Origin of the sequence: Sphaerospermopsis sp. FACHB-1094, assembly GCF_014696195.1 — a bacterium.
Lineage (GTDB): Bacteria > Cyanobacteriota > Cyanobacteriia > Cyanobacteriales > Nostocaceae > Sphaerospermopsis > Sphaerospermopsis kisseleviana.
This window is the reverse complement of sequence record NZ_JACJPT010000024.1, coordinates 1-57671: the sequence shown is the minus strand read 5'-3', so window position 1 is coordinate 57671 and position 57671 is coordinate 1. Positions and strand designations below refer to the sequence as shown.

Annotated in this window: 57 protein-coding genes (1 of these 57 running past the window's edge); 25 read left to right on the top strand and 32 right to left on the bottom strand. The window is 37.6% G+C overall.

Features of this window, described 5'->3' with window-relative positions:
- The 5 genes from H6F47_RS10275 to H6F47_RS10255 form a co-directional block, all read right to left on the bottom strand.
- A protein-coding gene (locus H6F47_RS10275; RefSeq protein ID WP_137666073.1) for a ComEA family DNA-binding protein crosses the window boundary here: on the bottom strand, window positions 1-478 show its 5' portion. It extends 53 nt beyond the left edge of the window; 478 of the gene's 531 nt are visible here — the first part of the coding sequence; the start codon lies at window positions 476-478; its stop codon lies beyond the left edge, outside the window.
- A gap of 45 nt (window positions 479-523) precedes the next feature.
- Window positions 524-898, bottom strand: coding sequence for an NINE protein (locus H6F47_RS10270; protein ID WP_096572842.1), 375 nt, complete (start codon window positions 896-898; stop codon window positions 524-526).
- 224 nt (window positions 899-1122) lie between these two features.
- Window positions 1123-3603, bottom strand: coding sequence for a vWA domain-containing protein (locus tag H6F47_RS10265; protein ID WP_190649027.1), 2481 nt, complete (start codon window positions 3601-3603; stop codon window positions 1123-1125).
- Between the two features lie 286 nt (window positions 3604-3889).
- A complete protein-coding gene (locus tag H6F47_RS10260) occupies window positions 3890-4186 on the bottom strand; it encodes a type II toxin-antitoxin system RelE/ParE family toxin (RefSeq protein ID WP_137666075.1) in 297 nt (98 codons plus the stop codon).
- A 21-nt stretch (window positions 4187-4207) separates the two neighbouring features.
- Entirely contained in the window at window positions 4208-4480 is a 273-nt protein-coding gene (locus H6F47_RS10255; RefSeq protein ID WP_347237712.1) for an addiction module protein, read from the bottom strand.
- A gap of 262 nt (window positions 4481-4742) precedes the next feature.
- Here H6F47_RS10255 and H6F47_RS10250 point away from each other — a divergent pair, with 262 nt between their 5' ends.
- The 3 genes from H6F47_RS10250 to H6F47_RS10240 all read left to right on the top strand — a co-directional run bounded on the left by H6F47_RS10250 (window position 4743) and on the right by H6F47_RS10240 (window position 6805).
- Window positions 4743-4988 carry a type II toxin-antitoxin system HicB family antitoxin gene (locus H6F47_RS10250; RefSeq protein WP_137666076.1) on the top strand — a complete coding sequence of 82 codons (246 nt, stop codon included), beginning with the start codon at window positions 4743-4745 and terminating at the stop codon, window positions 4986-4988.
- The gene (locus H6F47_RS28850) at window positions 4886-5179 is read left to right on the top strand and encodes a type II toxin-antitoxin system HicA family toxin (RefSeq protein ID WP_322743424.1); all 294 of its coding nucleotides are present in this window, start codon (window positions 4886-4888) and stop codon (window positions 5177-5179) included. The genes H6F47_RS10250 and H6F47_RS28850 overlap by 103 nt, the downstream gene beginning before the upstream one ends.
- Before the next feature lie 117 nt (window positions 5180-5296).
- On the top strand, window positions 5297-6805 hold the full coding sequence (locus H6F47_RS10240; RefSeq protein ID WP_190649024.1) for a UbiD family decarboxylase: 1509 nt from the start codon (window positions 5297-5299) through the stop codon (window positions 6803-6805).
- A gap of 87 nt (window positions 6806-6892) precedes the next feature.
- On the opposite strand, the gene H6F47_RS10235 is transcribed toward H6F47_RS10240, so the two are convergent.
- From H6F47_RS10235 to H6F47_RS10210, 6 genes are all read right to left on the bottom strand, one after another.
- Window positions 6893-7885, bottom strand: coding sequence for a hypothetical protein (locus H6F47_RS10235; RefSeq protein WP_096571857.1), 993 nt, complete (start codon window positions 7883-7885; stop codon window positions 6893-6895).
- Window positions 7886-7895: 10 nt separating this feature from the next.
- Entirely contained in the window at window positions 7896-8141 is a 246-nt protein-coding gene (locus H6F47_RS10230) for a hypothetical protein (RefSeq protein ID WP_096571856.1), read from the bottom strand.
- 629 nt (window positions 8142-8770) lie between these two features.
- A complete protein-coding gene (gene dnaK / locus H6F47_RS10225) occupies window positions 8771-10672 on the bottom strand; it encodes a molecular chaperone DnaK (protein WP_137666079.1) in 1902 nt (633 codons plus the stop codon).
- 263 nt (window positions 10673-10935) lie between these two features.
- The gene (locus H6F47_RS10220; protein WP_137666080.1) at window positions 10936-11430 is read right to left on the bottom strand and encodes an Hsp20/alpha crystallin family protein; all 495 of its coding nucleotides are present in this window, start codon (window positions 11428-11430) and stop codon (window positions 10936-10938) included.
- Between the two features lie 522 nt (window positions 11431-11952).
- The gene (locus H6F47_RS10215) at window positions 11953-12681 is read right to left on the bottom strand and encodes a thioesterase (RefSeq protein WP_190649021.1); all 729 of its coding nucleotides are present in this window, start codon (window positions 12679-12681) and stop codon (window positions 11953-11955) included.
- A 157-nt stretch (window positions 12682-12838) separates the two neighbouring features.
- Window positions 12839-13975, bottom strand: coding sequence for a cob(I)yrinic acid a,c-diamide adenosyltransferase (locus H6F47_RS10210; RefSeq protein WP_137666083.1), 1137 nt, complete (start codon window positions 13973-13975; stop codon window positions 12839-12841).
- Window positions 13976-14343: 368 nt separating this feature from the next.
- On the opposite strand from H6F47_RS10210, the gene fraC reads away from it, so the two are divergent.
- The 3 genes from fraC to H6F47_RS10195 all read left to right on the top strand — a co-directional run bounded on the left by fraC (window position 14344) and on the right by H6F47_RS10195 (window position 16788).
- Window positions 14344-14892: a filament integrity protein FraC gene (gene fraC, locus H6F47_RS10205; RefSeq protein ID WP_096571851.1), complete on the top strand. Its 549-nt coding sequence runs from the start codon at window positions 14344-14346 to the stop codon at window positions 14890-14892.
- 66 nt (window positions 14893-14958) lie between these two features.
- Window positions 14959-15969, top strand: coding sequence for a septal junction protein FraD (gene fraD, locus H6F47_RS10200; protein ID WP_137666084.1), 1011 nt, complete (start codon window positions 14959-14961; stop codon window positions 15967-15969).
- Between the two features lie 39 nt (window positions 15970-16008).
- Window positions 16009-16788 carry an ABC transporter permease gene (locus H6F47_RS10195; protein WP_190346763.1) on the top strand — a complete coding sequence of 260 codons (780 nt, stop codon included), beginning with the start codon at window positions 16009-16011 and terminating at the stop codon, window positions 16786-16788.
- Here the strand turns inward: H6F47_RS10195 and H6F47_RS10190 are convergent.
- Together H6F47_RS10190 and H6F47_RS10185 are read right to left on the bottom strand one after the other, a co-directional pair.
- The gene (locus tag H6F47_RS10190; RefSeq protein WP_190649018.1) at window positions 16739-16900 is read right to left on the bottom strand and encodes a hypothetical protein; all 162 of its coding nucleotides are present in this window, start codon (window positions 16898-16900) and stop codon (window positions 16739-16741) included. The genes H6F47_RS10195 and H6F47_RS10190 overlap by 50 nt on opposite strands.
- A 48-nt stretch (window positions 16901-16948) precedes the next feature.
- Entirely contained in the window at window positions 16949-17836 is an 888-nt protein-coding gene (locus tag H6F47_RS10185) for a sugar ABC transporter permease (RefSeq protein ID WP_096571848.1), read from the bottom strand.
- 46 nt (window positions 17837-17882) lie between these two features.
- On the opposite strand from H6F47_RS10185, the gene purN reads away from it, so the two are divergent.
- From purN to rdgB, 3 genes are all read left to right on the top strand, one after another.
- Window positions 17883-18530 (top strand): phosphoribosylglycinamide formyltransferase, encoded by a 648-nt coding sequence (gene purN, locus H6F47_RS10180; RefSeq protein WP_137666086.1) that lies wholly within the window; start codon window positions 17883-17885, stop codon window positions 18528-18530.
- A 151-nt stretch (window positions 18531-18681) separates the two neighbouring features.
- The gene (locus H6F47_RS10175; protein ID WP_096571846.1) at window positions 18682-20133 is read left to right on the top strand and encodes a phosphoglucomutase/phosphomannomutase family protein; all 1452 of its coding nucleotides are present in this window, start codon (window positions 18682-18684) and stop codon (window positions 20131-20133) included.
- 108 nt (window positions 20134-20241) lie between these two features.
- Complete coding sequence (gene rdgB, locus H6F47_RS10170; protein ID WP_096571845.1) at window positions 20242-20820, top strand: RdgB/HAM1 family non-canonical purine NTP pyrophosphatase; 579 nt, start codon at window positions 20242-20244, stop codon at window positions 20818-20820.
- Between the two features lie 186 nt (window positions 20821-21006).
- On the opposite strand, the gene H6F47_RS10165 is transcribed toward rdgB, so the two are convergent.
- The 4 genes from H6F47_RS10165 to hetF form a co-directional block, all read right to left on the bottom strand.
- Window positions 21007-21318, bottom strand: a complete 312-nt coding sequence (locus tag H6F47_RS10165) for a HigA family addiction module antitoxin (RefSeq protein ID WP_096571844.1) — start codon at window positions 21316-21318, stop codon at window positions 21007-21009.
- An 11-nt stretch (window positions 21319-21329) separates the two neighbouring features.
- Window positions 21330-21629, bottom strand: coding sequence for a type II toxin-antitoxin system RelE/ParE family toxin (locus H6F47_RS10160; protein ID WP_096571843.1), 300 nt, complete (start codon window positions 21627-21629; stop codon window positions 21330-21332).
- Window positions 21630-21766: 137 nt separating this feature from the next.
- A complete protein-coding gene (locus tag H6F47_RS10155) occupies window positions 21767-22105 on the bottom strand; it encodes a P-II family nitrogen regulator (RefSeq protein WP_096571842.1) in 339 nt (112 codons plus the stop codon).
- Between the two features lie 128 nt (window positions 22106-22233).
- Window positions 22234-24726 (bottom strand): cell division protein HetF, encoded by a 2493-nt coding sequence (gene hetF, locus H6F47_RS10150; RefSeq protein WP_190346759.1) that lies wholly within the window; start codon window positions 24724-24726, stop codon window positions 22234-22236.
- A gap of 1586 nt (window positions 24727-26312) precedes the next feature.
- Here hetF and H6F47_RS10145 point away from each other — a divergent pair.
- Complete coding sequence (locus H6F47_RS10145; RefSeq protein ID WP_096571840.1) at window positions 26313-26636, top strand: thioredoxin family protein; 324 nt, start codon at window positions 26313-26315, stop codon at window positions 26634-26636.
- On the opposite strand, the gene H6F47_RS10140 is transcribed toward H6F47_RS10145, so the two are convergent.
- Together H6F47_RS10140 and H6F47_RS10135 are read right to left on the bottom strand one after the other, a co-directional pair.
- A complete protein-coding gene (locus H6F47_RS10140; protein ID WP_096571839.1) occupies window positions 26623-26853 on the bottom strand; it encodes a hypothetical protein in 231 nt (76 codons plus the stop codon). The genes H6F47_RS10145 and H6F47_RS10140 overlap by 14 nt on opposite strands.
- Window positions 26854-26990: 137 nt before the next feature.
- Window positions 26991-28841 (bottom strand): S8 family peptidase, encoded by a 1851-nt coding sequence (locus tag H6F47_RS10135; protein WP_190346757.1) that lies wholly within the window; start codon window positions 28839-28841, stop codon window positions 26991-26993.
- Window positions 28842-28964: 123 nt separating this feature from the next.
- Here H6F47_RS10135 and H6F47_RS10130 point away from each other — a divergent pair, with 123 nt between their 5' ends.
- The 3 genes from H6F47_RS10130 to H6F47_RS10120 all read left to right on the top strand — a co-directional run bounded on the left by H6F47_RS10130 (window position 28965) and on the right by H6F47_RS10120 (window position 31258).
- Window positions 28965-29396, top strand: a complete 432-nt coding sequence (locus H6F47_RS10130) for a hypothetical protein (protein ID WP_096571837.1) — start codon at window positions 28965-28967, stop codon at window positions 29394-29396.
- Between the two features lie 135 nt (window positions 29397-29531).
- Complete coding sequence (gene thiD / locus H6F47_RS10125; RefSeq protein ID WP_096571836.1) at window positions 29532-30365, top strand: bifunctional hydroxymethylpyrimidine kinase/phosphomethylpyrimidine kinase; 834 nt, start codon at window positions 29532-29534, stop codon at window positions 30363-30365.
- An 89-nt stretch (window positions 30366-30454) separates the two neighbouring features.
- On the top strand, window positions 30455-31258 hold the full coding sequence (locus H6F47_RS10120) for a hypothetical protein (RefSeq protein ID WP_190649016.1): 804 nt from the start codon (window positions 30455-30457) through the stop codon (window positions 31256-31258).
- Window positions 31259-31378: 120 nt separating this feature from the next.
- Here H6F47_RS10120 and H6F47_RS10115 read toward each other — a convergent pair whose 3' ends face one another.
- The 3 genes from H6F47_RS10115 to H6F47_RS10105 form a co-directional block, all read right to left on the bottom strand.
- Complete coding sequence (locus H6F47_RS10115) at window positions 31379-32182, bottom strand: type 1 glutamine amidotransferase (RefSeq protein ID WP_187040140.1); 804 nt, start codon at window positions 32180-32182, stop codon at window positions 31379-31381.
- A gap of 156 nt (window positions 32183-32338) precedes the next feature.
- Window positions 32339-32767 (bottom strand): putative toxin-antitoxin system toxin component, PIN family, encoded by a 429-nt coding sequence (locus H6F47_RS10110; protein WP_190649012.1) that lies wholly within the window; start codon window positions 32765-32767, stop codon window positions 32339-32341.
- Window positions 32764-33033 (bottom strand): hypothetical protein, encoded by a 270-nt coding sequence (locus H6F47_RS10105; RefSeq protein ID WP_190649009.1) that lies wholly within the window; start codon window positions 33031-33033, stop codon window positions 32764-32766. Before H6F47_RS10105 ends, H6F47_RS10110 begins: the two co-directional genes overlap by 4 nt.
- Window positions 33034-33436: 403 nt before the next feature.
- Between H6F47_RS10105 and H6F47_RS10100 the strand changes: the two genes are divergently transcribed.
- Window positions 33437-34216 carry a hypothetical protein gene (locus H6F47_RS10100; RefSeq protein ID WP_190649006.1) on the top strand — a complete coding sequence of 260 codons (780 nt, stop codon included), beginning with the start codon at window positions 33437-33439 and terminating at the stop codon, window positions 34214-34216.
- A gap of 90 nt (window positions 34217-34306) precedes the next feature.
- Here the strand turns inward: H6F47_RS10100 and H6F47_RS10095 are convergent, their stop codons facing one another.
- A complete protein-coding gene (locus H6F47_RS10095) occupies window positions 34307-35644 on the bottom strand; it encodes a MurT ligase domain-containing protein (protein WP_190649003.1) in 1338 nt (445 codons plus the stop codon).
- Window positions 35645-35950: 306 nt separating this feature from the next.
- Between H6F47_RS10095 and H6F47_RS10090 the strand changes: the two genes are divergently transcribed.
- On the top strand, window positions 35951-36541 hold the full coding sequence (locus H6F47_RS10090; RefSeq protein WP_190648999.1) for a thylakoid membrane photosystem I accumulation factor: 591 nt from the start codon (window positions 35951-35953) through the stop codon (window positions 36539-36541).
- A gap of 223 nt (window positions 36542-36764) precedes the next feature.
- Entirely contained in the window at window positions 36765-37373 is a 609-nt protein-coding gene (locus H6F47_RS10085) for a hypothetical protein (RefSeq protein ID WP_137666097.1), read from the top strand.
- 72 nt (window positions 37374-37445) lie between these two features.
- Here the strand turns inward: H6F47_RS10085 and H6F47_RS10080 are convergent, their stop codons facing one another.
- Both H6F47_RS10080 and H6F47_RS10075 read right to left on the bottom strand, forming a co-directional pair.
- The gene (locus H6F47_RS10080; protein ID WP_096571827.1) at window positions 37446-38288 is read right to left on the bottom strand and encodes a lysophospholipid acyltransferase family protein; all 843 of its coding nucleotides are present in this window, start codon (window positions 38286-38288) and stop codon (window positions 37446-37448) included.
- A gap of 91 nt (window positions 38289-38379) precedes the next feature.
- On the bottom strand, window positions 38380-39819 hold the full coding sequence (locus H6F47_RS10075; protein ID WP_190648996.1) for a carotenoid oxygenase family protein: 1440 nt from the start codon (window positions 39817-39819) through the stop codon (window positions 38380-38382).
- Between the two features lie 431 nt (window positions 39820-40250).
- On the opposite strand from H6F47_RS10075, the gene H6F47_RS10070 reads away from it, so the two are divergent.
- Window positions 40251-41591 (top strand): alkaline phosphatase, encoded by a 1341-nt coding sequence (locus H6F47_RS10070; protein WP_190648993.1) that lies wholly within the window; start codon window positions 40251-40253, stop codon window positions 41589-41591.
- A gap of 425 nt (window positions 41592-42016) precedes the next feature.
- Here H6F47_RS10070 and H6F47_RS10065 read toward each other — a convergent pair whose 3' ends face one another.
- Complete coding sequence (locus tag H6F47_RS10065; RefSeq protein WP_190648990.1) at window positions 42017-42259, bottom strand: hypothetical protein; 243 nt, start codon at window positions 42257-42259, stop codon at window positions 42017-42019.
- 843 nt (window positions 42260-43102) lie between these two features.
- Here H6F47_RS10065 and H6F47_RS10060 point away from each other — a divergent pair.
- The 4 genes from H6F47_RS10060 (at window position 43103) to H6F47_RS10045 (ending at window position 45220) form a co-directional block, all read left to right on the top strand.
- Window positions 43103-43702 (top strand): radical SAM protein, encoded by a 600-nt coding sequence (locus H6F47_RS10060; protein WP_190648987.1) that lies wholly within the window; start codon window positions 43103-43105, stop codon window positions 43700-43702.
- Between the two features lie 183 nt (window positions 43703-43885).
- Window positions 43886-44515: a 4Fe-4S single cluster domain-containing protein gene (locus H6F47_RS10055; RefSeq protein WP_137666103.1), complete on the top strand. Its 630-nt coding sequence runs from the start codon at window positions 43886-43888 to the stop codon at window positions 44513-44515.
- A gap of 259 nt (window positions 44516-44774) precedes the next feature.
- Complete coding sequence (locus tag H6F47_RS10050) at window positions 44775-45047, top strand: hypothetical protein (protein ID WP_190648984.1); 273 nt, start codon at window positions 44775-44777, stop codon at window positions 45045-45047.
- Window positions 45005-45220, top strand: a complete 216-nt coding sequence (locus H6F47_RS10045) for a Txe/YoeB family addiction module toxin (protein WP_190649028.1) — start codon at window positions 45005-45007, stop codon at window positions 45218-45220. The genes H6F47_RS10050 and H6F47_RS10045 overlap by 43 nt, the downstream gene beginning before the upstream one ends.
- Window positions 45221-45246: 26 nt before the next feature.
- Here H6F47_RS10045 and H6F47_RS10040 read toward each other — a convergent pair whose 3' ends face one another.
- From H6F47_RS10040 to H6F47_RS10030, 3 genes are all read right to left on the bottom strand, one after another.
- Window positions 45247-46503: a dihydroorotase gene (locus H6F47_RS10040; RefSeq protein ID WP_190346745.1), complete on the bottom strand. Its 1257-nt coding sequence runs from the start codon at window positions 46501-46503 to the stop codon at window positions 45247-45249.
- A gap of 108 nt (window positions 46504-46611) precedes the next feature.
- Window positions 46612-47955, bottom strand: coding sequence for a histidine phosphatase family protein (locus H6F47_RS10035; RefSeq protein ID WP_190346744.1), 1344 nt, complete (start codon window positions 47953-47955; stop codon window positions 46612-46614).
- A 129-nt stretch (window positions 47956-48084) separates the two neighbouring features.
- A complete protein-coding gene (locus tag H6F47_RS10030; protein ID WP_187040129.1) occupies window positions 48085-48423 on the bottom strand; it encodes a hypothetical protein in 339 nt (112 codons plus the stop codon).
- A gap of 226 nt (window positions 48424-48649) precedes the next feature.
- Between H6F47_RS10030 and H6F47_RS10025 the strand changes: the two genes are divergently transcribed.
- The gene (locus H6F47_RS10025; RefSeq protein WP_190648981.1) at window positions 48650-49387 is read left to right on the top strand and encodes a Uma2 family endonuclease; all 738 of its coding nucleotides are present in this window, start codon (window positions 48650-48652) and stop codon (window positions 49385-49387) included.
- Window positions 49388-49427: 40 nt separating this feature from the next.
- Window positions 49428-50438 carry an Rpn family recombination-promoting nuclease/putative transposase gene (locus H6F47_RS10020; RefSeq protein WP_190648979.1) on the top strand — a complete coding sequence of 337 codons (1011 nt, stop codon included), beginning with the start codon at window positions 49428-49430 and terminating at the stop codon, window positions 50436-50438.
- A 131-nt stretch (window positions 50439-50569) separates the two neighbouring features.
- On the opposite strand, the gene H6F47_RS10015 is transcribed toward H6F47_RS10020, so the two are convergent.
- Together H6F47_RS10015 and H6F47_RS10010 are read right to left on the bottom strand one after the other, a co-directional pair.
- Window positions 50570-51790, bottom strand: coding sequence for a DUF790 family protein (locus H6F47_RS10015; RefSeq protein WP_096571815.1), 1221 nt, complete (start codon window positions 51788-51790; stop codon window positions 50570-50572).
- Complete coding sequence (locus H6F47_RS10010) at window positions 51720-53336, bottom strand: DEAD/DEAH box helicase family protein (RefSeq protein ID WP_190648977.1); 1617 nt, start codon at window positions 53334-53336, stop codon at window positions 51720-51722. The genes H6F47_RS10015 and H6F47_RS10010 overlap by 71 nt, the downstream gene beginning before the upstream one ends.
- A 304-nt stretch (window positions 53337-53640) precedes the next feature.
- Here H6F47_RS10010 and H6F47_RS10005 point away from each other — a divergent pair, with 304 nt between their 5' ends.
- Window positions 53641-53910 carry an adenylate/guanylate cyclase domain-containing protein gene (locus tag H6F47_RS10005; protein WP_347239078.1) on the top strand — a complete coding sequence of 90 codons (270 nt, stop codon included), beginning with the start codon at window positions 53641-53643 and terminating at the stop codon, window positions 53908-53910.
- A 319-nt stretch (window positions 53911-54229) separates the two neighbouring features.
- Complete coding sequence (locus tag H6F47_RS10000) at window positions 54230-56881, top strand: PAS domain S-box protein (RefSeq protein ID WP_347239077.1); 2652 nt, start codon at window positions 54230-54232, stop codon at window positions 56879-56881.
- A 501-nt stretch (window positions 56882-57382) separates the two neighbouring features.
- On the opposite strand, the gene H6F47_RS09995 is transcribed toward H6F47_RS10000, so the two are convergent.
- Window positions 57383-57553: a hypothetical protein gene (locus H6F47_RS09995; RefSeq protein ID WP_190648971.1), complete on the bottom strand. Its 171-nt coding sequence runs from the start codon at window positions 57551-57553 to the stop codon at window positions 57383-57385.
- Between the last annotated feature and the right edge of the window lie 118 nt (window positions 57554-57671).

Here is a 57671-nt window from a genome sequence, read left to right as displayed (position 1 = left end):
ACCGTTGCTGAAAATCAACCAAGTTACGGTAATAACCAGCAGTGAGGCGATTTTGCACTACCGCTTCAGCTAGAGACAAATCTATCAATGGAATTTTCGCCAGACTCTCTACCGTTGCGGTATTGGGATTTACTTGCGTAGTATTAGCGAGAGATCCATCATCATAGTAGCTAAAATTTAACAGTGGTTTCAGTGGTTCTAGCCTTTGTACAGGAACACTCAAAGCCGCTGCTATATCTTCAATACAATAAAATTTAACACCTGAACGTGATAGTTCTACGAGCGATCGCCCTTGATGAATAGATAACCCTGGCAAACGTAACCAATCATCTACAGTCGCTTGATTAGCATCAATACGCATCCCCAGTTGTACGGCCATCTGAATTTCTGCCCCAGATTGTAGACGATAATAGGGATCATTGAGCAGTTTAGCTCGGAGTTTTTGTAATTTGAGATTTAAAGGTAGCCAGTTTATCATGGTATTGTAAAACTTCGCCGAATTTATAGACAAATATTAATTACATCAAGAAATCTGGTCTAACATCTGACGGCGCTTTTGCTCAAATTCATACTCAGAAATTAAGCCATCTTGGCGCAAAGCATCTAACTCACGTAAGGCATTAGCTACCGATTCTACTTGATTACTGACCTGTGGTGAAACTTTAACTGCCGACTTCCCAAAATTAAAGTTTCGGTCAAAAGCTTCTTCATCTTGCGCTAAATACCAAACCCCTTCTATAGCACTAGCTACTTTGGGAATTGGTGTCCAAGATAACAATACATACAAAATTCCCCATAATGGCTGTCCCAAGTAAAATTTATGTAAACCTGAAATTGTTAGTGTGCCAGAAAAGGCTAAAATAGCAGCAATGCTTCTACTCTTCCGTTTCGTTAATATCATCCTTCTCAAGCTCCAACTACTAAAATTATAAAAATCAGACATCTATAATAGTAAATTACTAAATTCCTGGAATCAATTGATCAAGTTATCTGTGAGGGTCCAGAAGTATGGTTACGCATCATCAATCCCTTGATTTTTTTCAGATTTATTCAACAACCCCTAATTAGCGATCGCTCTCCCGTTGGAGTCATCCCAGAAAATCGCATTGCTACCGAAATTACCTAACTCACACTCACAGGTTTTTTACTGTAATATTCATTTTCTGCATACACACTAATTACAGTATCACCAACTACGAAAAATGTCCCTTCTTGCTCAGATTTAGAAAACTGCAAATCAGGATATTTACTACTAATTTCATCCGCAGTCATCGCTTGAGTGTTCATGTCATCAGGTAACAAACCCGTCGCACCAATATAAAATACTAAAGGTGAAATTTTCTCTCGATAAACTTTTTCTGTGTAACTCTCTAACTTCTGTTTTGCTGTTGTCATCGCATCGATAATTTCCTGTTTATCCACAGGTGTACCTGCGTGTTTTGCTTGTAGTAATAAAGCCAAAATTCCAGCACCAACCAAGTTTAAAATTTCTGCAAATTTACCCGTTGTTTCTATTCCCAGAAAATCATCAAAAACAGCTTTCATTAAATCATCTGCTTTTGTAAATTTATTCCTAGAAGCAACAGCTTTACTACGAAAAGCAATATTTTCCTGAAAAGCTAATTCAAAAGTTGGTTTCTTGAAAATTTCCCCAGTTTCTGAATCATAAACTTCATATCTTTTATCAAGAAATTGATTAGCAGAAGACAATTTATTAAAATTCACAATTTCTAAACTGCCAATATCAATCTTATAACTCACCCTTGAATCTACACTACCATCAGATAAAGCTGCTTTCAAATCTGTATATTCGTTAGTGGTGGGAAAATTCAGATACAGACTTTTAGAAAGATAATGTTTTTTCAATTCTTCAATTTGTGCAGGAATAAATACATCTGACTCTTCCCGTAAATGAGCAGATAAAATACTCATTAAAGTTTTAATTTCTGCCAGTTGAGTAAATAAACCTTCCACACTGCTATAATTACCTTCAAAACTGACTAAAGGTAAATCTGCTAATTGCAAAGTATATTCTTTTTGAAAATCAAATTCCTCCCTATCAATAACCCCTACCGCTTGCAATTCATCAAATGCTTTTTTACTGCTAATTTTCACTTTTAAAGTCTTAACATTAATTTCTCCATCACTGACAATGGTATAATTATTAAAAGTCGTTAAATCATTTAATAACACACCCGCAACTTCAGTAATGGGGGTTTTATCTTCCGTTTTTACCAGCTTCACTTTTTGCGTAAGCATCATATTAATAGTTGCGGTATTGCGGTTAATATCAAAAGTTCCCATCTGCACATAATCACCTGGTTCAATATATTCTATTTCTAACCAAGGTTTGATTAATTCTCCATTTTCTCCCCTTGTACCATTAACCCGCTTAATACCCTTTCTTTGATAAGTTTCTTTCAGATGTTTGAGGTTAATAATGATATGTTGATGATGTTTTGATAAAATATCAATCAATGCCAAAACGGAAATTTTATCATTAACTTTGACATAATCTAAAATTTCATGTTCAGCTAAAACATGAGGATAAAAAATGGCAATTTCTAAATCTTTGGTAAAATCAGCAATGTCTTCATTAGTTAAAGCTTTTGCGTGTCTTGCGGTTAAGGTTGCATTGAAGGTACTCGCAAGCGCGTATTTCGCAGTATTCAAATTTCCATCAGCTAAATTTGCTTTGGCAAAAATATAAACAGATGGATCATTTTGTGCCACCAGAACATCTGTTAATTGTTCATAAGCTGCTTTGGTAATTTGCTTATATTTATAGATGTAAGCTTCGTCTTCTGGTTTTAAACCAAAAACTTTTAATGTTTGGTTTGTACCATTAATTTTTTCAGCAGTGGGAGAAAAGAAAACTTGATAACTGTAGTCACTAGCTAAGGTTTCTTCTATGACTATTCCCGTCGCTTCTTTTAACACATTTACAGTGTTATAAAGAGCATCATAAACTTCCTTAATATTCCCAGCTTGGATACAAACACCAGAAACAGAATTAGCGATTTTAGCGAGGAATTTAAAATCAGAAGAGCAAGAATAAGCAATGGTGTTAACAAAAACTTCCTTGTTTTTCAAATCATTACAAATTCCCTCTATTGCCTTAGATTCAGAATTAAAACTGCTATCATTAGCATAGCCGTCACTGTGTAAAGTAATTGCAGTTAATTCATCAGGATGAATCAATTCATTAGCTAATTTCAAAGATTGAGAAATACAAGTTAAATAAGTAGCACGAATAGCTTTGATATCAGCAATGTAATCTGAATCTGGCTGCATTACCTCCTGAATCGGTACACGCTGAAAATGACAGGTTAAGTCACCTTTAGAAGAGTAGGAAATTAGCGTTACCACTAATTCTGAGTTGCTGTATTCATCCAGTGTCAAAAGTTTGATTAATGTTTCTTTTAAAGCCTCAATATCATAATACATTGAACCGGAACGATCAACAATCATGATACTATGAGCAATCATTTTTTTAGGAATTGCATCTGGCTTAATTTCCAGTTTTACCTTTTCAGTTAAATAAAAAGCTTTTTCCTTACCCGCGAGATTATAAACAGCAAACTTGGTTTTTTGACTTGTCATAATTTTGCCGATGGTAATTTTACAAGGAATATTGTCCAGGATCAATCAATTTATACCTGATTGGGGTGATGTTATAATATGTTGTAAAGAATCTAATTAGAGATGTTTTGATTGTTTCTATATCATATATAGTACATAAATACTATAAAAATGTCAAGGTCAGGGTAAAAATCTTTATATTTCTTAATTTAAAAACAAGATCCCCGATTTCTTTGATAAATGATGATTATTTACCCAAGATGAAATTAAGAAGTCGGGGATCTGTCACTATGAATAATATAAAATCCTATAAACGTCTTTCCCACTGCTGCGGATCACGCTTCACATGAAAACAACCAATAATCGAAATATTGTCATCTATAATCACATAAAGTAATCCATAAGGAAACTTACGAATTAACTTTCTCCTCACTTCTTGATGAATAATTGGATAAGCAAAAGGATTTCTTTGAATTGCAGAAAAACTAGCATCAACCACACGAATAAATTCAGAACCTAATCCAGATATTTGCTGTTCATACCAATTGAAAGCATCCTCTAAATCAAGTTCTGCTTCTGGTGTAATCAAAATTTTATAAGTCATATTTCAATAAACAATGAATTACTAACGATTAAATCTTTTTTTAACTTCCTCCCATGTTGATACTTGATGAGTATTTTGATAATAGAGTTCTAAACGTCTTTCTAATTCTTGTTTTTGAGTATCACTAATAGTTAGATCATTAGACTCTATGGTGATACTATCCCAAATATCTTGTACTAATTGGATTCTTTCAGCAATACTTAATTGCAAAATGTTTTGAGGAAGTAAATTTTCCATATTTTTCGCCATTTGAAAAAAAATATCTCTTATTTTAGCATACCATGAAATGTACATAAATACTATAAAAATATCAATGTAAGGGTAAAAATCTTTATATTTCTTAATTTTTGCTTATCAGCAAAGTGAGAAATGTTTTACTAAATATCTCAAATGTAATGATGCTAACTAAAACTGCATTTAGATACCCGACTTCTTTGATAAATTAACATTCTTTACCAAATATTCAATTAGGAAGTCGGGTATCTTTCGTTTGTGTTATAATAAAAATCCGACATAATGAACCTGCCAGAAAACTATAGCAGTGACAAACAAAACCATGAAAAATAAAGAATTTTATGTAGTAATTGAAAGAGATGAAGATGGTATGTATATTGGTGAAGTGCCTCAACTGAAAGCCTGTTATAGTCAAGGAGAAACCATTGATGAATTGATCACTAATATTAAAGAAGTAATTAAAATGTGTTTAGAGGAATTAGGAGAAGAGTCAATAACAGAATTTATAGGAGTAAGCAAAGTAGTTTTATCATCACTAAATTACCAGCAATTACAGGAGAAGAATTAATTACCGCATTACAAAAAATAGGTTTTTATATAGTGAGACAAAAAGGTAGTCATGTCAGAATGAAACATCAAGATGATCGAGTTGTTTCTATTCCTCGTCATAGTGGTAAAACCATTGGTAAAGGTCTATTATTAAAAATAATGCGAGATGCAGATTTAACAAAAGATGAACTAATCGAACTTTTAGACTGACACCTAATTAAAGTATCTGCGTTTAATTTTGCCAATCCTAATTTATTCAGTACAAACAAACTACCCAAATATCAAGTTAAGATCAAGAAGACTTTACACTTCTTAACTCTGAGGGATATGGCGCGAGATTTACGGGGATTTATTAAAATTCTGGAAGAAAGAGGACAATTAAAGCGAATTTCGGCTTTAGTAGACTCTGAACTAGAAATTGCGGAAATTTCCAACCGAATGCTGCAAAAAGGTGGTCCAGGTTTAATCTTTGAAAATGTCAAAGGTGCATCTTTCCCCGTTGCAGTGAATTTGATGGGGACGGTGGAAAGGATATGCTGGGCTATGAATATGGAAAAACCAGAGGAGTTGGAAACTTTGGGGAGGAAGTTAAGTATGCTTCAGCAACCCAAACCCCCGAAAAAGATTTCTCAAGCGATAGATTTTGGTAAAGTGCTGTTTGATGTTGTCAAAGCGAAACCGGGAAGGGATTTTTTCCCCGCTTGTCAACAGGTGGTTGTGGAAGGTGATGATTTAGATTTAACTAAGTTACCTTTAATACGTCCTTATCCGGGAGATGCCGGAAAGATAATTACACTGGGATTGGTAATTACCAAGGATTGTGAAACAGGTACGCCAAATGTAGGTGTGTATCGTCTGCAACTGCAATCTAGTAATACTATGACCGTACACTGGTTATCGGTGCGGGGGGGGGCGAGACATTTACGCAAAGCGGCGGAACGTGGTAAAAAATTAGAAGTGGCGATCGCCCTTGGAGTCGATCCTTTAATCATTATGGCAGCAGCCACACCCATTCCCGTAGATTTATCAGAATGGTTATTTGCGGGACTTTATGGCGGTTCTGGGGTACAATTAGCCAAGTGTAAAACAGTAGATTTAGAAGTACCCGCAGATTCAGAATTTGTTTTAGAAGGAACTATCACCCCAGGGGAAGTTTTACCCGACGGTCCCTTTGGCGATCACATGGGATATTATGGCGGTGTGGAAGATTCGCCTTTAGTGCGGTTTCAGTGTATGACTCACCGCAAAGACCCGATTTATCTTACCACCTTTAGCGGTCGTCCACCCAAAGAAGAAGCAATGATGGCGATCGCCCTTAACCGCATCTATACCCCAATTTTACGGCAACAAGTATCAGAAATAGTTGACTTCTTCCTGCCAATGGAAGCATTAAGTTACAAAGCAGCAATTATTTCTATTGATAAAGCATACCCTGGACAAGCAAGACGAGCAGCTTTAGCTTTTTGGAGTGCCTTACCCCAATTCACATATACTAAATTTGTGATAGTTGTGGATAAAGATATCAACATTCGTGATCCGCGTCAAGTTGTCTGGGCAATTAGTTCTAAAGTTGACCCAACCAGGGATGTATTTATATTACCAAATACCCCCTTTGACACCTTAGATTTTGCGAGTGAAAAACTTGGTTTAGGGGGGAGAATGGGCATAGATGCAACCACCAAAATTCCCCCAGAAACAGAACATGAATGGGGCGCACCTTTAGAATCTGATCCTGATGTTGCCGCAATGGTAGAAAGACGCTGGGCAGAATACGGTTTAGCAGATTTAAAGTTAGGAGAAGTTGACCCCAATTTGTTTGGTTACGATATGAGATAGCTGACTGGGGACAGAAGGCAGGAGGCAGGAGGCAGGAGGCAGGGGAAGATGAATAACCCCAATGCCCAATGCCCAATGCCCAATGCCCTACATCCTTCTGGATATCATCCTTGCATCCCAGGTATAGAAACCAATTTGGTTAGGAACTCTAGAAAATCTACCTGTGCGATGACCTCTAGATAATTCATTGAGAACCTTATTTTTTACCTCTCTCATGTCCCGATCATCAAGTTCTCCATAGATACCATTAATGACTTCATTCACACCAAAAACCCGCCCTCTATGTTCACCTAAAAAAGATGTCAAAGCATCAATTAAAAATTGACCCTCATATTTTTTGAGCATGGGAATATCATTGGAGTGTGTTACAGCCACAGGCTTTTTTCTTCTACTTTTACTACGAGTAGATGAGCCATTATGATGATTGGGATCTAACAAACTTAAAGCCAGAGTATAACAACCAGGTTCGTTAGGAATAGCCGACCAATAACCCCTTTCTCTACCTTGAGTCAGAGAAGATTGAACCCTACCTTTGACGATTTTAAAGATAGTAGATTCTAACTCACCATAGAGCGATCGCACAATAAAATCTATATGGCATACAGTACCAGCATATTCATGCAATAAAATTCTCAAAGCTTCCATCCGAGTCAGAGATTGATATTCAGGAAGCATGGGAATTTCCGCCCCCTTCGTAAAATGTTCATAACTATCCAAAGAGGTATTTCTCGCATGAGAAACTGCTGCTTTTGTAGACGCAGCACTTGAACCATTTGTTTTCCATTCTTGAGAGTGAGAAGGTTCTGACTCTACAGACTCCAACAAGTCTAAATCAGACTGATGATCTGATGCCAAAAACAAACGGGAACCTTGTGGATCACCAGTTGCTAATTCTGAAACCTCATGTTCATCAGGACAGGACCAAGGAGACAACAAAGCTTCCACATGATCCAATTGCGATCGCGCTTCAATAAATAGCCGTTGGTACTCTTGTGCCAGACCAGCATAATAGTCTCGTAATTCCAACAATGGTCTAATAAATACCTCTGAAGGAGGTTGTAATTGTTCTTGGGTGTTCATATTACTTCAATTATTCTAATTCAATGTCACTTTTGTAATTCATCGCATGAGGCTTCAGTTTTCTAGGATCATGAGCAGATTTTTTCGGAGGTTGAGGAGGACGGCAACTTTCACAATATAAAGGTCTAGGTCCAAAGGTTTCCCGTTTTGTCGCTTGATTACATTCTTTACAAACAAAATGAAAAACACGAGTGTGAATCTGTCTTTTATGCGCTCTAACAGTATATTCTCTCACATCAATGATCTTGGTAGCCATAATTTAAGAATTGCCCAGTTCTGTACTCTTAATATAGCTATTCAAGCAAACAAAACAATTTCAGTGTGTGTTTTACTGCAAGTTTTATTCAAATCCTTAAAATAAAGTCAAATAGGATAAACATTTGTATAGTTAAGAATAAACAGCAAAGCCATCTCAACTTCTGAGATTTTGCCGCTAATCTCCCCTTTCCTGAAGATGACATTTGATATTTAATTTAAATCTTTCTATTTGTTCATCTCTATCTACTGATCATCTGGATAACTTTGCATAAATTTGATAGTCAAACCATCCTCCTCATGGATGAAATCACCTAATGAATTTGTTCATCTGTTGTAATTTATGATTCATTATTTAGGGCTTGCTGAATAAATGTGAAAATATTACAAGTAAAGGGTCTTAGCCTGCTGGAAGTTAAAAAAGTGCAAGACTTTACGAGGTGGGATCTCAAAAACCTTGCATTTAATTTCTACACAAAGGAAAAATCGCTCTCATCGAACTCTTCAAACTGTTCCCTGTCTTCACGACAAGACTTTTTCAGCAAACCCTATTTATTTTGTTTGAGAAATAGATCCCTGACTTGTGGTCGGGGATCTCCTTGATCTTCTGACTCCTGACTCCTTGATATCCTATGATTGGGACTCCACAAAATCAGCATCAATCACATCTTCACCCCGACCACCTTGTGCTTCTCGACTGCTTCCATCAGGACTTACATCTGGTCTTCCCGCTTGGGCATAAACCGCACTACCAATTTGCATCAAAGTTTGCTGTAATTCACTGCTAAGAGACTTGATCCGATCAAAATTATCTTGATTTATAGCTTCCCGCAAATCTTTGACTAACTCATCAACTCGACTTCTATCACCAGCACTGACTTTATCACCCAAGTCTCTGAGTTCTTTTTCAGCTTGATAAACTAAAGAATCAGCTAAATTCTTAGTATCAATTTGTTCACGTCTTTTTCTATCTTCCTGTGCATGAGCTTCCGCATCCCGCACCATTTTTTCTACATCTCGTTTATCAAGAGTAGAAGCACCAGTAATAGAAATTGACTGCTGTTTATTAGTGGCTTTATCCTTAGCAGTCACGGAAAGAATACCATTAGCATCAATATCAAAGGTAACTTCAATTTGTGGTACACCTCTGGGTGCTGGAGGAATACCATCTAAACGGAAAGTACCCAAACTTTTATTATCTTTTGCTAACTCTCTTTCACCTTGTAAAACGTGAATTTCCACATTACTTTGACCATCAGCCGCAGTAGAGAAAATTTCTGATTTCTTCACAGGAATAGTTGTATTACGGCCAATGATTTTAGTCATCACACCGCCCAGAGTTTCCACGCCTAAAGATAAAGGAGTGACATCAAGCAGTAAAATATCTTTAACTTCACCTGATAAAACACCCGCTTGAATAGCAGCACCTACCGCTACAACTTCATCAGGATTCACACCTTGACAGGGGTCTTTTCCTGTTATTCTTCTCACTAATTCTTGCACAGCGGGAATACGAGTAGAACCACCAACTAAAACAATTTCATCAAGTTGGGCATTTGTCAGTTTTGCGTCTTGCAATGCTTGTTGTACTGGTTTACGACAACGATCTAAAAGATCCGCCGTCATCTCCTCAAACTTAGCCCTTGTTAATGTCATATCCAAATGTTTAGGACCTGCTTGGGTAGCCGTAATAAAGGGCAAATTGATATTAGTTTGAGTGGCGCTAGAAAGTTCAATTTTTGCCTTTTCTGCTGCTTCCGTTAATCTTTGTAATGCCTGTTTATCTTTCCTTAAATCAATACCTTCATTAGTTTGAAATTCATGTGCTAACCAATCAACAATCTTTTTATCAAAGTCATCACCACCTAAATGAGTATCCCCACTGGTAGATTTAACTTCAAACACACCATCCCCAACTTCCAAAATAGAAACATCAAAAGTACCGCCACCAAGGTCAAATACTAAAATAGTTTCATTTTGTTTTTTATCCAAACCATAAGCCAATGCTGCTGCTGTTGGTTCATTGATAATGCGGAGAACTTCTAAACCAGCAATTTTACCTGCATCTTTAGTAGCTTGGCGTTGGGAATCATTAAAATAAGCAGGAACAGTAATTACTGCTTGAGTAACTTTTTCTCCTAAATATTTACTAGCATCATCAACTAACTTTCTCAGAACTTGGGCAGAAATTTCTTCTGGTGCAAATTGTTTATTAACTGCGGGACAACTGAGTTTTACATTACCATTACTATCACGCAGTGTCCTATAGGAAACTTCCGTTGCTTCATGGGTAATTTCTTCATGTTTGCGACCAATGAACCTTTTCACAGAATAAAAAGTATTTTCTGGGTTCATTACCGCTTGTCGTCTAGCAATTTGACCTACCAAACGTTCACCAGTTTTAGTGTAAGCTACCACAGAAGGAGTGATGCGTTGACCTTCAGAATTAGCTATTACTAAAGGTTGCCCACCTTCCATCACAGCAACACAAGAATTAGTAGTTCCTAAATCAATTCCTACTACCTTTGCCATATCTTCCCCCTGGACTTGAGTAGAAGTTTTGAAGTCAGCAATCAGCTATCAGCAGTCAGCTTTTAATAGAAAGTTTCAACATTTCATTTAGGGACTTCCAAGAAATAAATTATCCAATCTTGTGGGATGGGCTTCTAGCCCGTCCGAGTGTAAGGGCAGGCTGTCCGGCCTATCCCACAAGAATTAATTGAATATTTTTTTATTTGGAAGTCCCTTTCTCAGGCTAGAAATAGTCTGACGGCTGATAGCTAATAGCTTAAAAATTAACCGAGATTAACTTTGAAAGCTTTTTGTTTTTCTGGTTCTGTTTTCGGCAAGTTCAACCGCAAAATACCATCTTTATATTCAGCCTGAACTTGTTCATGTTGCACAGTAGAAGGCAATGGAATTACTCGTTGGAATTTACCATAACGAAATTCGGAACGAGTGTAACCTTCTCTTTCAGTTGTTGTTTCAGATTTCCTTTCACCAGTAATAGAAACAGCTTCAGGAGTTACTTCAACATTCACATCTTTGGCTTCTAAACCAGGTAGTTCTAATTTCAATTTATAGGCATCATCAGTTTCTTCGAGTTCAGCAGCAGGGATAAAAGTTAACCCTCCCCTTTCACCTCCATCACCTGGTATCATTCTTTCAAACAAACGATTCATCCGCCTTTGTAAAGTATCAATTTCGCGGAAAGGGTCCCAACGTTCAAGTTCGCGGAAAGGTTCTAAGCGTTCAAGATCGCGGATAGGGTCCCAACGAACTAATGCCATAACTATCTCCTATACAATGCTGTATTTGGCTTGCGGAGGCTTAATTTTCAGCTTCACATATGGCAAACAATACTCGTATATTTTTTAAATTTTTTATTGCGTGAAGCTTTATCTTTTGCTTCCTAATTCAACAATAACACCAAGATTTAAATTTAGTAGGTTCGGTTTTATAGCTATAGAAATCGCAATAGCCGTACCTGCTACATTGTTTCACACTTTGTTACAAGTATGGCTATAAAAAATGCACCTTATGTTAGTTGTAAATATCTCAACATTACCCTCAGTTATCAATGGACAATTGACAATTGATAATTGATAATTAATTGTTTAATTCCAGCTTTAAAACCTCTCTTTTCCAGGGAAAAAGCCAAAAATGCCGCTTTTTTAAGCCTCTTCCTTTAAGGAAGAGGTAATTGTCCATTATTGAAGGCTATGCAGCAGTGAAATTTCTATCAAAAAAACAAAAAATAAAAATCCCTCTTAGGTAGAGTTATAAAGTAAAAAAAATATATTCATTCTAACTTATGAGATATATTGAGATATATATTGTAGTAAAACTTTTTCATGTTCACGAATAAAAAAGTGATCACCAGAAAACTTATGTAAAGAAAAAGCTGCTGTCGTCTGTTCTTGCCATGCTTCTAATTCATAATCAGTAAATGCGGGATCTTGCAGTCCACCAAAAACACTAATGGGAAAATCAAAAGGTGGTTGATGGGTGTAAACATAAGTTTCTAAAACTGTAAAATCAGCCCGGAGAATAGGCAGAAAAAGTTGGATCAGTTCTTCATTTCCTATGACACCATCAGGAGTACCATTAAAATTGCAAATTGCTTGCCAAAATTCATCATCTGGTAAATTGTAAATTTTTCTTTTTGTGGGTGTAACTTGGGGAGCATTGCGAGCAGAAACAAATAAATGTAATGGTGTTAAATTATAATCTGAGCGCAGTAAACGAGCTAATTCAAAACCAACGAGTCCACCCATACTATGTCCAAAAATAGCAAAGGGTTTATCTAAAAATGGGATGAGATTTTTCGCTATTTCTTCAACTAAAGGCTGCATTTTTGTGTAGGGAGGAAATTTCATTTGTTTTCCCCTACCAGGAATTTCTATAGGACAGACTTCAATAGTTGGGGGTAAATGACTAGGCCAGGTACGAAATATCATGGCGCTACCTCCTGCGTAGGGTAAGCAAAATAGGCGCATTTTTGCTTGGGGGTTGGGTTGGGGAAAGGTTGTTGTTCCCATTTTCCTGTATTGTTATTTTTCTCGGTTTTAGGATATCAGGAAAGGGATGTTTTTTCTCACGCAGAGGCGCAGAGGCGCTAAGGAGGAGGAAAAATACACAAAAATATAATTTTATGTAGGGGTAATTCATGAATTATCCCTACATGAATAAAACTTCTTAAAAATCAACCCCCCGCTTCAATTCCACACCTTGATTAGCGTAATGTTTATGACAATAAACCTCAGAATGAATACTTGCTAAATCAAAGTATGCAGGTTGATTTTGACAACGCCCAGTAATAATTACCTCTGTGTCTTTTGGTTTACGCAGCAAAGCCTGTACAATTGGTTCAACAGGGAGTAATTCTAAATCAACGGTGGGATTAAGTTCATCGAGGATGATAGTTTTATACACACCAGAAGCGATCGCTGTTTTGGCAATTTCCCAACCTCTTTCCGCTTCTACATAATCTAATTCTTGCCGAGAATTACGCCACACGATCGCATCCCTTCCACAGCGTAAATGATCCACTACTTCAGGATAAGACTGCTGCAAAGCGGCGATCGCTGCATCTTCAGTATATCCACTACCACCCTTCAGCCACTGCATAATTAATACACGGGTAGAACCAGGATGATTAATCCCCCTACCTATTGCCTGTAAAGCCTTGCCTAAAGCACTAGTAGATTTACCTTTGCCAGCGCCAGTATAAATTTCTATACCTTCAATCAATAATTCTTTGGCTGTGGGGTGGTGTTGGGGTTTCATTTCCGAGTGCAGATCGGCAATATCCAGTAATTGTTGCGGTGCTGCCCGACCTGTGGTAATAATTTCTAATTCCTGGGGTTTAGATTTTAAAGTGTTTACCACCTCATCCACAGGAAGCAAACCCAAATCTAAAACAGGGTTAATTTCATCTAAAACCACAACAGAATATAAACCAGAGGCGATCGCACCTTTAGCTACATCCCAACCCCGTGCTGCTTCTGCGCGATCAAAAGGGGTAATTTCATCATGGCCGAAATATTCCGCTCTACCAGTGCGAACCTGATCAATTAAATGGGGAAAACCACGCTGCAAAGCGGCGATCGCTCCATCCTCATCATAATCACGTTCTGGACCCTTTAAAAACCGCAACAGTAACACACGATCAAAATTACTCTCAGCATTGATACCTAGCCCAATAGAGCGCAGAACCACCCCTAAAGCTGCTTGGGACTTACCTTTACCCGCACCATCATAAACATGAATTTGACCCGTGAGGCGTTCAGAACGCGCTTGTGCTGTGCGAATACCGATGCCATTTCTTGTCATTTTTGGAAAACTTTAGAAAAGCTGTAACGTGGCTGTTTCTGATCTTACCGAACCTCAGGACGTATTACCAACTAATTCACCAACAGTCAGCAGTCAGTAGTCAAAACCTAAAACCCACGTAGATAAATTTTGTCTGTGTAGCCACGACTTCCACTCCCTGGCACAATTAGAGAAAAAATGCTCAGAAAAATGAGATAATTTCCCCCATCATCCGTATAATCTCAGTTATACTTTCATGGTATATCAAGAAATTGATTCATTCAATGTTATACTCAATCCTACGTTTTTAAACGTGGTTTCCTCCTGCCTTCTGCCTCCTATCTCCTGCGTCCTGAAAAATCTCAAACTTTATCATTTATAGAAGCTTTATGTCAGACGAATTAACATTACCGAGAATTTTACCCCTTGGGGCAATTTTGTTTGAAACTTTATTTTTACTAATTGCCATTCCCCTAGAAGGGTACGTTCTCAATAGATCACTCAAATTTGACAAAAAAACCAGCATTTTTTACGCCATAGCTATGAACGTTTTTTCCAGTGTCATTGGCTGGAATGTATTTTTTATGGTCGAACCAATATTAGCTGTAGGTATCAAGTCAGAATTGATTAGTTATATATTTTTTAATACCTTTAAAAGCGCCAGCATACAGAATTCTCTAATTCTCATTGGCTTTCTGGTTTTCTTTGGTACATTTTTAGTCAAGTTTGCATTGTTAAAACTGTTGATTATTACCTTAGATGAAGGGGGTAAAAAACAAGAAAGCACAGACACCACTCAGCGCCAAAAAATCCTTATTAGCGAAAGAATTAAATTACAAAATACCAGCTTAATTACTACTACTTTAATCGCCAATTCCTTGAGTTATACCGCTATTTCATTAATTTTAGTCATTCGTGGTTTTGTGATTAGGAATTAAATTGAGAAATTGAGAAACTAAGTGAAAACATCAGCCAGGTAAAAATAGCTAAAAATAGGTGCAAATATGAATTCATCATTGTTTAAAGAAGTAATACAGCTATTTAAATTTGTTCAAGATTTATTTTTGGGCATTCAAAAACTTGTCATGCCTCCCAAAGCTTTTTCTTGGCAGACATTTATCTACTTAAGCCTTTTCGCGTGGGTAAATTCATATTTTGCCACAGGACTAATCAAAGATATAATTGCCTTAACAGGTTGGGGATTTTTAATTGCAGGTACAGCTTGGTATACCACCGATGGTCCTGCAAGAGTTCCAGGAACTTTTATGCCAGTAGGTGCATTAATCACTGGGTTTTTAGTCAGTATATTTGCTTTTGGACATCAGGAAAATGTAGTTACACCTAGAACTATAGTTCTTTGGCCGACAATTGCAGCTATAATTACCGCCATCCCAGAATTTTTCTCAGGAACAGGTACATCAACAAAAGCTACCCTTCCCAAGTTAGAAGCACGCCAAAAAATCATTATTTTACTTGCTTGGTCGATGTTGATAAGTTGCTGGATTCAGTTTTACTTTGTTATAGATAAATGGTTAAAAGAATATCCCAGTTTATCCGCAGATAATTTTCAACGCAGCGCCTTTGTAATTAAACTAGAACCAAAATCAAAAAGACCAGAAAACGGTAATATGATTTTAAATAAAATTCAACCGCTAATAGAAGAACAAATATCCAGAAGAACTTGGTCAGAAGTAGAAAGATGGTTACTAGAAGCTAACCAACAAGTAGGCAATTTGGGTAAAAGAATGATTAACCAAAACCTCGGCGAATACGAAGAAAAAGGACTATGGAAAATAGAACCGCGTGTAGTCAATATCAAATCTGGTTATAGATTAGATATTCTGAGTATTTGGCAAGGACCAACTGCTAATGGTAGGGGATTTTATCTGCAAAAATCTTGTCAAATTCAGCCAGTATCAACTGTTAAAAGTCTAGAAAATAAAAATGCGGTAGCAGCAATTAAATGCGAACGCAACAGCAGATTTTTCCTTGGTTCACCACCACCACAACAGTAGATTTAGTTATCACTTACCAATTACCAATTACCAAAAAATATGAACGCAGTCAGAACATTTGTAATGGCAAAAAACGTATTTCAGGAAGTGATACGCGATCGCATCCTCTACATTATCGGTTTTTATGCAATTATCCTTGCTGTTGCTAACCGGGCAATTTTTGAATTTGCAGCTACAACCCAAGACAAAATCTTTTTAGATGTGGGTTTAGCAGTAATGAATATCATTGGTTTAATTGTTGCAGTCTTTATTGGCACAGGACTTGTCAACAAAGAAATTGAAAAACGGACTATTTTCATGTTAATTGCTAAACCTATCAGCCGCAGTGAATTTATCACCAGTAAATACTTAGGTTTATCAGGTGTGTTGGGTGTACTTCTAGCATCTATGACATTTATTTATTTGGTATTTTTGCAACTTGGTAAAATGTCCTATCCCCTACCCAGCATTCTTTTAGCCATACTTTTCTTATTTTTACAATTAACTTTAATTACGGCTGTAGCTGTCACATTAGGAGTTTTTACCAGTTCCTTAATAGCCACAGCTTTAACATTTGCCGTCTATTTAATGGGCAATATTACCAAAGATTTAGTCGCATTAGGTCGCCTCAGTGAAAACCCTGCGGTAGAAAGAATTACCCAAGGTTTATATCTCATACTCCCAGATTTATCTCGCTTAGATTTAAAAAATGATGCCGTTTATGGACTGCAAGCAATACCGGATACTATGACACTATTAAGTAATGCTGGTTATGGCTTACTTTACAGTTTCATGTTGTTGGCGATCGCCATTTTGATCTTCTTGAAAAAAGAGTTTTAAAGGTGATTGGTGATTGGTGACTGGTGATTGGTGATTGGTGATTGGTGATTGGTGATTGGTGACTGGTGATTGGTGATTGGTGATTGGTGATTGGGTAGTAATTGATAATCATGAATTATGAATCATCAATTATCAATTGTCAATTGTCAATTATCAATTATCAATTATCTCCCCAGGTTTGTAACTGCAAATAAACTAACACCAAAGTCACCACTAATAACACAGTAGCAACTGCGGCGGCGTAACCAAAATCAAATTGACCAAAAGCTTCTTGATAAGTGTAATAAACTAACAAATTAGTAGAATTTAAAGGACCGCCTCCTGTAATCACATAAACAGGTTCAAAACTTCGTAATGTAAAAATTCCCGTGGTGACAGTCGCAAAGATTAAAGTAGGTCTTAATCCTGGTAAAGTAATATGCCAAAATTTCTGCCAACCATTTGCACCATCTAATTCTGCTGCTTCATAAAGACTGGGAGGAATAGCTTGCAACCCAGCCAAAAAAACCACCATATTAAACCCGATTTGTTTCCAAATACTAAATAAAATTATCACAGGCATTGCCCAAAAAGTATCACCTAACCAAGATATGGGTGCAACACCAAAAAAATCTAAAAATCCATTTACAGGACCAGTATTTTGAAACAACCAACGAAAACCTAAACCAGCCGCAACCAGTGAGATAATAGAAGGGAGAAAATAGGCACTTCGCAAAAGTCCCCGCAAAGCTAAAGAACGATCTAATAATACCGCTAATCCCAAAGGAATCACCAAACTGGGAATAAGACTACCAAAAGTAAAATAAACGGTATTAAACAGAACTTGCCAAAAATCAGAGTTTAGCAACAACCGCCAATAATTTTTAAAACCTACCCAATAAATACCAGATGAAGTAAAACTACCAGCAGTAAAACTGAGATAAAACAAATAGGCAATAGGCCAAATTATAAATAAACCTAACAAAATCAGTGCTGGAGTGAGAAAAACCCAAGCCGCAGCAGTATCATTATCTAGTAGTTCCGAAGGAGAAAAACGGGATGGTTTCATGATAATCTTAGACATTCACAGTATATTCATAATTTTATGAGAGTTTATGAGTCAATATTACCCCATTGATGGCACACCTAGTCTAGTTTCTCCTGATATTTCTCTGGAAAATTCACAACCTAGCAACGTTTTGAAACTGGGAGTAATGGCTTCAGGAAATGGTAGCAATTTTGAAGTAGTTGCCCAAGCTATCCAAGCAGGGAAACTCAACGCCCAAATTCAAGTTTTAATTTACAATAATCCCACAGCAAAAGCCGCAGAAAGGGCAGCAAATCACGGAGTAAAGGCTGTATTATTAAATCATCGTGACTATAAAAAGCGCGAAGATTTAGACAGAGAAATTGTCAAAACTTTTAATCAACATGATGTAGAATTAGTGATTATGGCTGGCTGGATGCGTTTGGTAACACAGGAATTAATTGACGCTTTTCCTGATAAAATTATTAATATTCATCCCAGCTTGTTACCGAGTTTCAAAGGTGTGCGGGCTGTAGAACAAGCATTAGAAACCGGAGTGAAAATAACTGGTTGTACTGTACATTTACTGCGTTTAGAAATGGATAGCGGACCAATTATCATGCAGGCCGCAGTCCCAGTATTACCAGATGATACAGCAGAAACCCTACACGCCAGAATCCAAATTCAGGAACACCGTATTTTACCATTAGCCATTGCTTCCCTCGCTGACAGGTGACAGTTGACAGTTGACAGTTGACAGTTGACAGGTGACAGGTGACAGGGTGAATTATATTTTACCAATTACCAATTACCAATCACCAATCACCAATCACCAATCACCGCTATAAATGCTACAATCCTCTGTTAGAAATTTTTAGGATATCTCCATGCCCATTTTAACTAACCCCATAAAGTTTGGTACTGATGGCTGGCGGGGTGTTATCGGTGATGAATTTACCTTTGAACGCCTAGCTATAGTTGCCCCAGTCGCCGCTAAAGTATTATATAATACCTACTATTCCACAGTCAGTAGCCGTACCATCATTGTCGGTTACGATCGCCGTTTTATGGCAGAAAATTTTGCCCGTGTTGTCGCTGATGCTGTCAAATCCGTTGGTTTTGATGTCCTGTTTAGCGAAACCTACGCACCCACTCCCGCTTTTAGTTGGGCTGCAAAAGACCTCAATGCTTTAGGCGCTTTAGTCATCACCGCTAGTCATAATCCTGGCGCATATTTAGGTTTAAAAGTCAAGAGTGCTTTTGGTGGTTCTGTGCCTCCAGAAGTTACCAAAGAAATAGAAGCACTATTAACAGAAGCAGTACCAACCGCAACAACTCCGGGCAAAGAAGAGACATTTGATCCCTGGCCTAGTTATTGTCAAGCATTAGAAAAAAAAGTAAATATTGACAAAATTCGTCAAGCAATATCATCAGGTAAATTAACATTATTTGCCGATGTCATGCACGGTGCGGCTGCTAGTGGTTTGGGTAGATTATTAGGTGAAAAAGTTAAAGAAATTAACAGCAACCGAGATCCTTTATTTGCAGGAGGTGCGCCCGAACCTTTACCAAAATATCTTTCCCTTTTATTTACAGAAATCAAAAATCATGGGGAAGAAAATAACAATAATAACTCAGGTTTAACAGTAGGTTTAGTATTTGATGGAGATTGCGATCGCATTGCCGCAGTAGATAAAAATGCTAATTTCCTCAGTTCGCAAATCTTAATTCCCATCTTAATAGATCACCTCAAAACCAGACGCAATTTTACAGGGGAAATCGTTAAAACCGTTAGCGGTTCTGATTTAATTCCCCGTGTTGCGAACTTATTGAATTTACCTGTATTTGAAACCGCCGTTGGTTATAAATACATTGCCGATAGAATGTTAGCCACAGAAGTATTATTAGGTGGTGAAGAATCAGGTGGTATTGGTTATGGTAGCCATATTCCTGAAAGAGATGCTTTACTATCAGCATTGTATGTATTAGAAGCAGTAGTAGAATCGGGTTTAGATTTAGGTGATTATTATCAACAATTGCAGAAAAGAACTAATTTTTCCTCAGCTTATGATCGGATAGATTTACCCTTAGCGAGTATGGAAGTAAGAGGAAAATTATTACAACAATTACAAACCCAACCTTTAACAGAAATAGCAGGTAAAAAAGTCATTGATTGTAATACAATAGATGGTTATAAATTCCGTCTTGCTGATCAAAGTTGGTTAATGATTAGGTTTAGTGGCACTGAACCAGTATTACGCCTTTATTGCGAAGCACCAACTTTAGAACAAGTCCATCAAACCCTAAATTGGGCTAAAACTTGGGCAGAATCAAATTAGGGGACTGGGGACTGGGGACTGGGGACTGGGAAGAATCAAGTCAAAAGTCAAAAGTCAAAAACTCTGTTCCCTATTCCCTATTCCCCATTCCCTATTCCCTAATAACCAATGACTAAAACACTCGTAGTAGCTACAGGAAACCCCGGTAAATTGCGGGAAATGCAAGCTTATTTAGCTGATTCTGGTTGGGAATTAACCTTAAAACCAGCAGATTTAGATGTTGATGAAACTGGAGAAACTTTTGCAGAAAATGCTTGTTTAAAAGCTTCAGAAATTGCCAAAGCTACAGGAAAATGGGCGATCGCTGATGATTCTGGTTTAGCTGTAGATACACTCAATGGCGCACCCGGTGTATATTCTGCCCGTTATGGTAATAGTGACGCAGAAAGAATTGGGCGATTATTACGGGAATTAGGAGATACCAAAAATCGTCAAGCTCAGTTTATCTGTGCAATAGCAGTTGCGAATCCTCAAGGAGAAATAGTTTTACAATCTGAGGGTATTTGTAAAGGTGAAATTCTCTATGAAATTCGTGGAGAAGGTGGTTTTGGTTATGATCCGATTTTTTATGTCCCAGAAAAACAGTTGACTTTTGCCGAAATGTCACCAGAATTAAAAAAGTCAATTAGTCATCGGGGTAATGCTTTGAAAAATTTAGTTCCTCAGTTGATGAAGTTGGTCGAGTAAGGATTTTTTTGGGTTATTCGTTTTCTATTGAGGATAATTTTAACGAACCACGTTCACTAAAGGTGTTCCCGTTCGCGTAACTTGCCGAAGGCATAGGGTAGAAACGAAGGAAGCGAAGACAAGAGATTTTCAGAGAGTTTTTGGTGTTGCTGCGGTTATTGTTTCAAAATTGGAATGTTCCAAGTTTTACGCTATAACTTGCATACTCCCAGTGGATATCCAAGGAGAAATAGTTGCTTTAATTTCTTGACCAATTTTTTGTTCAGCTAGTTTGAGTTCATAATTTTTCTGCAAATTCATCCAAAATTCAGCACTCATCCCAAAAAATTGTCCTAAGCGTAAAGCGGTATCAGCAGTAATTGATCTTTTACCATTAATTATTTCGGTAATTCTATTTTTTGGGACATGAAGCAAACGAGCTAATTCACTTGCACTTATTCCTAATTCATGCAGTTCGTCAGCTAAAATTTCTCCAGGATGAATGGGTGGACGTGCCATATAATTCTCCTTCAGTGATAATCTGTAATTTCTATATTGAAAGGTTTTGGTTCATCGTCTGGCCAGTTAAAACAAATTCGCCATTGGTTATTAATGCGAATACTGTATTGACCTTTTCTATCACCTTCTAAGGACTCAAAATGATTACTGGTTAGTAACATTAGATCCTTTTTGCTAGTTGCTGCCTCTAAAATATCAAGCCGTTTATATGCTTGTTTAGCAAAAGCTTGAAACTCTTTTACCCTTTCACCCAAAACAAATTGTTCCGTCTTTTTATCTCGATATTTAGGATAATTTTCTGACGGAGACATATTGTAAATAAAGGTAGATGTTATGCGTTACGTAATCTATAACTTTCTCAGTATAGCACAACCAAACAATAAAAGGCAATAAAAGGCGCTGTTGAACAAGAAAATTCAACAACGCCCAATTTATACACCTTCAAAACTTACACAGCTTCGGTGTTCTTTTCCCCAGTCCGAATCCGTACAACCTGCTCAACAGGGGAAATGAAGATTTTACCATCACCGATTTCACCAGTACGGGCAGCGGAAATGATTTTATCAACCACCATATCGACTTGGTTATCTTCTACAACAATTTCCAACTTCAGTTTTTGTAAGAACTCAACGGTATATTCTGAACCCCGATAGCGTTCAGTTTGACCTTTTTGCCGTCCAAAACCACGGACTTCCGAAATTGTCATTCCCACAATTCCCGCATTAACCAAGGCAATTTTGACCTCATCCAGCTTAAATGGACGAATAATGGCTTCTACTTTTTTCATTTTTTTCAATTCCTAACTTCTCAGAGCGTTGTTTATATATCTAACCAGATTCGTTGTCTAAAGCTGTAAATCAAGCTCTACTTGTTTCCAATGAGTTATGTCACCAATCACCAGTCACCAATCACCAATCACCTCTTTTCTTGTTCCTGAAGAAGCGATCGCCAATCTGCGATCGCCTGATCTGTCCACAGCCAATTTTGCGCTAATTTATCCACTGTAAACTTAACAGGTTCATTCTGAATTACCATTTGACGCAGTTTAATTGCTTCTTTAATATATTGTCCTTGTTTATCAGCAGATTGATTATTTGCAGATTTATATAAACCCAAAGCTAATCCTGCATAAGCTGTTAAAGCCTCTGAAGGCATGATAGTATTAGCGTCTGGAGTTGCAATCAAGGTTGTATTCTGATCTTTAAGTGCTAAATTCACAGACTTAAACCACGCATCATTAGCCCGATTCAAATTTCCCTCTGCATAGTAAGCAAATCCCAAAGCATTGTTATACAGAACCGAATCAGGGCGATCCCGCACAGCAATTTCCCAATAACGACGGGCATCATCAATACTGTATTTTGTATTTCTCGTTTGGGCAAATTGCCAAGCCAATCGTCCACGGAAAAAATTCACAGACGGATCTTCGCTTTGTTTAGTAGGAATCAGTGCTAAAGCCGTATCTGCTGATTCTAAAGCCCCACGATGGAGTAATTCTGCCACAGCGTCTAGCCCAGCCTGTAAATTACCTTGGCTCAATTCTGCTGTAGCTTTAGCAGTAACAATACCTGTTGATGATTTTTTTAAATCAAAGGGTGTTGTTTTTGGCTCAGGAACAGTCGGAGTAGGAATAACTGGAATTTTAGGAACTACAGACTGGCGCTGATTCCACCACCAACTTAAACCAATGATCACAGCCAAAGCACTTGCGCCCAAAATGCCTAAAATTGGCCATGGCCGACGGCGACGTGGTTGCCGAAAAGATGGTAAAGGTATCTGTTGATAATTTACCTGATTACCTTCAACATTATTGGACGCATTATTGGGCGCATTATTGGGCGTTGTTGGAGTTGGTTTATCTCCCCAAAAATCAAATTCCTCTTCCTCTTTTGCAGGTTGCTGTTCATGAAGATGATTTTCGGAGACTGGTGTCTCTAGTTCCGCCTTCATGGGCGTTTCGTCAGTTGGCGCTTGTTGATTCCCCAACTGGCGAAATAAATCCGCAACAATCGTTGAATCCTCATCATAACCGGGGTGATCATAATCTATTTCATCCATGAGATCCCCCCAAGTATCATCCTCCAGCCAATCTAACTCAGAAGGCTCTCTTGCCAACTCAGAGGACATCATCTCTTCCAGAGTTAAAGGTATTTCCAAATCATCTATCGCCGCCGCATACATGGCATTAGTAGATGCTCCCACAGGAGGCTGATAGTCGTTGAGGAACTCCGAACTAGCAGATAAACCTAGTTGCGGTCTCAGAAAACCCTCAAATTCCCGATGCAAATACAACATCGGTAATACCCAGTACATCTGGTGAGAACCATAGGCAGAAATTAAGCCCTGACGCACCCGACTCACACACAGATCCAAAGGATAGCCTTGGCTTAAGTTGCGGTAAAACAACTGTGTCAGCGTCAGCGCCACTTCATCGGGAATCCGTTCTGACATTGCCAAAACGCTACTAATCCCTCTTTTCACCAAACTTTCCGTTAAGTTACGTTCTCCTGTATCCCCAGAACCATCAGACTTTGCTCTATATGCTCCCAAACAAGAGTTAAACACTGCCATTTGGATATTATTATTCACCAGCAACCCGGCTAAATCATCACCACTGAGAGTTTCTGTTAACCCAGTTCTGCGACTAACTAAATATATTTCCCCCCCATTAGCACCCACATTACTATGACCAGAGTAGTGAAGAACATGATATCTTCCCTGTTCTAAAGCTTGGGTTAACTCTTCTCTTCCTGGTTGATCCAAGACAGTCAATTCAATTTCTGGCAGATAAATACCATTTTCCACAGAGCGGGGGACTTGGCGATGCATTTCTTCTTGTAGTTTGATTGCTTCTTGTTTGAGCAAATCCAGACGGACTTGATCTGTAGGAGAAGAAATCACCATTAACACTCTTATTCCGCTTTCGTCCTGTGGTGTGGGTAGGTTGCGTGTTGGTAATCTTGATGTGGAAGGAATTCCACTTTGATAACGGGAAAAAGCGATATAAGGACCAGTGGCTAAGGGGCGATCGCCTGCGTGCATCACTTCCCACGGCAACCGCGCTAACCGAGTATCTTTTAATCCCAAACGCAAGCGCAGTACCTGTTGTTGGTTCTGGGCAATGCCTTGGGCAGTAATCCAACTATCTCTGAGAGTGCCTTGAAACAGTGCATTATATAATTGTTGACCCAGTGCCACCAAGTTTACAGAGTTTCTGGCTATAGCATCCCCCTGTAGCACTGACTGTAAAGGGTCATTCATTAAATGTCCTGCGGCCGCTAACCACTCAGCCACAGGCCAACTCACCAGTTCTTCTGCCAATGGCACCCCAGGTGCGACTTGTTCCGTCCGCACCAAGTAGTCATTTTGCCCTACTGGAGTCACGGAAATGTGAAATTCCTGGGTCACAACTTCTCCTGTTTGCCTCCTAAAATCCGGTTTTCACCGTAAAAGTTTCTAGTGTTTTCTCTCTAACTGATACTTTAGAAGCATCTTGCCGAGCAATGTTTCTGTTTTCGGGTTGTTTCGCCTTAAAGTGCTGGTACAACTTTATCCGGATTGGATTACTTCCAACTAGAACACTTTATTGGTAGATGCACCTTGATCTTCAACTCCCCTGGTAGGTTAACACCTACTGGGGGTTTTCTTTTCAATTTTGGCAAAAAAAGCAATGTTTGACCCAAGAATTTCTGCTCAACTGTATAGAAAATCAAATCCTGATAACTAACTCCCCTACCCAGCTACTAGCCTTATGGATTTTTTCGGTAAGTGACAAGCACCTACATTTGTTGAAATTTATCCGGAGCATAGTGCATTAAATGAGAACGTTTAGATGGTAGATGCACCCTGATAATTAATCTCCCCTATTTGGTTCACACCAATGGGGGTTTTTTATTTGGTTGACAAGGATCAATCATGTAAATACAACCCAATTTTCCGGAAATAATATTAAAACCAATGAACATTTAACCAGTAGATGCACCCTGATAACTAATCTCCCCTGGTTGGCTAACACCGCTAGGGGTTTTTTATTTAATTACCAAATATCAATCATGAAAAACCAACCAAATTTTCCGGAGTCTGACATGAAAACCAAGAAGATACAAATTAGTAGATGCACCCTGATAACTAATTTCCCCTGGTTGGCTAACATCAATTGGGGGTTTTTTATTGGTTTCACAACCCATCAAACCAGAATTTATAAACAATAATAATGATGCACTTCAATTGTTCCGGAGGGTGGTGTGAAAACCAAGAAGAACCAAATTAGTAGATGCACCCTGATAAATAATCTCCCCTAGTTGGCTAACACCACTGGGGGTTTTTTATTCAAAAATAAAAACAAACTTCCAGGAACAAATTTATCCGGACGATGGTTCTGTACCTGGGAACATTAAATTGGTAGATGCACCCTGATAACTAATCGCCCCTAGTTGGTTAACACCGATTGGGGGTTTTTTGTAGACAAAAGCGAGTTGGCCGCCACAAGTGCTTTTCTCTTCTTTTGTCTACTCAGTGTTGGCTTCCAGTTTACTCCTGTTTGCTGCCAAATGCCAAGCCTAATTTTGTAATTCCTGTGATTTTATTTTCAGCTTCAGCCCAAGTTCAGAATGATTATAGCGATATATAATAGGAATCTTAATAATTTTTATATAATTCATGCCTGTGTGATTTTCTAGATATCTGTTAACATTTTATGACATAAGAGCAATCCGGTTTGATTGCCAACATGATCGGTAGAGGCAGTGAACAGGGAACAGGGAACAGGGAACAGTTGTACTGATTTTCTTCAAACATCAAATGGGACAAGTTTTGCCCAAAATAACCAAGCTTGACGAAAAACCTGATTCATACTGTATTCTAAAATCTCATTAAGTTGTACTTGTAGCAAGATTCAGTAAGGGCAAACCCCCGGTGGTTGCCCTCTTTCATGATAAATTGATGTCCTAACCACTCTGTCCACGGCTATAACATTAAGAAAATCCCAGAGACCAATGAGTTTAGCAGTGATTAAGTTCTCTTCTGAAGATTGCGGCATCTGCCACAAAATGTCTTTTTATGACAAAAAGGTGTCAGAGGAACTAGGTTTGCAATTTATTGATGTGAAAATGCAGGATACGGCAACTTATCGTAAATATCGGAAAATTCTCCTCACCCAGTATCCTGATAAATCGGAGATGGGATGGCCTACCTATATTATATGCAATTCTCCCGAAGGTGAATTTCAAATAGTTGGTGAAGTCAAAGGTGGACATCCCAAAGGCGAGTTTAGAAGTCGTCTTCAGGCGGTTTTGGACACAGCAGCTAGTCAGAATTAATTATTTCAAAAGATTCTACCTGTAAAACAGAACCAATCATAGCGGTGGTCATGATGTCATCGCGTATTTTTCCTGTAATTGAAACTTTTTGACCTGACTTGAGCAAATTTTTGTCAGCACTTTTAGGAATTTCGTAAGTAACACCATCATCTGTAACAAAAGCCCAAGCGCCGAGACCAATATTTCGGCGTTCTATTTTGCCTGTAATTGTGATCATAGGAGTCAGGAGATCAAGGAGTCAGGAGATCAAGGAGTCAGGAGATCAAGGAGTCAGGAGATCAAGGAGTCAGAAGTCAGAAATCATAGAAAGTTTTTCTTCACTGTCACCTGTCACCTGTCACCTGTCACCTCTTCCTAAGCTGGTTGTTCGTCGTTTTTCAATGCTAAACGGGCTAGTCCGTAGCACAGTAGGGCATTGACAAGTAAGAAAATGCGGGCTAATGTACCATCTCCTAGACCCCAAACTGCGGGGTCATAAATGGCACTGACTATTAAACAGGCTGCTACACCAAGGCTAGAACCTATGGCAAACCATTTCCAGTTGGGATGTCCTAATAGCAATGCTATTAAAAGCATGGGAATTAATACACTGGCAAAGAGGGGATTTAAAGCACCTGTTCCTTGTATACTGTTGCCTAGTTCGGGAATAGAACTACCTAAAACCCGGAATGGCCACTGGGGAAGGTCAAAGATATAAATTCCTCTGAGGAAGAATAAACCAGAACTACCAAATATTAAACCACTGGATAAGGACCAACTCCAGGAGAAGGGGAAGTAAACCCGTAAAAACCAAGCGAGGAGATAAGAACCTACTACCATTAAAATTTTCGGTACTAGGGCAACAACGCCACCATCTATCCAAAAGCCGGGGTTGATGTAGCCGTTATCCCTTAACCACCGGAAAAAGTCGTTAAAGCTAATTTGTCCTTCACTAGCAAGTTTAACTGCGGCTTCGGCGTTAAGTTGTCCAGCGCCATAATAGTTTAATGCGTCCTCTGGTATGACTCTAGCTGACTGTTTGAGGACTTTTAAAATTTCCTCTGGGTCTGTAACTCCGGCTGCTTTGACTAATGCTGCTACCCCTGCGACGTGGGGGGCGGCCATACTTGTACCTTGCAGTCCTAAAAATACGCCTTCGCCGTTTTCGTTGATGGTTTCTTGGAGTATTGCACCTGCATCACTGCCACCAGGGGCGGAAATGTCTACTCCTGCACCAAAGTTAGAATAGTCTGCTTTTTCCCCGTCGGGTCCAAAGGCGGAAACACCAATGACGTGAGGATAACGGGCGGGATAACTAGAACCGTCGGTGCTTTCGTTACCTGCGGCGGCAACGATTACCACACCTTTTCTGTAGGCGTATTCAATGGCTTCTTTCATTAACTGGCTTTCGCCACCACCACCTAAGCTCATGTTAATGACATCTGCGCCGTTGTTGGCGGCAAATTTGATGGCTTCGGCAATGTCGGCTACTGTTCCACCACCATCAGCACCTAATACTTTTAAGGGCATGAGACTTGCTTCGTAGGCAACTCCAGCTACACCATATTTATTGTTGGTGGCTTGGGCGACTGTACCGGCTACATGAGTTCCATGTCCGTTGTCGTCTTGGGCGGTTTCGGTGTCGTTTACAAAGTCGTAACCTTTGACTATTTTGGTTTCATACAAGTCCCGGACTTTGGTGATACCTGTGTCAATGACTGCAACTGTTACACCGCTGCCTTTGGTGCGTGTCCATGCACCTTCTACGCCAATTTTGTGCAAATTCCATTGTTTGCTGTAATATTGGTCGTTGGGACCTGTTAAGGAGGTGCTTGGTTCTTCATCGCCATCTTGAGGACGGAGAAAGTCTCCTAACCAGGCTGTTTCACCAATGGGAACTGCTTGATAAATATAGTTAGGCTCGATAAATTCTGTGTTTTGGGCATAAGCTGATTTTCTCAGGTCTTTTAACCGTTGGCGATCGCCTTTGATAATATACACATTATCAGCCTCTGAAAATTGGTTATCCAGTTGGGGTGTAACGTTATATTGTTGAGCGATCGCTTGTAAGTCTTGCTTTATGACTGTTGCTGGTAAATCTTCCCGAAAATCCAGTAATATTGTCTCAAATTCACCTTTGGTTGCCAATCCCTGAAAATTCAGGTATCCGAATACGGCAGCAACCAAGCCGATGACAAACAAGCACAATAATATAAGTCTTCTCATATCAACTCATCGCTTTTTGTCAGTTTGCACACTACGATAACTCATATAGTGGTATTTTTGGGACAGTGGAGACTAGAAAAAATCTAGAAAAAATTACGAATTACTAATTACCAATTACGAATTATGGAACGTGGTCTTTTATGGTTGCCTTTGTTAGGCGCATTTTTCTGGTTAGCCTGGCAAGGTTCCCAGGAATATCAGAAACTAGAAGCTTATAAAATTTGGGCAGAACAGTTTGAACGGGCTAAGTATGATATTTATGCTGTACTCGCTCAAAAAGGTAATGATATCACTTGGGGAAAACCTACTACTAAAGGACCTATTCAACTGCAAACTTTTAGTTTATTAGATGTTGAAAAAATCAGCTTGTTGGTAAATGATAAACAAGTGGAAATGGAAAATCCTCCCTTAAAAGGTCGTGTGATTGAGTTAGAATTTGTATTTTCTGAATCTGCTAAATCAGTACGAGTTCCCTTTACAGAAATTCCTTTAGCAGCAGAATGGGCTAAATTTTTGCAGGGATTTCTGGGAAATTTACATTCTGCAAATGAGTAAATTTTTATATTGTTAATAGACTTGTCCGAAAAAGATGTAGGGACAATTCATGAATTGTCCCTACCAAGGGTTTCAGGTTATGCTTATGTAATTTACGGAGATGTCTAATGTTGTTAAAATTGAGAGTTAATGTTAATGACTACCAATAAAAAAACAAATCAAAAATTTATACCTGTAGCTTTAACTATAGCTGGTTCGGATAGTGGTGGTGGTGCGGGTATTCAAACAGATTTAAGAACTTTTGCTTTTCACTGTGTTCACGGTACAAGTGCTATTACTTGTATTACAGCCCAAAATACTCTAGATGTGATCCGGGTTGATGCCATGCCTTCAGAGGCTGTTATAGCACAAATTCGGGCGGTAGTTGAAGATATTGGTGTGCAAGCTGCAAAAACAGGAATGTTGCTAAATCAAGAAATTATTTCAACTGTAGCGCAGGAAGTCAGAACTTTACAAATTAATAATTTGGTGGTAGATCCTGTGATGGTATCACGGACAGGAGCGCAGTTGATTGATGATGATGCGGTGAAAACTTTACGTGATGAATTGATTCCCCAAGCGGCTATTATTACACCAAATCGTTATGAAGCGCAGATTTTAAGCGGGTTGGAAATTGTTTCTTTGGAGGATATGCAAACTGCTGCCGAAATTATACATAAAAATTTAGGTACAAAAGCGGTTTTAGTCAAAGGTGGGGGAATGTCTGGAGAGTTGAGAGGGGTGGATGTTTGGTTTGATGGGGAAAGGTTGGAAGTTTTGAGGACGAAACAGGTAGAAACGAAAAATACTCATGGTACTGGTTGTACTTTATCTGCTGCGATTACTGCTAATTTAGCTTTGGGTAAAGATTTATGGAATGCGGTACAAGAAGCTAAGGAATATGTGACAACTGCACTTACTTATTCTTTGGATATTGGGAAGGGAAGTGGACCTGTGGGACATTTTTTCCCGTTGTTGGAAAAACGTTAAAAATTGGTTGAAACTTCCTCTCCGGGATAACTTTACTCTGATAGTATATTTTGTTAATCTAAAAACCTAATTTTTATACCAATATGCAGATGAGAGCAACTACCCCTAATGTTCATACTAAACCACCGACTCCCAGATATTCCCCGTCTGTACCTGTTTCGGTATACCGGGAATTAGTTGCAGAGTTACAAGCAGTACAAGCTAAGTTAGATGTAGTCACTAACCACAATCAAAAATTATCTCAGGAAAATCAGCAACTACGTCAAGAAATTAACAAACTTGTTCAGTCTTGTTTAGAACTGCAAAAGTTAATTGACTCTTCTGCACCAAGTTCTCATGCACCAAGTTCTCATGCACCAAGTTCTCATGCACCAAGTTCTCATGCACCAAGTTCTCAAACTCAACCTAGTACGCCAATTTCTCACTCTACTCCTCAAAATCATGCTTATGTAAACAATACACAAAATAATACACAAAATAATAGACCAAATAATAGACCAAATAATCAAGCTGCACCTAGACCTAATGTAACTGTAATAAATACGCCTAAAGCTCAAGATAAAGTTCGTAAAAATACTGAAGGTAAAGTTCCTAAAAAGAAGACAGTAAAAACAGCACCTCCCCCACGTCAACCAACTTCCAAACCACCGAAAAAAGTCCGTCGTGAGGTTGTTTCTGTACCTGTGATGGATATGAATTTTCCGGTATCAGAACCCATGTATATAGAAGAACAAGAAGTACATTATTATTTACCCCTAGAGTCTGAGTCTAGGGGGTTGAATGGTTGGTGGTTATTTTTTACTATTGTGTTTATTATGATTGGTGGGTTTAGTGCGGGTTATTTGATTGTACGTCCTTTTTTACAAATTCAAAGTCAAAATAGTAATCAGTAGTCAGGAGTCGTAGGGGCGAAGCATTCGGAAAATAACCTTTTCATAAAATTGATAATTTATCGCCCGAATGCTTCGCCCGTACAGGAGTCAGGAGTCATTTGTGATCTAACGGAAATGATATTAAACTTGAATCTTAGTAACACTTGGTAAGTTCACTTTTAAACGGTGAAACATTGCTTCTCTACCTTGGATTGCTAAGGTATCATTTAAAGGTGTCAGTTTAATTTCTTGTTGATATTTTAATTTTAACGCTGTTTGAATTAACCAGTCTGCAACAAAGGGATTTTTTGGTAATAAAGGACCATGTGAATAGGTAGCGATCGCATTTTTATAAAACGCTCCTTCTGTACCATCTTCTCCATTATTACCTAAACCATAAACTACTTTTCCTAAAGCTTCTACTTTCCCTAATTTTGTTCTTCCTCCGTGGTTTTCAAACCCGACTAAATAAGGTTTTGTCCCTATCATTGCTTCTAGTTCTTGCGCGAGTCGGGAAGCGGTAACTTCTATAACTAAGTTACCTATACAACGTTTAGTATTTTCTCCTGGATGAATGGAAACTAAGTCTAATATTCCTAAACCTTCTATTCTTTGTCCAAAACCAGGTTCGTAATAATGTCCTAAAAGTTGGGGAGAACCACAGGTGAAAACTCCTGGTGTACCGTTTTCAATTTGATCTCGCATTGCGTCAGCTTTTGCACCTTGTAAGTCACGCATGACTATTTCTTGCTGACGATCTTGCGCTCCTCCACCAACAATTATATCTACTGATTTTATATCATCTGCGGTGGCATTTTGATCTAATGGTAATACTTTAACATCATATCCCCGCCACTGAGCGCGTTTTTCTATGGTAATGACGTTTCCTCTGTCTCCGTAGGTACTCATTAATTTGGGATATAACCAACCAATTATTATTTCCATTGTTTTACAGTTATGTTTATTTTGCGTTTTATGTTAACTCATTTTTGGGAGTTTTCAATATTTTTTAGATAATTTGTTTGGTGTTTATAGGGTATGATAGGAACGAACCGATCCAGACGCAGAGGACGCAGAGGAATTAAGTTTGATTTTTCTTATTCATGAAGATGTGAAATAAGTATTTAGAAAATCCGCAGGTGTCATAATTAATATTTCTGCAAATTTATTCAATACTAATAAGTCTTGATCACCTGTAATTAAAACTTCAGCTTGAGCAGATACAGCAGCAGCTAAGATATGATAGTCTTTCATATCTCTTAGTTGGGATATATCTATATCTAGGGAAATATTAGGACATTTTTCACAAAACCCTTGAGTTATTGACATTAAATATTCAATTGTACGATTTTGCTTTTTTATTTGAATTTGGAATTTAGGACGTTTTACAGTATTCTCTAATTCTTCTAATAAGGATTGAGAGACAAAAATAGTTAACTGTTTCTGTCGAGAAAGATGTAAAATACCAGATGGTACACCTCCCCACAGTAAAGCTGATATCCAAACATTAACATCAAGAACAACTCTCATTTCTTACCCCATAATTCTTGTCTAACTTCTTTTACAATTTCACTAATTTCTTCTAAAGTCGGTTGTTCTGGATCTGGTTCTAATTGGTCTAGTTCTTCCAGAAATTTATCTAAATCAACTGTTGAGTTAGATTTTTTTTCTAGAATAATAGACCTTTCTGTTACAGTTATTTCATACTCTGATTCAGGTTGCAACTGCTGTAATATTTCTGGGGGAATTTCTAGTTTTCCTTCTGAGGTGACTTTGGCAATGAGTTTAGTGGTCATTTTTTACTCCTTTGCTTTTTTTATGTAGCTTCTATTGTGATTAATAATATTATAGTTCTAAATCTAAATGATTATAACATAAATATTACACGATTGGGTAAAAATTCCTATTCGGTAGTTACTTTAATTTACAATCTTGCTTTTTCATGGTTTTACACCCTGTCATAATTTCTATTTGGGTTTATTTAGTATTTTACGTAACAGTTTTTTTGAGCATTTTGTCACCATAATCACAAATCATCTTGGTAAGTATTCAGGAATAGAGTGATAAGATCCCCGATTTCTTTTATAATCTTGTCAATAAATTGTGAATTGATCGCAGTAGTCGGGGATCTGGATATCAACAGTTACTATAGCTGAATACTTACTTATCTTGTTAATTCTCCTCAAAGGTAAATCATCCATGAAACTAATTGAAACTCCCAATTTAACTGTAATTGCTGGTGAAAATGCGGTTTCTGTTTCTCAACTACCTCCTATTTGGCAAAATATCGCTGCTAGAAAAGCAAATATAGGTTTTAAAAATCCAGATGTTTATGTAAAAATGGCGCAGTTATTTCAATATAAACTAGAACAAGGAGATGTTGATTTATTTCATGAACGTCCAGAATTAGCTAGTTTTAAATCTGCGTTTTCTCAATTGTTTGGAAAGTTAGCTTATGAAACTTTGGAATTTTACGGAAATGATTTTTTAAAGGATCAATATCCAGATTTTCAACAAATTTTAGCAGATGTGAAATCAAAAGGTTTAGAATACAGCAATGAAGTGAAGGTTGCTTTAATTGGAATTGACCTTTTTAATGAGTTTGGATATGATTTACCTGCGAGTTTTTATCATGTGCATTTAGCACCAATTTACCGAGATTATGTATTTGAAGAACGCGCTTTAAGATTTGACAAACGAGATATTGAACATAAACGTTCTTGGGATGCAATTTTACATTCAGGTAAAGTTTTTGCAGTGCAAATGAAGGTACAAAGTATTGCTTCAAAATACGGTTTTACCTATCATCACGGTTGCGGTTGTAATTCTCATTTATCTTCTATTGATATTTCTGAGGGAGAGTTTAATTATGAATTATCTCCTGAAAAATATCAACGTTGGATTAGAAGTTTTATTTGGACTGCTTGGTATGAATATGCTTTCTTTCAAATTGTGCCAAATACCAGTTATTTAGTGTAAATTTATTTAGATCCCCGACTTTATTCAATAAGTTGGGGATCTATTTTATTTGATGTAAACCTTCAATTGTCAATTGTCAATTATCAATTGTTAAAGTATTTTCCTCCCAGTCAAAACTTCCCGCACTTCTAACATTGCTGAATAGGTAGGAAGAATGTGCAAAGTTTCATTTTTCGGTGTATGTTCTAAAGCAATGGTGATAGCTTTCTTTAAATCTGATTCAACAATTAAGTTAATTTTACTGTCAATAGATTTCTCGCTATAACGTAATCTTAACGCCATATCATACACGCGATCGCCACTCACTATCAATGTTCCACCTCTTTCTACTAATTTTTCTGTATCCACATCCCAGATCCAAGATACATCTGTTCCGTCAGGTGTGCGATCGTTCAAAACCATTAATGTAGTTTTATCTGTACTTTGAGTAACTACCCTAATAGTTTCATTTGTTCCTACAGGGTTTTTAGATAACAAAATCCTCACTTTTTTACCATCTATTACCAAATCTTCTGCACGTCCAAAAGCTGCTTGAAAATTATTAATTGTTTCTCTAATTTTGGTTTCCTCAACTCCTAATTTTTTTGCAGCAGTAGCAGCAGCTAAAGTATTATATTTATTGTATAAACCTACGAGAATTTGTGACCATTCACTACTTTCTAAACTGGGTTGACTCTTACTAAACCCACAACTAGGACAGGTGAAATCTCCTAAATGGGATAAATAAACCCCTTGATAATCTAAAGAATGTCCACATCTGGGACAATAAATAGAATCTACTGCATGAGGAATTGATTCTAAATAATTCTCTGGTTCATTTAATCCAAAAAATAGCACTTTTTGATTTAACTGTTGACCCAAATAAGATAAAGTTGGATCATCAGCATTGGGAATAACTACAGTTTCTTCTGGTAAGGTTGAAATTACCTGTGTCCATTTTTTACTGATAATGTCAACTTCTCCATATCTATCAAGTTGATCCCGGAATAAATTTAAACAGATAATAATTTTTGGTTGTAAAGGTTTTAAAACCTTGGGAACGATATTTTCATCAACTTCTAAAATTGCATAGTCAACATTTAAAGCACCTAATAAACTGGAATTTTCTATTAAAGCAGTCGCTAAACCATTCTCTAAATTTGCACCCGTAGAATTATGGGCAATTTTGTAACCTGTGCGTTCTAAAATTGTGCATAATAACAGGGCGGTTGTGGTTTTTCCGTTTGTACCTGCAATTAAAATTACACCGTTTTTAACTTGTTGACTCAATAATTGTAAAAGTCTGGGTTCGATGCGTCGCGCAATAGAACCTGGTAATACACTAGCAGCACCAAGACGTAAAGAACGTACTAAAAATGTCACACTTTTAGCAATGGATACTGCTAAACCCAGTTTGACTCTATCTATAAGTTGTATTTTCTTTCCCACAGCAGTTGTTAAGTAATGTCTTTATTTACAAAATTAATTTTGTCAGTTTAGCTAATATTGGTAAAAAATACCAGTCATTTATAGCTATCAGTAGTTAGTTAGCAGTATTCAGCTTTATAACGAACCGCAAAGTACGCAAAGAACGCAAAGTTAAGAGGGTTTAAGAGTGATTTTTTTGTGTAGTTTAGAATTTTCAATTGTTGCTAAAGTTAATACTACTAAAAGTTATGGTGAAAAAATAGCACTCAGATGTAATTATATATCTAGGATAAATCTAGGCAAAAGTGTTAAGTAAGGTTTTTGTTGATGAGTAGCATAAATTGGCTTTTTTTACAAACTAACATAACTGCTAACTGGCGACGGTTGCTGTCAAAATGCCTATTATTGCTGCTTTGCCTATTTATTGTAGGTATACAACCAGCTTTTGCAGGTATGAAGGATGACAGATACGAAGGTAATATTTTCGTGGTTTTTGCGGGTAATGGTTCTCTCGTTCCTTCCAAACTAACCTTAGGACAGACTTTAGCAGAACATAAACCCGCAATGCTGGCTTTTTATGTGGATGATAGCAGCGATTGTAAACAGTATGCGGTGTATATTTCCCAGACTCAAGCATTTTATGGACGTGCTGCGGAAATTATTCCTGTAAGTGTTGATACTATTCCTCTCAAGGACAGTTATGAACCCACAGAACCAGGATATTATTATTCTGGTGTTGTACCGCAGGTTGTTCTTTTTGATCAGTCGGGAAAAGTTGTTTTGAATAAAAAAGGTCAAGTACCTTTTGAAGAAATAGATGATAAATTTAGGGAGGTATTTAATTTGTTACCTCGTGATCAGTCTATTGAGTTCAAACAGCGTTCATTTAATGAGTATAGCAGTGAGTTGAGCCAGTAAACTCTAGACATTTTGTAATTGTACCACGGTCTGAGAATTAATTCTCAGGCTAATATCAAAAGTCGTCTCAAAACTACTCTGTAAAAATTTCGATATACTTGTTTTATATTCAGATTTGAATTTTTAGTTGGTTCTGATACTGCATTTTTATTTTTACCAAGACATAATAGTTAAATTACTAATGACTAATAATTAATGACCAATAACTAATAACCAATAACTAATGAACAAAGTTTATACTACGCTGGAACTCATTCAAATTTTAGCAGCAGAACGGCAAGCTTGCTTGAAAGGAGAACGCCTAAAGTTGGATGTGACGGTTTCAGGTAATCCAGTTATAGACCAGTTTATCCCAACGGAAGGGCTACAAAAATTCACTGCCTATCAAGATTTTAAAGCTTCTATTCATGAATATCAACGCGAAAATCAAGTTTCTGGAATTGTTTGGAAAGATTTGACTGTGAAGGGTAAAACTTTCCATTATCCAGAGGTTGACGCGCAGTTAATAGCGTTAAATACTGATTTGGAAATATTGAAAGCTGCGAAAAATTCTATGTTGGAATTTTGGGATCAAGTTACAACAGATATGGATTTATATTTAAGTTTGAGTAATGGTAGACAACACGAAAAAATTAATACTTTAGATGTAGAAAGAATAGCCCAAAGGACAGAATGGGCAAGTTTTTTAAAGTGGGAAAATGCGAATTTTTTGGAATTAATTTTACAGATGGGTTGGGGAAAACCAGAAGAAGCAGCCTATAAAAGAGGTAGACCACATTCTGGTAGTGAGTTTATTCATGCTGTTAACCCTGGAAATTATCCTATAGGGTGACTGGTAACTGGTGACTGGTGACTGGTGACTGGGGAAGAAATATTTATCTTCTGACTCCTGACTCCCGACTCCTTATTTATTTGCTTCTTTGATTAAATTATCTAGTTCTTCCTGCATTTTGCTTCTGACTAATTCATAGCATTCATTCACATATTTGCGATCGCTTGCTGCTTCTTTTCCATAGCGTTCAAATACAATAGGTGGACAAACTCTGGTATGAATACGCGCTGGCAAAGGAATATTCGGCAATGGTCCTACTGCTAAACCCCAAGGTAAACCTAAATAAACAGGAAATACCAACGGATCAACATCAAACAACCAAGGCATTCCCCATTGATGGAATTGCTGCATAATTTTATACAAATCAGCCAAAACTATCAGGGTATCATGCGCCCCCCAGGAAATAGCGGGAACAATGGGTACATTTTCCCGCAGTGCTAACTTAATAAAACCGCGACGTTCTGCAAAATAGATTTTATCCCGCATTTGATGGGGTCGAAACACATCTTCCGCACCACCAGGATAAACTAACACACTCGCACCAGCCTTAAAAGCAGCATAAGCCATTTTTGGATGTGCCATAATAGCACCACCTTTCATCGCCATTTCCGCTGCTGGGGGAAAAACTTCCCAAACTTTGGGGTGCATCAAACCGTAAATAGGTCTTTGTGTACCAAAGCGACGTAACCAGTCGTACAGCATCATGGATGTATCCGGGGATGCCAAACCGCCATTGTGAGAACCGACAAACAGAACTTTTCCCTCTGGAATATTTTCCCAGCCACTGGTTTGGACGCGAAAATAGTAGTTGTATAAAATGCCCAATATAGGCATGATATTTTCGATGAACTTTGGATCTCGTTCATCCAAAGACCATCCTGGTTTTGTGTTTTGGGTGTGTTGTAGTTGAAACATTGAATTTTCAGGAGTTCAAGGAGGCAGGAGGCAGAGGGCAGGAGGCAGAAGGCAGGAGGTAAATATTTCTTCCCCAGTCACCAGTCACCAGTCACCAGTCACCAGGTTTCCAAGTACCGTGGAAACTATGGGGGATAACGCTGGGTAAACCAAGTTGACAAACAGGTTCTTCATTGAGGCGATCGCCATCAAATATCCAAACTTCGCTACTATCACTATTACCATCATAAACCACTGTCAACACCCAACTTTGCTGAGAGTTTTGAGTATCTTCAATATAAAGAGGTTCAGAGGGATAAAAATTTTCACCTAAGTTTGCTTCTGTTAAATTTCCATTTTCATGATCAAAACGAGCAATACTATTTAATATCTCACCTTCTGTATCTGTTCCTTCCCGAAAAATAGACATATAGCTATAACGAGAGAAATTACCGACATTTTTAACTGGAACATTAGGAAATTCACAAGTTCTATTTAATAAAGTTGCAATTTCTTGTACTTTGCCAGTTTGCGGATTTAGTTTTACCCGTGTCAAGGAAGTTTTAGCAAAGGTGTGAGTTTCTCCTGTCGCTACTTCTCGCAAATATTCGTTAGTTTGAAAATCATCATATTTAGCAAAATCAACAATTACAGTACCACTATCATCAACATATCCATTACTAAAATGCCACTGAAACCAAGGTTCTGTTTCTCCCCGACTGACTAAAGATAAATTTTCTCTATCAATAACTATAATCTGATTTCCCTTTTCTGGTTGCCACGTTAAAGAATCACTGTAGCTACTCACCCCAAATAAAACAGGCCAAATATTTAACCGTACCGCCGGAGCAAAAAATATTAAATATTGTCCTGCTAAAACAAAATCATGGATGATCGGAAAACCTGCTAACGTAAACTTTGCTTGTTGAATAATTCTACCAGTAAAATCACTTTTATAAATATGCAATATGGCATTAAGTCCAGGAGTCATGCCAAAATTAAATATTTCTCCCGTTTGATAGTCAACTTTAGGATGAGCAGAATAAGGTTGTCCTTTAGTTAAACCACCTAAATTATTTAAACCTTTGGTTTCTAAAGTTTCTAAATCTAAAGCATAGGGGTTATCACCTTCCCAAAGTGCTAAAAGTTGCTCCGGTAATGCCAAAACCGAAGTATTTGCAGCGTTTTTCACTGGTTTTTGCCATTGATTCCAAATCGGACCAGGTGCAGTCATGCCATAATTACCATATAGGTATTTACCCGCAGTGGTTTCTTCTTGATAACCAGCAGTCTGCACATAGCGATAAATTCCCGTAGCACCTGCATCGGTAAAATAAACTGCTAAAATAGCCCCATCTCCATCAAACCAATGTCCTACGGATACACCCCCCCGTTGTAATCTTGCTGCACCATTGCGGTAAAGTGTACCACGCAACCCTTCAGGAATTTTACCCGCAATTATTGGTAATTGAGTGGGGGGAAATTCTTTTGCAGGTTGGGATATGGCTTTTGCCCAGGTTTTTTTACTTGACTTTTTTTCAATTGTCTGCATACTAATTTTACTGTATAGGTTTTTGTTTGTCCGCTGATAAACCTTTAATTTGCATAACCAGGGCGGGCAGGATGCCCACCCCACAAGAGTTTTAATTTTAGATAGTATGCAAGTTAAATGTCCAACAGCTTAATTACCATTTCTTAACAATTACCGATTAAAGTATGTATTGTCAAAAGACCTGTACGGGCTAAGTAGGGGCGAAGCATTCGGAAAATAGCCTGGTCAGAAAATTGATAATTTGTTGCCCGAATGCTTCGCCCTTAAAGGAAAATAGCCTGGTCAGAAAATTGATAATTTGTTGCCCGAATGCTTCGCCCTTAAAGGAAAATAGCCTGGTCAGAAAATTGATAATTGGTTGCCCGAATGCTTCGCCCTTAAGATTTTTGACTTCTTACGTTTGATTGTACCTATAGTTTAAATGTAAAGCAATGTTACGACGATTGAATCAAAAAGTTATTGGTTTCTTACTTTTGGCTGTGATATCTGTCCTCAGTTATACACCACATATCTTAGCCAATAATACCTCTAGCCAAGGTAATGTAATCTTTATCCATCCAGATGGTACGAGTGCAGCGCACTGGGGCGCAACTAGAATACTCTACACTGGACCAGATGGCAGATTAAATTGGGATCAAATGTCAAATTTGGCTGTTTACCTGGGACACATGAAAAATCAATTATCTGGAACTTCCAATGGTGGGGCGGTAACTCATGCTACTGGGGTAAAGGTAAATGCTGACTCTTTTGGGTTGGATGAAAACGGTAAACCAGTGGTGGCGCTTTCTGGAAAACCACAAACAATTATGGAAGAAGCCATAAAAGCGGGCAAAGGAACGGCTATTATTAATTCTGGGATGATTCATGAACCGGGAACAGGTGCATTTTTAGCAAAATCTTCCAGTCGTCGCAATTTTGCAGATATTACTAAACAAATAGTAGAATCTGGTGCAGATGTAATTTTAGGTGGTGGGGAAATGTGGTATCTTCCCAAAGGAGTAGCGGGAAGACATTCTACCGCATCCCAAAGTCAAAGAACTGATGGGTTAAATTTAGTAGAAATAGCGAAAAAGAAAGGTTACACCGTTGTTTACACTCGTGATGAATTATTGAAGTTACCAACAAATACTAAAAAGGTGTTGGGAATTTTTGCGGCTGATGATACCTACAATGATGAAACAGAAGAAAACTTGAAACAACGTAATTTACCGTTATATGTTGCTACTGCACCGACGGTAGGGGAACAGTTGGATGTAACGTTAAAGATTTTATCGCAAAAGGGTAAAAATTTCTTGATTGTTTTAGAGGAAGAAGGCAGCGATAATTTCGGTAATTATAATAATGCCATTGGTTGTCTCACTGCCTTAAAACGTGCTGATGATGCTGTTGGTGTGGCAATGAAATTTATTGAGAAAAACCCGAATACTTTATTAGTAACTGCGGCTGATAGTGATGCTGGTGGGTTAGAATTGGTGGGAGCAACAGAAAAAGATTTTCCTTTTAATAAACCATTACCAGAAAAAGGTAAAAATGGCGCACCTTGGGATGGGAAAGAAGGAACAAGTACGTTACCTTTTATTTCTGCACCTGATAAACAGGGTAGACGTTTTCCCTTTGCTATATCATGGTCTGGTTTTGGTGATAATGCTGGAGGAATAATAGCGAAAGCGCATGGTTTTAATGCTGGGCTGTTAAATGGAACGGTGGATAATACAGATATTTATCGGTTGATGTATCGGTCTTTGTTTGGCAAGGAATTAGGGAAAAAGTAAGACCTTTCTCTGACCTCTCCCTCTCTCGTTCCCATACAGAGTATGGGAATGAATTCTTGAGGGCTACTGCCTTCTATTAAATCAGATAAATAAGAGGCAGAGGCTCTATAGTGGCATCCCTAGTCGGAAACTGGAAACGAGATAAATTTATCTCACGCAGATGCGCAGAGTCGCAGAGAGTAAGAGTTTGGAATTCTTGATTTTTCAATTTCATACTTCAATGCAGTAACCTTAAAAAAATTATTTGATTATGACTCAATTACTCGGAGGTAACAACATTCTCCCCTCTATTGCTTCCCAGGTTTCACGGGACACTCGCACCGAGACAATTCTAATGAGCGTAATATATCTGTTGCTGAACCTTCCACAACTAAAACACGGCTCATTGTGCCGCCCTAAGTTGTTAAAGACAGTTTTTTTAATTCTTAAACTGTGTCACCTATAACTTGAGAAATTTGAATTTTACGCTGTTCAATTAACGCATTTCTGTACGCTGTAGATGATGGAAAATCAGCAGGTTTTATATTTAAAGCACTTTGATTATTCCTGAGTTGATTTTCATTACCCAAGGTCATAATTACCCGCATTTTTTCATCACCCCTTGCATTCATTAAAGCTTCTTCTAGCAAAGGGTCAATTTTACTAATTTGGTCTTCTTTAAGGTTCATAATATACTCAAAACGGATGAATGATTTGATTCTAGGGTAGGGGTTTAGCAGTGCTAAACCCCTACAAATCTCGCTTTTCGTAATCTTCTAAAAGTCCATTTCCCAACCGTGTTTAGTATAGTGTAGTTGGTATTTGAACTAAACCTTTACCTTGACGTTCTTTATCTAGTCCTAAATCTTGACAATTAGAAAGCAGCACATCAACTAAATCCAGGTATGTAATTGTTTGATAAGAACAGACAACAGCAGCTTTTTCTTTACAGAAGCTTGAGGGTAATCACTTTTTTATTCGCTCTAATGAAAAGCTTTTACTACAATTAAGAAAATTCTTAACTACAGCTATAATTGCCTTCTTACAATTACCAATTACCCATTACCAATTACCACCCCCAACAGATATGATAAGTATTTCACAAGATATGATATAATTGCATTTGTAAAAATAGTAATTTACTCAGAAAATTACAGTAAATTTTTAGTAAATTTTTAGTAAATTTGGGAGTGATTAAACAATGAACATAGATAACAATACGTTAGATTTGCTCACAGGAGGATTAGCGATCGCTATTCTTTTAGGTGGTATGGTGATGATGTTTACAACTGTATTCACTACCAAAAGATAAGAAAATTTACCTCACAACTTCCTCACAAACTAATGATAAATTCTCAATAAGATTGGTTGAAACAGTCTTTTTGTGAAGCGTAAGTCTTTAGACATCGTTCAATCCTCTTGATTTATCAATAGGTAAAACTTTCGACTTTTGAACGCATGAATTTTGACTTGTAATTTGATTTGTAAACTGTCACCTGCTATATCAAATTAGGCTAAGTTGTGAGGTAGTTATGAGTGAGTCACTATCTGTAGAAAAACCTCACTGTACCGCAGTTTATGGACTGGTAAAATCGTGGAGATTTGGGCGATCGCTTGGTATTGATCCTATAGGGATAATATCTACCTGTTCCTTTAACTGCGTTTATTGTCAGTTAGGGAATATTCAACACCAAACAACTCAGCGACAGATGTTTATACCTACTAGCCAAATTATCTCAGAATTGCAAGCGATCGCACTCCGACAAATACCATTAGATGTAGTAACTTTTAGTGGTAGTGGTGAACCTACTTTAGCATTAAATTTAGCTGAAATTCTCACAGCTACAAAAGAAATCTTTAAAGAACCAGCAGTAGTATTAACTAAAGTATTAACTAATAGCACATTGTTAGGTGATAAATTAGTCCGTCAAGCTTTATCAATAGCGGATATTGTTGCCGTTAAACTGGATGCTGTTTCGTCAAATAAACTACAGCAAATTAATCGTCCTCTAGAGACAATTGATTTACCAAATATTATTGAAGGAATTACACAATTTAGACAAGAATATCAGGGAAGAATGGCAATACAAACGGTGACTGGGGACTGGGGACTGGGGACTGGGGACTGGTGACTGGGGACTGGTGACTGGGGACTGGTGACTGGGGACTGGGGACTGGGTAATCAATTTTATTTTTTCCTATTACCTATTACCTATTACCTATTACCTATTACCTATTACCTATTACCTATTACCTATTACCTATTACCTATTACCTACTTGCTTACAGTTGTATTTTTCACGAGTTAAATAAATATGGCAACAACAAAAACAACAACAGAAATCTTATCAGCACTGAAACAAATTCCCGATGGTTATCTTAACATCATGGGTTATGTTGATAAATCAGAAGTGAATGGTCCTGGTTGTCGCGCTGTGGTTTGGGTGCAAGGTTGTCCGCGTGAGTGTGAAGGTTGTTTTAATCCCGCATCTTGGGAATTTGAAATAAATCAATTAGTTGCGATTGATAAACTAGCTGAAGATATTATTAAAAACCCCCATAATACAGGTGTAACTTTTTCTGGTGGAGAACCATTTTGGCAAGCTTCCGCATTAGCTAGTTTAGCACATAAAGTTAAAGCCGCTGGTTTAAATGTGATGGCTTTTACTGGTTTTACTTTAAAAGAATTACAATCTGAATCTGCACCTCCTGGTTCTCAGGAATTATTAGCAGAATTAGATATTTTAATAGATGGTCCTTTTGTCCAGTCTTTAGCTATTAATTCTCCTTTGTCTCCGGTTTCTTCCAGAAATCAAAAAGTTCATGTTTTTAACCCAGAATTTAAAGATCAAATTAGTTGGGCGAGTGATCAAATAGAAGTTCATATTCTCAAAGATGGCGATCGCATTGTGACCGGTTATCAAGGTTGGTTAGAATTAACCTAATCGTAAGCATTCAGCTATCAGTAATCAGCTATTTTTCAGTCAGAGAGATACTGAGTTAATGAGATCAATTTCCAGCCTATTATTGATGGTTTTCTTCTTTATTGCTGACTGCTGATAGCTGACGGCTGAATGCTTACCGTTTTTAGGACATCTATGAATATAATAATGAAACTCCCACCACCTAATTCATTGCCAAACTGCCTCAAAGCAAGTTACAATAAAATTACTACATCTGACTTTATCAGATTAATTAACCATTATGCTCACTGGAATTAAACAAAAGGCTATTGTTGGTAAAGATGGGAAAATCGAACTATCTAACACAGAATTACCAGCAGGAACAGTAGTAGAAGTTATCATCTTAGTAGAACCACCCATAGAAGAAGATGAAACTACTTATCTTCTCAAGTCAGAAGCTAATAAAAAACATTTGCTTAAAGCTATGGAAAATGTTGAACAAGGAAATTTAATTTATGTTGATTTAGATGAATATGGGGAAAGGAAGATAAAAAAGTTTTTAAGAAAATCCTAGAACTAATTAAAGATATCCAAAGAGAACCATTTTCTGGTATAGGTAAACCAGAACCTCTAAAATATGAATTACAAGGTTATTGGTCACGACGAATTACAGATGAACATAGGTTAGTTTACAAAGTTGAAGAAGATGTATTGATTATTCTGTCCTGTAAATATCATTATGACTGATGAAAACTAATAACTGATAAATGAAATTAACACCAAGTTTGTACAACCCGACCTTTAATTTCTTTGCCAAACCAAGGTGTATTATCAGCAAGTGAACAAAGATTTTGTCTATTTACTGTCCAGATTTTTTCAGGATCAAATAATGTCAATTCTGCTTTTTCACCGGGTTTAATCGCTTTCATTTCTTGTTGTAAACAAGCTGCGGCTTTATTACTCAAAACTCGCCATAATTCTACAGCTGTAAATTCCCCAGTTTCTACCAGATTTTGCCACAATAATGGTAATGCTAATTCTAAACCAATTGCCCCCGCTGGGGACTCTGCAAAAGCTTGTACTTTCTCTTCATAGGTGAACGCTGCATGATCAATAGCGATCGCATCTATTACACCTCCACGCACACCAGCACGCAAAGCTTTAACATCAGTAGCATTACCTAAAGGTGGTTCTAAATGCAAGCTAGTATGATAACTCTTAATATCTGCGGTGTTCAATAACAGGTGCATCCAAGTGGTACTAGCTGTCACTGGTAAACCCTGAAATTTTGCAGTAGCAATTAATTCCACACTCCGGGAAGTAGAAACCCGCATAATATGTACAGGTGTCCTAATTTCCGCGACTAATTCCAATAAAGCAGCGATCGCACTTGTTTCCGCACTAGGAGGAACAGGGGGTAAACCGATACGCAACGCCTCCGCACCTTCTCGGATTGTACCATTTAAAGACAAAGAGCGATCGCAGGGAGAAAACGCCACAACTTTACCAAAAGGTTGCAGATATTCTAAAACCCGTCTGACTATACCCAAATTTTCCCAAGGTTTCCCATCCGTAAAACCCACAACCCCAGTAGTAACTAAATCCGCAAACTCAGTTAACTGTTTACCAGCTAAATCTAAAGTCATTCCCCCCCAAACCTGAAGATGGGGTGAACCTTTCTCTACTCTTTTTTGCTGTAACTGTGCCACTAAAGCGGGATTATCAATAGCTGGATTTGTGTCTGGTAATACTGTTACCCTCGTAAAACCACCAGCAGATGCAGCTTGCAACAAAGAAACCAAAGTTTCTCTTTCTTCAAACCCTGGTTCGCTGGAATGACTATATAAATCAACTAAACCAGTACCTACAACTAAACCCCGACAATCTTTAATAACAGTATCGGCGCTAATATCGGAAATTTGGGGAGCGATCGCTTTAATTTGACCCTCAGCAATTAATACATCGGCTATTTGGTCAGTTTCCGAAACCGGATCAATTACCCTTACTTGTTGTAGAAGTTCATTTATCATGTCTGTTTTAATACTTAAAATATCTGTTCTAATTGGTAGTTGGTGATTAGGGAAGAATATAATGTGGGGTGGGCATCTTGCCCGCCCCAGATATGCTAATCAGCGCAATTATAATGCTCCTGCGGCTGTCTTATCTAACACACCACCACTTAAATGACCAGTAATATTCATCGCTTGCAACACGGGTAAACCACCAGCACCATTAGGGTAATCAATGACACTCACAGCCCCATTACCTTGACGGAAATTCCAGAAATTTTCCAGTGATAATCCTAGAATATGACAAAGCAAAGTTTTATTAGTCGCATCGTGGGCAACCACTAAGCCCGTTTGTAACTGATTTTTCTCAGCAGTTGCTAATATTGACTGCCAAGCGGCTACACTGCGTTCATGTACCTGTTGTAAATTTTCCCCTTCTGGCATTTGCACCTCAGCCGGAACAGTGCGCCACCTTTCCAACTCTCCGGGAAATTCCTGTTCTATTTCTGATTCAAATTTACCTTCCCAGGTTCCGTGACTAATTTCTCTTAAACCGTCCAATAACTGCAAATTAATCTGAGAATGGTGTTTAAGAATAATTTCTGCGGTTTCTTTGGGACGTGCCATAGTGCTACTAAAAGCAAAATCAAATGTCACATCTTTGAGAAACTCCCCAGCTTTTCCCGCTTGGCTTCTGCCATTATCATTCAAAGGTACATCAATTTGCCCTTGAAACTTACCTTGACGATTCCATTCGGTTTCGCCGTGACGTACTAATAATAACCTAAATCCTTGATGATTGGGGCGTAAACTCGGTAAAGTATCTCCCAGGTGTTGCGTTTGATTCATTGATTCTAACTGCACAGGTTCACCCAAACCACCAGCAAAATTTAACACACTAATGTTACAGTTAGACTGTTGTAGTCCATGATAACCACTAGGAGGAATACCCAAAGCCGTACTAATTAAAGCTCGGTTAATACCATTATGTCCAACTATAAGAATAGTTTCCCCTTGATGACGGGGTAAAATTTCTTGCCAAAACTGCTGTGCTTGTGCGTATAAAGCTAAAACTGGAAAATGTTCTCTTGTCCCATCTGCATCATTAATCATCATCCGCAATTCATGGGGACGTTTTTTCCATATACTATAATCATCAGGGAATTTCTCTTTGACATCAATAGATAACATTCCCGCCCATAAGGGTAAGTCTACTTCTACTAAATTTTCGGAAACTTGTATTTCCCCAAACTTTTCCACTAACTCACTGCAAATAATTTCTGCTGTTGTTTTAGCGCGGTTCAGGGGACTGGTGTAAATAGCCTTAAATGCTATATTACTCAGAGCTTTACCCGTTTTCCTAGCATCGTCTTGACCTTTTTCCGTTAAAGTTGACGCATCAGTACGTCCTTGGATACGTCTTTCAATGTTATATGTACTTTGACCATGACGCACAATGATGACACGAGTCATTAAAAAAACCTCTTCTCTCCAAAGTATTAATTTTACTGCAAAATGTTGCCAAATTATCTTTTGGGAGTCAGAAATTAGGTGACAGGTGACAGGTGACAGTTTTTACCCATTACCCATTACCAATTATTCCTATTGGTTATCACTTAAATCTAACTGTAGTTGCAGACCATCATTTTCATTCAAATTTTGATTTGCTGGTTGCAGAAAAATAAGAGTAGCAGGAATTGTGATTGATTCACTCAAGGGCAATTCTTCAGAAGTATTATTTTCCGTACCTTGATTATTTTGTTGATTAAAAAATCTGCTAAAATCATTTTCTGCACGACGATCATTAACATCAACTAAAGAATCACTTTTTAAAGTAAAATTTCCTTGATTAACTTGCTCAGTTGATTGTGCATAAACGGCACTATTCACACCAAAAACAGCCGCTACAATTGTTAAAATGACAGAAATTTTAGTTTTCATGATTTTGAGTTTTTTCATAAAAATATTCTAACTGGGGATAATTATAAATCATGCCCCAGATAGATTTGTAATGCTAATTACATATAATTTAAAATTAAGGAAAATTTTATATTTTGGACATTGAATTAATTATTCATCTTTATCTGTGTTTATCTGCATTCAATGATTCTTGATGTATTATATATGTTATATTGTAAAAAAGAAACATTGATTGGTTTGAGAAGATATGTTATTAAAATATGATACTCGGCAATGTTTACCCTCTGCTGAAGACTTACCAGATTCAGACGATACACCAGTGGATAACGAATTACAAGACTTAATACCAGGGTTACTAAAAACCATACTCGCCTTAATTTGGTCAGAAAGAATGGATTGGTTTTTTGGCGTAGATATGGGAATATATTATGATCCAGATAAACCAGCAATAGTACCAGATGGATTTCTGAGTATTGGTGTACCGAGAATTATTGACTCAGATTTACGTTTATCCTATGTGTTATGGGAAGAACAAAAACTACCAATCATGGTGTTAGAAGTAGTATCTCAAACTAGAAGGGGAGAATATACCCAAAAGAAACAAGAATATGCAGAATTAGGAATTTTATATTATGTGATTTATAACCCATTAAGAAAAAGGAAACAAAAGTTAGAGGTTTATAAATTAGAAAATGGCAAATATCAATTATTGCCAGGTGAAGCAGTATGGTTATCAGAATTGAATTTAGGAATAGGTAGAGAAGAAGGAAAATATCAAGGAATTACCAGAGAATGGTTATATTGGTATGATGAACAACGAAAGAGATATTTAACAGCAGAAGAACTACTGCAACAGGAAAGGGAACGGGCAGAATTTGAAAGACAAAGGGCTGAATTTGAAAGGAAAAAAGCTGAATCTGAAAGATTGCGATCGCAACGTTTAGAAGAAATATTACGTTCTCATGGTATAGATCCTAATATTTAGTAAATACTTAGTAAGTAATAGATTTTTCCCAGGTGCTTGAATGAATGAAACTACCGCTAATTATGACGAAACATGGAAAGAAGCAATATCAGAATACTTTGAATCTTTTGTATCTTTCTTTTACCCCCATCTTCATCAACAAATTAATTGGCAAAAAACCCCCATTTCCCTCGATAAAGAATTAGAGCAAATTACAGCATCTTCCCAAACAGAAAAACGCTATGCTGATAAATTGTATAAGGTTTGGTTACTAGATAACCAAGAAGTTTGGATTTTGATTCATATTGAGGTACAAAGCCAATATGATAAAGAATTTTCCCAGCGAATGTTTATCTATAACTATCGCGCCTTTGATTTATATCATAAACCCGTCATCAGTTTAGCTATACTAGGAGATGAGAGTAAAACTTGGCGACCCAATTCTTATGAATACGGCATGGGAGAAAGCCAAGTTAAAATGACTTTCAGTAACGTGAAACTCTTAGATTATCAGTGGGAGGAATTAGAAGCTAGTGATAATATTTTTGCTACAGTAGTCATGGCGCATTTAAAAACCAAAGCTACTACTAGCAATTTAACCCAAAGAGAACAATGGAAATGGAATTTAGTCAGAAGTTTGTATGAAAGGGGCTTAACTAAATTTGATATCATTAATTTAGGTAAGTTTCTTGATAAAATGATGACTTTACCAACACAACTAGAACTGGAATTTAAAAATAAACTTAATCAATACGAAAAGGAGCGCAATATGCCTTTTTTAAGCACAATAGAAGAAATGGCACTAGAAAGAGGTCAACAAATTGGTCAACAAATTGGTCAACAAATTGGGCAACAAATTGGTCAGCAAATAGGAGCAAAAGAAACACGCAAACAAGATATTATCAAAATTCTGCAAAATCGTTTTGATATTTTACCAGATGACCTCGTCAAATCTATCAATCAAATTGATGATATGTCTGTATTAGAAACCTTACTTTTACCCAGCATTAGCATCAATTCTTTAGAGGAATTTCAACAGTTAATTAATGAGAATTTGAGCAGTAATAATTAAGAGTCATCAGATCCCCAATTTCCTTTTATTATCCTGTCAATAAATTGTGACTTGAACGCAGAAGTCGGGGATCTGGGTGTTATTACTAATTACCAATTACCAATTACCAATTACCAATTACCCATCACCCATCACCCATCACCCATTACCGCTAAAACTGCTTTGGGTAATAATTTTTCTTTAAACCAAACAATTCTAGCAGGGACATTATCTAATTTTACACCTGCTTTTTCTAAATTCAATCTTTCCGAAATAGCTAATATTAAATTATCACAATTAGCACGGCGTACTTGAGAAAATTTTTTTTGTAAATATTCTGGTCGCCAATAACCGACAATTTCTAATAAAAAAGTTCTACCATCAGGATGTACCAGCCGAAAATCGGGAATCATCACACTTCCAGGAATAGGAATTAAATCAACTTCCCGTTCTAAAATCCAACCACTTTTTAAATTATCCCATTTATCAGCAAAAGATTGTTCTAACATACTATCATAAGGCTTACCTTGAGGATAGTGAGAGACTAAACCACATTCAGAATTGAGTGTAAACCTGCCAGTTTTCCATTCATTAGTATAAAAATCTCGTGTTTGTAAAGTTGCGGATAAACTCCATTTTGTCACATGAAGTAAAGCAGGAATTAATTTAGCGATCGCCAAACCATAACGGGTACTAGGACTAAACAAACTTGTCGGACCATCAATACTAATAGTAAAACCATGATCCGCATCACCTTCAATATAAGCCATTAATTGAAACAACTTCAAATAACGGAACAATAACTTATATTCTCCTGGTACATTGCGATGAGCATTTAACACCAAATGAGTAGCTTTATAAAACACACCTTGTACCTGAGACAAATTATAACGATGTAATAAATCTTCAGGTTTAGGAGCATCAAAAGAGGTTAAAATTTTATTTTCCGATAAATCAGCATAAAGACCTTCATGAACATGAACAGGTAAAACTTCCCGTTGTAATTCCCGACTTAAATCATCAGAAATTTTAGTTAAAATTACCTCTGTATTTTCCCGACTAGAAACAGATTTTGCAGCCAGAGAAAACACCCGTTCTCTTAACATAGCAGGTTCAAGAGGACTAACAACCTCAAAAGTGCAGAAACTACTTTTCAGAATATAAGCCAAACCGCGCTTCATTCGATAATCAGTAGTATCACCTTCAAAATCAGCCAATTGACGTTCAAGAACCCCTTGAGACTTCCTCACAGCATCCTGAAAAAACTGAATTAAATCACTAGCTAAACCCAAATGTTTATCATCAAGTTTCAGTCTCTTCGGGATAATTTCCTCCCCATTTTGACGATGAATCAATAACTCCGTTGTCAACATTTTTCTTATTAAGAGAATAATTAATTTCCAACTGTTCAGCCGCCCGCAAATCCCTTTGATTTTCTCTTTCCTTACCACCCCCATAAACAACCCTTAAATTACCCCTTCTATCCTTCTTCTTATCCTCTTTCTTCTCCTCCTGACTTTGCGTACTTTGCGTACTTTGCGGTTCATTCCCTCTTAAACCTCGTCTTCTAGCCGAAGTACCCTCCTCACTCGTATCCTCCGCCACAACTTCATATAAAATCGCCTGTTTATTTTCCATATTTCCCTTACGTAAAACCCGACCCAAACGCTGGATATATTCCCTTGCAGAACCAGTCCCAGAAAGAATAATTGCTATAGAAGCAGAAGGAACATCAACACCCTCATTTAAAACATGAGAAGCCACCAAAGTATTATAAATACCCTCCTTAAACTTAGTTAAAATTTCATGCCGTTCTTTCACAGGAGTTTGATGAGTAATAGCAGGAACTAACAACTCACCAGAAATACGGTAAACCGTAGCATTATCAGCCGTAAAAATCAACACTCTAGAGGGGTAATGTTCAGCTAATAAATCAGCAAGAATTCTTAACTTCCCATCAGTCCCCAGAGCGATTTCTTTAGCTTGACGATGTGCTAACATTGCTCTGCGTCCATTTTGCGATCGCGCACTCATTTGGACAAAAGTTTGCCAACCTTGCAAACTGCCCAAAGAAATGCGAGATTGCTTTAAAAAATCATTCCGAGTTTGAATTAACTGATTATATCTTTCTCTTTCAAGTTGAGATAATTTGACTTTTATCTGTATAACTTGATGTTCTGCTAAAGCCTTACCTGCCAAATCTTCAGCACGCTGCCGATAAACTTCTCTACCGATGAGAATATTTAAATCAGCGTGTTTGCCATCGGTGCGTTCTGGTGTAGCAGAAAGTCCTAAACGATAAGGTGCGATCGCATATTCCGCAATCACTCGATTAAAATCTGTAGGTAAATGATGACATTCATCAAAAATAATCAGCGCATATTTATTACCCAAACTTTCCGCATGAATAGCCGCACTATCATAAGTTGCCACTAAAATCGGTGTTCTATCCCGTGAACCACCACCCAACAAACCTAACTCCATATCAGGAAAAGCCGCTTTTAGGTGTGCATACCACTGGTGCATTAAATCCAAAGTTGGAACAACAATTAAAGTAGTGCGGGGTGTTGCTTCCATGGCCATTTGTGCCAAATAAGTCTTACCCGCTGCCGTGGGTAGCACCACCACACCCTGTCTACCTGCCAACTTCCAAGCCGCTAAAGCCTCATTTTGGTGGGGATAGGGAGTCATTTCTAAACTAGCGACTAACTCCAAAGGAGAAAATTCCTTAGCCTCATCAATAAAAAAAGTATCTTCTGCTTGCAGAGCTTCGACTAAACAACGGTATCTAATCGCGGGAATGCGGAATTTTTCAATTCTATCATCCCAGGTAGCAAAATCTATCCAAGCTTTGCAGCGTGGAGGAGGATGTAAAATTAACGTACCACGATCAAAAGTTAAAGTGGGGTTGCGACCCATGTTAGGTTTTCTCCCAACTCATTCATCTTTAATTACTCATAACCCAAAAAGTGCATGATTCCCAAAAGAAATTTTGGTATAAACCAACTAGAGGCACTGTTAACTTCCGAAATATCGGACTTGCAAATAGGGTTTGCTGAAAAAGTTATCTGTGAATGACCAGTGACAGGTGACAGGTGCTACGCCACGGTGACAGTTTCAAGAGTTGGATAGGAACAATTTTTTCTTTAAGTAGGGCTTGCTGAATAAATTTAAATTTAATTAAGCATCCTTTATATTTGTATGTAGAAAATAGCATTTATTTATTAACGAAATATTCTGCTTATTTGATGAATTAGCCGAACTGCATGGAGTCAAAAAAATCAAAACTATTGGTGATGCTTACATGACAGTTGCTGGATTACCTAATCATCGCAGTGATCATCCTATGTCCATAGCAAATATGGCTTTAGATATGCAACAAGCTGTAGCTAAGTTTAACGAAGAACAAAATCAATCATTTCGTATCCGTCTAGGAGCAAAATTTAATAACGGGACTTACGCAAAAGGGAACGAAAGTAGGGGTAATTCATGAATTACCCCTACGCAAGAATAAGGTTTTCAGTCACATCTTACGTAAGTCCTAAATCAATAATTTCTGTTGCTATCAGCACCGCTAACAATATAATTTAAATCAGAGAAAGTATACTATACTAGAAAAGGTTTGTTTGCATTGATTTTTACTACTTTAGGTAGATTCCTATTCCAGAAATGTAAGCTTTGTATTGTCCTGTTGCATAATAGGTCTGGAGCTATATTCCTGTTGCTCACAAATTTCATGACTGCAAGTAGCTTGCAGCACCAGAGGAGATGCTAAATTGAAAGGAAAAATTTCTCTTCTATCAAACTATTCTGTGTCCATTTTATGTGTTGGTATCGCCTTGGTATTAACATTCCTGTTAGAGCCATTTTTAGATCGCTCTATCTTTCTGATATTTTTTGCGGCTATAGCAGTGAGTACCTGGTATGGTGGCATTAAGTCTGGGTTATTAGCTACTGTTTTGTCGGCTCTACTTGTTAAATACTTTTTTATCGATCCCCAATTTTCATTTTCTGTTGACAGTCCAGACAGTATCATTAAGTTAGGATTGTTTACGCTGGTGACAATGTTTATCAGTTGGCTAAACTCAGAATTACGTACTTCTAAGCAGAAATTAGAAATAAGTTTTAAACACCTAGCAGCAAGTGAAGCGAGATTTCGCAGGTTAAAAGATGCCAACATCATTGGAGTGATTATAACCGATATGCAAGGCGGTATTTTAGAAGCGAATGATGCCTTTTTAAACATGGTAGGTTATACACGAGAAGAACTACTAGCAGGAAGAATAAACTGCCGAAAAATGACACCTCCAGAATATCTGGAAAAAAGCGATCGCTCAATAGTGGAACTGAGAGACCAAGGAGTTTGTCAACCTTTTGAAAAACAATATATCCGCAAAGATGGTAGTCTGGTTAATGTTTTACTTGGTTTAGCTTTATTAGAAGATAATTCAGATCAAGTAATTGGTTTTGTTGTTGATGTGAGCGAGCGCAAAAAAGCAGAAGATTCCCTGAGAAAACAGGAAGAACAACTGCGCTTGATTACCGATTCTTTACCAGTACAGATTTCCTATGTAGATGCTCAACAGCGTTATCGTTTTAATAATAAAAGATATGAAGAATGGTTTGGTATACCTATTGCTGAAATTTATGGAAAACACATAAAAGAAATCTTAGGAGAGTCAGTTTATAAAAAAATTGTTCCTTATGTAAAAACAGTATTATCTGGAAATCAAGTCACTTATGAAACGAAACTCTTGCATCAAAATGGTACAATTCATGATACCAGCGTTACTTATATTCCCCAATTCAATCAGCAAGGAAAAGTAGAAGGATTTGTTGCCCTCATTAGAGATATTACAGAACAAAAGCAAGCTGAAAATGCTCTCAAACAAAGCGAAGAAAAATTCCGCAAATTAACAGAAAAAGTGCGCGTCATTCCTTGGGAAGCAGATCCTAAAACTGGAAATTTTACATACATTGGTCTGCAAACAGAAGAAATACTCGGTTATTCATTAACTGATTGTTACAGTGATAATTTTTGGGAAGAACATATCCATCCTGAAGACAAAGAGTGGGCAGTTAAGTATTGCCTGATGAGTTCACAAACCGAGGAAAATTACGAATTTGAATATAGAATGTTAGCCGCAGATGGCAGAGTGGTTTGGTTATATGACATTGTGAATGTGGTGCGGAGTAAAGATGGACCAAAACAGATACATGGGTTTATGATTGATATTACAGAACGCAAGCAAGCAGAACAAGAACGAGAACAAATACTAGCGCGAGAAAAAGCAGCAAGAACTGAAGCAGAAGCAGCTAACCGCATCAAAGATGAATTTTTAGCCACACTATCCCACGAACTCCGCACCCCCCTCAATGCCATGTTAGGATGGACACAGTTGCTCAGAAGGCGTAAATTTGATGAAGCTACCACTGCTAGAGCATTGGAAACAATTGATCGCAATAGTCGGTCTTTATCTCAGTTAATTGAAGATGTATTAGATGTTTCTCGGATTATTCGTGGTAAACTGCGTTTAAATATGTCCTCAGTGGAAATCGTACCAGTAATAGAAGCAGCAATAGACACAGTGCGTCCTGCTGCGGATGCTAAACATATTTGCATTGAGTCGGAATTTGATCCAGCAGTGGGAGTAGTGATAGGTGATGCTAACCGCTTGCAACAAATAGTTTGGAATTTGCTTTCCAATGCTGTAAAATTTACACCCAAGGGGGGAAAAGTGGAGGTAAAAATACAGCGCATTAAGTCCCGTGTGCAGATTCAAGTCAGTGATAATGGTGCGGGAATTGCTACCGAATTTCTACCTCATGTATTTGAGCGTTTTTGTCAAGCTGATAGTTCAACTACGCGATCGCATGGTGGATTAGGATTAGGATTAGCTATAGTCCGGCATTTAGTAGAACTGCACGGAGGTAAAGTTTTCGCTACCAGTCCAGGACTAGAACAAGGTGCAACTTTCATTGTCAATTTACCAATGAAAGCCGTGATTAATGAAGATGATACACCCAAATCACAACCATTTCTCACAAATAGCGAATCTGTGAATTACCAATTATCAATCTTGGAAAATGTGCGAGTTTTGGTAGTGGATGATGAAGCAGATACAAGGAATTTACTAACTACAATTTTAGGACAATATGGCGCTCAAGTGACTGCTGTTGCCTCTACTCAAGAAGCAATGACAGCTTTATCACAATTCCATCCAGATATATTAATTAGTGACATTGGAATGCCAGAAGAAGATGGCTATACATTAATTCGTAAAGTCAGAAGTCTTCCTAGTAATGAAGGAGGGAAAATTCCCGCAGTGGCATTAACAGCTTATGCTAGATCAGAAGACCGGACCCAAGCTTTATTAGCAGGTTTTCAATTACATATTCCTAAACCAGTGAATCCTGGAGAATTAGCAGCGGTGGTTGCTAATTTAGCGGGAAGAACAGGATAATTGATAATTGGTAATTGATAATTGATAATGGGTAATTGGTTAAGTAGGTAGGCGTTGAAATTTATCGTTGTGGCAAGGCAGGAGGCAGAAGGCAGAAGGCAGGAGGGATGAGGTTTTTAGGCATTTTACATTTTGTTACATAACTTGTTTTTTTCATGCCGACTTACTTACAATATCTTTACCATTTGGTAGGACAATTAGCTGGTTTTTTCTAGAGCGTCGATTCAGTAATACTAAGTAATTTGATTTTACCTTGTAGGGGCGAAGCATTCGGGTGATAACCTATTGCTGAAACCAGTTCATATTCTGTCCGAATGCTATACGCCCTTACGATTAATGAATCGGTGTTCTAGTATGAGTTTTCTTTTTACCTGAGTAATACTTTTTTGTGTCTCATGCTCCTCCATCACTAACAATTAATACTTTAGTTTGGTCTACTAAAATCAGCTTCACTCACCCAATTTATACAATAAAAATCGGGGATTCTAGGGATTACGTTTTTCAACCCCTTAAAACTTCAAAGGCGATCGCCATTGCTGCCAGTTTTGTTGTATCAATACCACGAACATTATCTGGGAGTTCGGTTATTGCCCTGTAAGCACTTGTACTGAGCGAAGCCGAAGTGATGTTACGAGTACCTGCATCTAAATCATTGAGTAAACTATCTGTCACCTCTAACAGATCATCATTAGACCTGTCCGAAAATTAAAAAGGCAGTCTGTGTATGGCTTTGAGGATGTTCTCATTTCAGCCAGACTTGACGTAATCATCAGGGCTAGAGATAGTTACT

Coding starts and splice junctions, on each gene's coding strand:
- H6F47_RS10080 (WP_096571827.1), bottom strand. CDS start 38,288: ATGTTTCAACTACAACACACCCAAAACACAAAACCAGGATGGTCTTTG.
- H6F47_RS10105 (WP_190649009.1), bottom strand. CDS start 33,033: ATGACCACTAAACTCATTGCCAAAGTCACCTCAGAAGGAAAACTAGAA.
- H6F47_RS10195 (WP_190346763.1), top strand. CDS start 16,009: ATGAACGCAGTCAGAACATTTGTAATGGCAAAAAACGTATTTCAGGAA.
- thiD (WP_096571836.1), top strand. CDS start 29,532: ATGACTACCAATAAAAAAACAAATCAAAAATTTATACCTGTAGCTTTA.
- H6F47_RS10065 (WP_190648990.1), bottom strand. CDS start 42,259: ATGAACCTTAAAGAAGACCAAATTAGTAAAATTGACCCTTTGCTAGAA.
- H6F47_RS10070 (WP_190648993.1), top strand. CDS start 40,251: ATGTTACGACGATTGAATCAAAAAGTTATTGGTTTCTTACTTTTGGCT.
- H6F47_RS10235 (WP_096571857.1), bottom strand. CDS start 7,885: ATGAACACCCAAGAACAATTACAACCTCCTTCAGAGGTATTTATTAGA.
- rdgB (WP_096571845.1), top strand. CDS start 20,242: ATGACTAAAACACTCGTAGTAGCTACAGGAAACCCCGGTAAATTGCGG.
- H6F47_RS10075 (WP_190648996.1), bottom strand. CDS start 39,819: ATGCAGACAATTGAAAAAAAGTCAAGTAAAAAAACCTGGGCAAAAGCC.
- H6F47_RS10130 (WP_096571837.1), top strand. CDS start 28,965: ATGGAACGTGGTCTTTTATGGTTGCCTTTGTTAGGCGCATTTTTCTGG.
- H6F47_RS10190 (WP_190649018.1), bottom strand. CDS start 16,900: ATGATTATCAATTACTACCCAATCACCAATCACCAATCACCAATCACC.
- H6F47_RS10215 (WP_190649021.1), bottom strand. CDS start 12,681: ATGGGAACAACAACCTTTCCCCAACCCAACCCCCAAGCAAAAATGCGC.
- purN (WP_137666086.1), top strand. CDS start 17,883: ATGAGTCAATATTACCCCATTGATGGCACACCTAGTCTAGTTTCTCCT.
- fraC (WP_096571851.1), top strand. CDS start 14,344: ATGTCAGACGAATTAACATTACCGAGAATTTTACCCCTTGGGGCAATT.
- fraD (WP_137666084.1), top strand. CDS start 14,959: ATGAATTCATCATTGTTTAAAGAAGTAATACAGCTATTTAAATTTGTT.
- H6F47_RS10145 (WP_096571840.1), top strand. CDS start 26,313: ATGAGTTTAGCAGTGATTAAGTTCTCTTCTGAAGATTGCGGCATCTGC.
- H6F47_RS10160 (WP_096571843.1), bottom strand. CDS start 21,629: ATGTCTCCGTCAGAAAATTATCCTAAATATCGAGATAAAAAGACGGAA.
- H6F47_RS10220 (WP_137666080.1), bottom strand. CDS start 11,430: ATGGCATTAGTTCGTTGGGACCCTATCCGCGATCTTGAACGCTTAGAA.
- H6F47_RS10035 (WP_190346744.1), bottom strand. CDS start 47,955: ATGACTCGTGTCATCATTGTGCGTCATGGTCAAAGTACATATAACATT.
- H6F47_RS10110 (WP_190649012.1), bottom strand. CDS start 32,767: ATGAGAGTTGTTCTTGATGTTAATGTTTGGATATCAGCTTTACTGTGG.
- H6F47_RS10265 (WP_190649027.1), bottom strand. CDS start 3,603: ATGACAAGTCAAAAAACCAAGTTTGCTGTTTATAATCTCGCGGGTAAG.
- H6F47_RS10185 (WP_096571848.1), bottom strand. CDS start 17,836: ATGAAACCATCCCGTTTTTCTCCTTCGGAACTACTAGATAATGATACT.
- H6F47_RS10090 (WP_190648999.1), top strand. CDS start 35,951: ATGAGTAGCATAAATTGGCTTTTTTTACAAACTAACATAACTGCTAAC.
- H6F47_RS10140 (WP_096571839.1), bottom strand. CDS start 26,853: ATGATCACAATTACAGGCAAAATAGAACGCCGAAATATTGGTCTCGGC.
- H6F47_RS10060 (WP_190648987.1), top strand. CDS start 43,103: ATGAGTGAGTCACTATCTGTAGAAAAACCTCACTGTACCGCAGTTTAT.
- H6F47_RS10085 (WP_137666097.1), top strand. CDS start 36,765: ATGAACAAAGTTTATACTACGCTGGAACTCATTCAAATTTTAGCAGCA.
- H6F47_RS10165 (WP_096571844.1), bottom strand. CDS start 21,318: ATGGCACGTCCACCCATTCATCCTGGAGAAATTTTAGCTGACGAACTG.
- H6F47_RS10100 (WP_190649006.1), top strand. CDS start 33,437: ATGAAACTAATTGAAACTCCCAATTTAACTGTAATTGCTGGTGAAAAT.
- H6F47_RS10230 (WP_096571856.1), bottom strand. CDS start 8,141: ATGGCTACCAAGATCATTGATGTGAGAGAATATACTGTTAGAGCGCAT.
- H6F47_RS10255 (WP_347237712.1), bottom strand. CDS start 4,480: ATGTACATTTCATGGTATGCTAAAATAAGAGATATTTTTTTTCAAATG.
- H6F47_RS10260 (WP_137666075.1), bottom strand. CDS start 4,186: ATGACTTATAAAATTTTGATTACACCAGAAGCAGAACTTGATTTAGAG.
- H6F47_RS10135 (WP_190346757.1), bottom strand. CDS start 28,841: ATGAGAAGACTTATATTATTGTGCTTGTTTGTCATCGGCTTGGTTGCT.
- H6F47_RS10030 (WP_187040129.1), bottom strand. CDS start 48,423: ATGAAAACTAAAATTTCTGTCATTTTAACAATTGTAGCGGCTGTTTTT.
- H6F47_RS10210 (WP_137666083.1), bottom strand. CDS start 13,975: ATGACAAGAAATGGCATCGGTATTCGCACAGCACAAGCGCGTTCTGAA.
- H6F47_RS10015 (WP_096571815.1), bottom strand. CDS start 51,790: ATGTTGACAACGGAGTTATTGATTCATCGTCAAAATGGGGAGGAAATT.
- H6F47_RS10040 (WP_190346745.1), bottom strand. CDS start 46,503: ATGATAAATGAACTTCTACAACAAGTAAGGGTAATTGATCCGGTTTCG.
- dnaK (WP_137666079.1), bottom strand. CDS start 10,672: ATGGCAAAGGTAGTAGGAATTGATTTAGGAACTACTAATTCTTGTGTT.
- H6F47_RS10055 (WP_137666103.1), top strand. CDS start 43,886: ATGGCAACAACAAAAACAACAACAGAAATCTTATCAGCACTGAAACAA.
- H6F47_RS10120 (WP_190649016.1), top strand. CDS start 30,455: ATGAGAGCAACTACCCCTAATGTTCATACTAAACCACCGACTCCCAGA.
- H6F47_RS10115 (WP_187040140.1), bottom strand. CDS start 32,182: ATGGAAATAATAATTGGTTGGTTATATCCCAAATTAATGAGTACCTAC.
- H6F47_RS10175 (WP_096571846.1), top strand. CDS start 18,682: ATGCCCATTTTAACTAACCCCATAAAGTTTGGTACTGATGGCTGGCGG.
- H6F47_RS10020 (WP_190648979.1), top strand. CDS start 49,428: ATGAATGAAACTACCGCTAATTATGACGAAACATGGAAAGAAGCAATA.
- H6F47_RS10010 (WP_190648977.1), bottom strand. CDS start 53,336: ATGGGTCGCAACCCCACTTTAACTTTTGATCGTGGTACGTTAATTTTA.
- H6F47_RS10250 (WP_137666076.1), top strand. CDS start 4,743: ATGAAAAATAAAGAATTTTATGTAGTAATTGAAAGAGATGAAGATGGT.
- H6F47_RS10025 (WP_190648981.1), top strand. CDS start 48,650: ATGTTATTAAAATATGATACTCGGCAATGTTTACCCTCTGCTGAAGAC.
- H6F47_RS10155 (WP_096571842.1), bottom strand. CDS start 22,105: ATGAAAAAAGTAGAAGCCATTATTCGTCCATTTAAGCTGGATGAGGTC.
- H6F47_RS10240 (WP_190649024.1), top strand. CDS start 5,297: ATGGCGCGAGATTTACGGGGATTTATTAAAATTCTGGAAGAAAGAGGA.
- H6F47_RS10050 (WP_190648984.1), top strand. CDS start 44,775: ATGCTCACTGGAATTAAACAAAAGGCTATTGTTGGTAAAGATGGGAAA.